This is a genomic window from Paracoccus sp. UBA5162 (genome assembly GCF_002413585.1).
Lineage (GTDB): Bacteria > Pseudomonadota > Alphaproteobacteria > Rhodobacterales > Rhodobacteraceae > Paracoccus.
On sequence record NZ_DHXG01000077.1, the window covers coordinates 119070 to 167586 of the forward strand.

Below are 48517 nucleotides of genomic sequence, written 5' to 3' on the forward strand. Positions count from 1 at the left end.
GACGCCGCCCGCGCGCCAGACGGCGAACATGGCCTGCATCATCTCCATGCAGTTCTGCGACTGGCACAGCACCCGGTCGCCCTTGTCCAGGCCCATGTCCTGCAAGGCCAGGGCCAGCGCATCGGTCCGCGCCTCGAACTGGGCCCAGGTCCATTGCGCATCGCCCATGACCAGCGCCACGTCCTGCGGCACCCGCCGCGCCGCTTGCGTCAGGAAGGTGGCCAGGTTCATCACCCGTGTCGAAACCGGCGGCTGCAACGGGCTCATCTCACCCGCTCCAGGATGGAACAGTAATTCGCGACCGCCGCCCCGCCCATGTTGAACACGCCCGCAAGCGCCGCATCCGGCACCTGCATGGCGCCGCCTTCGGCCATCAACTGCATCGCGGCCATGACGTGCTGGCTGACGCCGGTCGCGCCGATCGGATGGCCGCGCGATTTCAGCCCGCCCGAGGGGTTGACCGGCAGCGCCCCGTCGAACCGGGTCACGCCGTCGCGGATCGCCCGCCAGCCCTGCCCGGCGGGGGCCAGCCCCATCGCCTCGTATTCGATCATCTCGGCGATGGTGAAACAATCATGCGTCTCGACCAGATCCAGATCATGGATCGCCAGCCCGGCCCGAGCCAGTGCCGCGGCCCATGCCCGGTGCGCGCCCTCGAAAGCGATCGGGTCGCGCCGCGACAGGGCCAGCAGATCGCCCGCCTGAGCCCGCGCCCGGAACCCGATCCCCCGCGCCAGCCCGGCGGCGGTTTCCACATCGGCCAGCACGATCGCCGCCGCCCCGTCCGAGATCAGCGAGCAATCCGTGCGCCGCAGCGGCCCGGCCACGCGCGGGTTCTTGTCGGAAATCGTGTTGCAGAAATCGATGCCGAAATCCTTCTGCATGTGGGCATGGGGATTGCGCATCCCGTTTTCGTGATTCTTGGCGGCGATCATCGCCATCTCGTGGGACCGGTCGCCGTGGCGCTGGAAATAGCTGCCGGCGATCTGGCCGAAGACGCCTGCGAAGCCGCCCTCGACATCGGCCTCCTCGGCGACGTAGCTGGCCGCCAGAAGAATGTCGCCGACCTCGGCCACGGGGGTCGCGGTCATCTTCTCGGCCCCGATCACCAGCGCCGTGCGGCCCCGCCCCGAAGCGATGAAATCCGCCGCCGCATACAGCGCGGCCGAGCCGGTGGCGCAGGCGTTCTCCGTCCGCATGAAGGGCACGCCCGCCAGTTCCGGTGTGCCCATCGCAACCAGCGCACCCTGAAAATCCTGCCGGCTGAAACCGTTGTTCCAGACCCCCGCGAAGATGCCGTCCACCGCGTCGGGCGGGATCCCGGCATGGTCCAGCGCCGGCCGCGCCACCTCGGCCATCAGGGCCATCGTGTCGGGGGCCTCGGACTTGCCGAATTTCGTATGTGCCCAGCCAACGATCAGCGGATCATTCTGCATCATTGCCGTTCCTTTCTGCCGGCGGCCAGTGCCGCCTCGATCAGCCGCGCCTCGTCGTGCAGCAGGGCCGCCAGCCGCGGCTGGCGATCGGAACCCATCCGGGCCTCGATCGCGGCCAGCGACAGCGCGGCGGCGGGGGTGCCGTCGGGCCACAGGATCGCCACGCCGATGCCCCATGAACCGGCCACGACCCGTCCCGGATTGACGGCATAGCCGCGTTCCCGCGCCAGATCCACATCGGCGCCCAGACGATCCGAGGCTGCGCCCATCCTTTGCCGCAGCGCGTCCTGCAACCGCGCCAGAACCGCATCGGCACGCGCCTTGGGCATGGCGGCCAGCACCGCCAGACCGCCGGCGCCCACCCCCAGCGGATTGCGGTCGCCCTTCTGCAACGCATGGGTGCGGATCGGAAAATCGCCGTCCTCGCGGTGCAGGCACAGGATATGATCGCCTTGCGGAACCGAGATGAAGGCAGTGTCGCCGGTCGCCCGCGCCAGACGGCGCAGATTGTCGGCCGCGTGGTTCAGCATGCCGTGCCGCGACGCCGCCAATGATCCCAGCAGAAACGCCTCGGGGCCCAGATGATAGCGCCGCGTCGCGCCGTCCTGTTCGATCAGTCCCGCACCGGCCAGCGCCATCAGCAGCCGCCGCGCCGTCGGGCGCGACAGGCCGGTTTCGCTGACCAGCCCGGCCAGCCCGCGGCCCGCATCGCCGCCACGCCCGACCAGCGACAGCAGCGCCAGCGCCCGTTCGACGGATTGCGCGCCCGACCCCGCCGGAGCGGGCTCGGGGTCGTGTCGATGCCGGGCGCCGGTCTGCATCGCGGATTACAGCGTGCGGCCGACCGCCGATTCCAGGATCGCCCAGGCCTCGTCGCCATAGGTCTTCTTCCACTCGGCGTAAAAGCCCGCCTCGCGCAGCTTGTCCTCGAACGGCTTGGGATCGACATCGTTGAAGACCAGACCCTGCCCCTCCAGTTCGCCCCGCAGATCGGCGTTCAACTGCATCACGTCCTGGCGCTGGTCCATGCCTGCCTTGTTGAAGTTCTCGGCCACGATCTGTTGCAGATCCTCGGGCAGGGCGCCCCAGGCGCGGCGGTTGGCCAGCATCCAGAACCCGTCCCACATGTGGTTGGTCATGCTGACATATTTCTGCACCTCCCACATCTTGGCGACCTTGATGATGGCCAGCGGGTTTTCCTGCCCGTCGACGACGCCGGTCTGCAATGCGGTATAGACCTCGGCGAAGTTGATCGAGGTCGGCGCCGATCCGAAAGCGGTGAACATCGAGGTCCAGAGCGGCGAGACGGGAACCCGGATCTTGAAGCCTTCCAGATCGGCCGGCCCCTCGATCGGCTTGGTCGACGTGGTCGTCTGGCGAAAGCCGTTATCCCAGATCTTCTCCATCACGACCAGGCCCGCATCCTCGATCTGGCCGCGCTCATAAGCGCCCAGTTCGCCATCCATCGCCTTCCAGACGGCATCGTAATCCGGGAAGGCGAAGCCGATACCGTTGATCGAGGCATTGGGCACCAGCGTCGACAGGATCACCGGCGACAGCAGGAAGAATTCGACCCCGCCGGCGCGCAACTGGCTCAGCACGTCGGTATCCGCGCCCAGCTGGTTCGATGGAAAGACCTGCACATCGACGCGGCCGTCGGATTGTTCGGCAATGGCCTTGACCGCCTCGGCGGCGCGGATATTGGTCGGGTGTTCCAGCGGCTGGTTGTTGGCCAGCTTCATGGTGAATTCGGCGGCATTGGCAGGGCGCAGCCGGATGAACGGCGAGGCCAGCACCCCGGCCGAGGCCCCCAGAACCAGCGAACGGCGGTTGAATTTCATGATCATGTCCTCCCTTGGATCATAGAAACGCGGTCGAGAATTGCGGAATCGCGGCGATCACGGCCAGACCGACCATCAGCGCGGCCAGATAGGGCCAGACGCGGGCCATGACCTGATCGGCCTCGGCCCCGCCGATCTTGCAGGCGATGTAGAAACCGATGCCGATGGGCGGCGCCATCAGACCGATATTCATCGCGGTCACGACGATCATCGCGTAGTGGATGTCGTGGATGCCGAGGCCGCGCGCGATGGGAAACATGATCGGCGCCAGCAGCACGATGGCGGGCAGACCCTCCAGCACGCAGCCCAGCACCAGAAAGATCACGATGCTGGCCAGAATGAAGGTCGCCGCACCGCCCGGCAGACCGGTGACGAAGGTCAGCAGATCGCGCGCGAAGCCCGATTGCGTCAGCCCCCAGGCCATCGCCGAGGCCGCGCCCAAAATCAGCAGGATCGCACCCGACATGGCGACGGTTTCCACCAGCATCGGCGTGATCCGGCGCATCGGGATGCCGCCGTAAAGCACGATCCCGGCGACCCAGGCATAGAGCACGGCGACGGTCGAAACCTCGGTCGCGGTGGCCACGCCGCCGCCGACCAGGCCGCGGATCATGAAGGGCAGGACCAGCGCCGGCACGGCGATCACCGCCGCCCGGCCGGCATCGCCCCAGGTGGCGCGGCGGACCGCCGACATGTCCTCGGCCCGCGCCTTCCAGCGGGCAAGCACCGCCAGCGCGACCAGCAGCACCATCGCGATGAACAGCCCGGCCGTGAACAGCCCCGCAATCGATACGCCCGCGACCGAGCCCAGCACGATCAGCACGATCGAGGGCGGCACCGTATCGGCCATCGCCGCGCCCGCCGCCATCTGGGCCGTCATCTCTGGCACCGAATGGCCGCGCCGCTTCATTTCGGGAAACAGCGCCGGGGCGACGGTGGCCATGTCCGACACCTTCGACCCCGAAATCCCGGAAACCAGAAACAGCGATCCCAGCAGGACATAGCTCATCCCGGCCTTCACGTGCCCCAGGAACGACGCCAGGAAACTGACGATGGCGCGGCCCATGCCGGTCGCGTCCAGAATGCAGCCCAGCAGCACGAAGACCGGCACCGACAGCAGGATGATCGACGACATCCCCTCGTCGATCCGTCCGATCATCACGAAGACCGGCGAGCGGGTGGCGAAGGTCAGATAGGCCAGCGTGCCCAGAGCGAAGCAGAAGGCGATGGGCACGCCCGCGACCAGCAGCAGCCCGACCACAAGGCCCAGAAAGATCGGCAGGTTCCAGTTGCCGATCCCCATCAGGGCGGGCTTCGCCAACCACAGCAGTCCGGCGATCGCCGCGAAAACCGCAAGGCTGACCGCGATCCGGCGCCATTCGCGGGTGCGGATCACCGACAGGACCGTCAGCACCGCCATCAGCCCGATCCCTGCCGGCAGCGCCGAGGCCCGCCACGACATCGGAATTCCCAAGGCGGGCGAGGTGACGTAGCTTTCCTCGTAGGCATAGCTGGCGGCGACCGGCAGCAGCCGCAGCAGCAGCACCGCCACCAGCGCCTGCCCCGCCACCTCGACCCAGCGGGTCAGGGGCGCGGGCAGCATCGGCAGGAACACCGTCAGCCGCATGTGTTCGTGGCGATCCACCGCCAGCGCCGCGCCGAACATCGCCATCCAGATGAATGCGATCGAGGCAACCTCGTCGCCCCAGATCAGCGGCTTGTTCAACAGATAGCGCGAGGTGACATTGGCCAGGACCGTGACGATCATCACCACCAGCAGCGCCGCCGAGGCCAGCTCGACCGGCCGCATCCAGGATTCCGCCCGCCTGGGCTGTGACAGTGATTCGACCCCGCCAAGCGCCAGCTCGGCATCCGGCTCATCAGCCAGCTGCATCCGCGATCCTCTCCCTGGCGCCCCCCGGCGCCGCCATCCACGATATGGACGGCCGTTCCCGGGGCCGGACGTTAGGCAGGGAAAGCCTGCCGGGCAAGAAGAAAATCCCGGCAAAGAATCGAATGACATGCGTCCACGATATGGACTCTGCTCAGCCCGCCATCGTCATTCAGCCCCGCCCTGCGGCCTGGCGCGCGGCCGCGACATTGCTGTCGCCGCCACCCGAGCCCGCGCTGACCGATGCCTCATTCCCGGCCGCTGCCATGCTGGGCCAGAAGATCGGCAAAGCGTTCGCCCTGGATCAGGATATGGGCGCGCTGCGCGGCCTCGGCCGCCGCGGCGTCGCCCGCCTCGATGGCGGCGACGATCCGTCCGTGTTCGGCCAGCGACTGACGCAGGCGGCGGGGCAGACGCAGTTGCTGACGGCGAAAGGGCGTCAGCCGCAGATGCAGCAATTCGGCCTGCTGGGACAGGAACAGGTTGCCCGATCCGCGATAGATGGCGCTGTGAAAGCCCTTGTTCGCGGTATAATAGGCCGAGGCGTCGCCGGTATCGGCCGCCGCCGCGCAGCGGGCCAGCCAGCCGCGCAGATCCGCAAACAGGTCGGGGTCGCCGCGTCGCGCACAAAGCCGGGCGCAGACGGCCTCCAGTTCCGCCATCACCTCGAACATCTCGACGATGCGTCCGATCGAGGGGTTCAGCACCTGCGTTCCCCGGCGCGGCTTCAGTTCGACCAGCCCCGATGCCGACAGGCGCTGCAATGCCTCGCGCACCGGCGTGCGCGAGACGCCGAAACGCTCGGCCAGGGCGGGCTCTTCCAGTCGCGTGCCGGGGGGCAGGACGCCTTCGACGATCTCGGCCTCCAGCCTCTCGCTGATGTCGTCGGCGGCGCTGGCCATCACGATCCTTTCTGTTTGTGTGCATAATTATTGCTTGTGTATACACAAAAGTCGAGACAGAATGAGCACCGGGAGAATGAACAGCCGCGTCCGACGCGGCGAAACGGGGCGGGCTCCGCCCGAGGGAGGAAAGATGAAGTTCAAGTCAACCTGCGCCGTTCTGGCGCTGAGTGTCGCGATGCCGCTGGCCGCCGGGGCCGAGGTTCTGAAAGCCAGCCACCAGTTTCCGGGCGGCAAGGGCGATGCCCGCGACGAGATGATGCAGATGATCGCCAAGGACGTGGCCGATGCCGGCGTCGATCTGGAAATCCGCGTCTATCCGGGTGAATCGCTTTACAAGGCCAAGGAACAATGGAGCGCGCTGACCAGCGGGCAACTGGACATGACCTCGTTCCCGCTGGACTACGCGGCGGGACGGGTGCCGCAATTCAGCGTGACGCTGATGCCGGGACTGGTGCGCAACCACGAACGCGCCGCGCGGCTGAACGATTCGCCCTTCATGGACACGATCCACAAGCTGATCGAGGATAACGGGGCCATGGTCCTGTCGGATGCCTGGCTTGCCGGAGGTTTCGTCAGCAAGAAGAACTGCATCACCGCGCCGGACACGATTTCGGGCCAGGTGACGCGGGCGGCGGGACCGGCCTTCGAGCAGATGCTGGTCGGCGCGGGCGCCTCGATTTCCTCGATGCCCTCGTCCGAGATCTATACCGGGATGCAGACCGGCGTTCTGGACGCGGCCAATACCTCGTCGGGGTCGATGGTCAGCTACCGGCTGTATGAACAGGCCAAATGCCTGACCGCACCGGGTGAAAACGCCTTGTGGTTCATGTATGAACCGGTCCTGATCTCGAAGAAGACGTTCGATCGGCTGACCCCGGAACAGCAGCAGGCGCTGAAGGATGCCGGCCAGCGGGCCGAGGAATGGTTCGCCGAACAGGCCGCCGGGCTGGACAGCAAGATGGTGGACACCTTCGAGAAGGCCGGGGTCGAGGTCGTCACCATGTCGCCCGAGAATTTCGATGCCTGGCTGAAGATCGCTCAGGATACCTCGTACAAGAATTTCTCGAACGAGGTCGAGGGCGGCAAGGATCTGATCGACCAGGCGATGGCGGTCGAATGATCCTGGCGATGACCCGCGGAACGGGAAGCCGCGGAGGGTGGCGATGAGCGGCCTTCTGCGGCTTCTGAACGGTCTTGCCCGGCTCAGCGGCCTGCTTGCGATGATGCTGCTGGCCGCGGCGACGGTCGTGGTGACGCAGATGGTGTTTTCCCGCTATGTTCTGGGCGCCTCGACCGTGTGGCAGACCGAATTCGTCATCTACGCCACCACGGCGGCGATGATGCTGGGCAGCCCCTACGTGCTGGCGCTGCGCGGCCATGTCGGGGTCGATCTGCTGGTCGAGGCGGCCGGTCCGGGGCTGCGGCGGGTCTTCGCGCTGATCTCGGGGCTGGCCTCGTTGGGCTTTGTCGGCGCGCTGGCCTGGTCCGGTTTCGTCTTTCTCTACGAGGCCGCCTCGCGCGGCTGGACGACCGACACGATCTGGGCGCTGCCTCTGTGGATCCCGTTCTGGCCGGTGCCTTTCGCGATGGGGCTGATGATGCTGCAACTGATCGTGCAGATGCTGATGGCGATCACGGGCGAGACGCCCGGCAAGGAGGTCTGATGTCTCCGTCCATGGCGGGTATCGCCGTTCTGGTCACGATGCTGGGCCTGCTGGGCGCGGGCACACCCATCGCCTTCGCGCTTGGCTTCGTCGCGGTCGCGGCGCTGGTCCTGTCCGAGGGGTTCAGCGCCATCGGTGGTCTGTCCGAAACCTTCTTCGCCGGGCTGGCCAATTTCGGCATGGTCTCGGTGCCGATGTTCATCCTGATGGGCGCCGCCGTCGCCAGTTCGCCCGCGGGCAGGGATCTGTACGAAGCGCTGGACCGCTGGCTTTACCGGGTGCCGGGCGGCATGGTCATGTCCAATATCGGCGCCTGCGCGCTGTTTGCCGCGCTGTCGGGCAGCAGCCCCGCAACCTGTGCCGCCATCGGCAAGATGGGCATCCCGGAAATGACCAAGCGCGGCTATCCCGACAGCCTGGCCGCCGGATCCATCGCGGCGGGCGGCACGCTGGGCATCCTGATCCCGCCCTCGGTCACGATGATCGTCTACGGCATATCGACCGAGACCTCTATCGGGCGGCTGTTTCTGGCCGGGCTGCTGCCGGGGCTGATGCTGACGGTGCTGTTCATGGCCTGGGCGCTTATCGATTGCTGGCGCAAGGGGATCGCGCTTGGCGATGTGACGCGGCGCTATTCGCTGGCCGAACGGCTTGAGAACCTGCCCCGCGTGCTGCCCTTCCTGCTGATCGTGGCCGCCATCCTGTTCGTGCTTTATGGCGGCGTCGCCACGCCCTCGGAGGCGGCCGGCACCGGCGCGCTGATCTGCATCCTGCTGGTCGCGATCATCTACCGGATGTGGCGGGCGGGCCCGATGATCGCGATCTTCCGCGACACCATCCGCGAGGCGGTGATGATCATGCTGATCATCGGTGCGGCCGAATTGTTCGCCTTTGCCCTGTCCTCGCTGTTCATCACCCAGACCGTCGCCGGTGCCATCGCCGATCTGGAGGTCAATCGCTGGATCCTGCTGATCGTGATCCAGCTTTTTCTGCTGGTCGCGGGCTTCTTCCTGCCGCCGGTCGCCATCATCCTGATGTCGGCGCCGATCCTGATGCCGATCCTCGATTCGGCGGGCTTCGATCCCTACTGGTTCGCGGTCATCCTGACGATCAACATGGAGATCGGGCTGATCACGCCGCCGGTGGGGCTGAACCTCTATGTCATCAACGGGATCGCGCCGCAGATTTCGCTGCGCGACATTCTCTACGGCTCGCTGCCCTTCGTCGGGATGATGGTGCTGGGCATGGTGCTGCTGTCGATCTTTCCGCAGATCGCCCTGTTCCTGCCGGATCTGATCATGGGGCCCGCGCTATGACGCTGACGGCGCAGCTCTATGACCGCCTCAGCAGCCTTGTCGTCAGTTCCGGCTGGCGGCGCGGCAAGGGCACGCCGCCGCCGGCGCCGGATGCGCTGATCGGGGCCGCGCGCGCGCTGACGGAACTGCAATCGGAAACCCGCGGCATGGCGGTCGCGGCGGATATCCTGGCGGGCTATGCCGCGCTGGACGATCCCGAAAAGCGCATCTTCTTCGAGGGCCTGCGCGACGGTTTCGACCCCGACCACGCGGCGCTGGCCCGGGCTGCAAAGGTCTGGCTGGACAAGGGATCGCCCGCCGATCTGGAAGCCCTGTCGCGCTTGGCCGAGCCTCCGCGCCAGGAATTGCTGCGGCGGCTGAACATGGCGCAGGGCGGGACCGTCCGGCTGGTGGGGATGCGCGCCGACCTGCTGCGGCTGACGGGCCGCGACCGGACCTTTGCCCGCGTCGATGCCGATTTCCGTCACCTGCTGCGATCCTGGTTCAATCGCGGATTTCTGCAATTGCTGCGCATCGACTGGCACAGCCCGGCCTTGCTGCTGGAAAAGCTGATCGAATACGAGGCGGTCCACGAGATCCGCGATTTCCGCGATCTTCAGCGCCGGGTCCTGCCGGTGGATCGGCGCTGCTATGCCTATATGCATCCCGCCATGCCCGACGAGCCGCTGATCTTCGTCGAGGTCGCGCTGACCCGCGGGCTGCCCGATTCCGTGCAGGCGCTGATCGACGAAAGCCGTGCACCGCTGGACCCCGAAGACGCCGATACGGCCGTCTTCTATTCCATATCGAACTGCCAGTCGGGGCTGGCGGGCATCAGTTTCGGCAATCTGCTGATCAAGAACGTGGTCGCCGAACTGTCCCGCGAATTGCCCGAACTGGCGACCTTCGTCACGCTGTCGCCGATTCCCGGCCTGCGCGCCTGGCTGGAGGAACGGGCCGCCGCGGGCGAGGCCGAGGCCACCGCCCTGCTGCGCGATCCGCAGCCCGGCCCGCTGACCGCACAGACCGCGCGCTACCTTCTGCTGGCCAAGGATGCCAAAGGCCGGCCCCGCGATCCGGTGGCCCGCTTTCACCTGGGCAACGGCGCCGAGGCGCACCGACTGATCGCCGGCGCCGACATTTCGGACCGGGGAACGAGGCAAAGCCTCGGGATGATGGTCAACTACCTCTATGACCGGCGCCGGATCGAGGCCCAGCACGACGATTTCACCGAACGCGGTATCATCGCCGCGCCGAAGCGGTTGCAGGACATCGCGCGCAAGGCCGAGATCGAGGCCGCCCCGGCCGGCAGACGGACCAAAACGGACAGCAAGACATGACGAACACGCTTTTCGACGCATTGATGGCCCCGCACAAGGGCGAGGCGCGCGATTTCCTGATCCTGCCGGACGGATCAAGCCTGTCCTATGACGACATCCATCGCCTGTCGGGCCGGCTTGCGAACCTGCTGACGGCGCAGGGCGTGAAGCCCGGCGACCGGGTGGCGGTGCAGGTCCAGAAATCACCCGAGGCGCTGGCCCTCTATCTGGCGACGATCCGCGCGGGCGCGGTCTTTCTGCCGCTGAACACGGCCTATACCCCGGCCGAGATCGCCTATTTCGTCGGCGATGCCGAACCCGCGCTTGTCGTCTGCGATCCCGCCCGCGCGGCCCGGCGCGACGACTTCCTGCCCGATGGCGGCAAGCTGATGACGCTGGACGCGGATGGCGAGGGCGACTTGATCGAGGCCGCGATCTGCCATGCCGAGGTGCAGAACCCGGTGCCACGCCGGGGCGATGATCTGGCGGCGATCCTTTACACCTCGGGCACGACCGGCCGGTCCAAGGGCGCCATGCTGAGCCATGACAACCTGCTGTCGAACGCGCGCGTGCTGGCCGATGCCTGGCGCTTCACCTCGGAGGACGTGCTGCTGCACGCGCTGCCGATCTTTCACACGCATGGGTTGTTCGTCGCCTCGAACGTGCTGATGCTGGCCGGCGGGGCGATGATCTGGCTGCCGAAATTCGATGCGGCCCAGGTGATCGAGCTGCTGCCGCGGGCGACCAGCATGATGGGCGTGCCGACCTTCTACACCCGCCTGCTGGACCGGCCCGATTTTACCGGCGAACTGGTGCAGAAGATGCGGCTGTTCACCTCGGGCAGCGCACCGCTGCTGGCCGAGACGCATCGCGCCTTCGAGGATCGGACCGGGCACCGGATTCTCGAACGCTATGGCATGACGGAAACCAACATGAACACCTCGAACCCCTATGAGGGCGAGAGGCGGGCGGGCACGGTGGGCTTTCCGCTGCCCGGCGTCGCGCTGCGGATCACCGGCGAGGACGGATCCTTGCTGTCGCGCGGCGAGATAGGCCAGATCGAGGTTCGCGGCGATAACGTGTTCCAGGGCTATTGGCGAATGCCCGACAAGACGGCCGAGGATCTGGCGCCGGATGGCTGGTTCCGAACCGGCGATCTGGGCATGATCGATCCGGACGGCTATGTGGTGATCGTGGGACGCGGCAAGGATCTGATCATCTCGGGCGGCTTCAACATCTATCCCAAGGAGGTCGAACTGCTGATCGACGAGATGCCGGGCGTTCTGGAAAGCGCCGTGATCGGCGTGCCGCATCCCGATTTCGGCGAAGGCGTGGTGGCCGTGATCGCGCGCGCCGAAGGGGCCGAACCGGACCCGGATGCGATCATCGCCGACCTCTCGGACAGGCTGGCCAGATTCAAGCAGCCCAAGAAGGTGATGATCATCGACGAATTGCCGCGCAACACGATGGGCAAGGTGCAGAAAGCCGCGTTGCGGGCCGAATATGCCGAACTTTTCAGCGGCCGTGATCAGACCAGGTAGATCGCGTTCGTCACGTCCTGGGCGCTGAGGCTCTCGCCCACGAAGACGATCCTGTCCGCGTCCAGAAGCTCGACAATGACGCCACCTGCCGTCTCGCGGATCGCGTCGCTGATGAAATTCGCGTCGCTGGTTCCGATGGCGCTTCGCGCGATCATCACCCGGTCCTCGATCGGATCGAAATCCGCCACCCGATCGACGCCGCCGCCCGGGCCGAAGATGAAACTGTCCGCGCCCGCGCCGCCGATCAGCGTGTCATTGCCCGCCGCGCCACGCAGCGTATCGTCGCCGCCGCGCCCTTCAAGCCGGTCATCGCCATCATTTCCGGCCAGATAATCGTCGCCGCCGACGCCGACCAGCCGGTCATCGCCCGAGCCTCCGGCGATCCGGTCATTGCCCGCGCCGCCATAGACCAGGTCGGCACCGGCGCCGCCCGTCAGCCGGTCGTTGCCGTCCTTGCCGAGAATCAGGTCGTCGCCATTGCCGCCATGCATCAGGTCGTTGCCCAGCCCGCCGACCAGGCGGTCGTTGCCGCCCTGTCCCAGCACCCGGTCATTTCCGCCCTGACCCTCCAGCGTATCGTCGCCATTGCCGCCCGCGATCCAGTCATGTCCGCTGCCCGCCCGAACGAAGGTGTCGAAGCCGCCCAGCCGGATGTCGTCGCCGCGACTCGTCCCCCGGACCGATCCCGATGGCGCGCTGAGATAGGTCTGGCCGTCGAAATGGGGCAGCCATGCGGCTCGGCCCGGCTGCGTCACCGCCAGATCCGGCAGCGGCAGTCGCGGCAGGCCGTTGCTGTAGTCGATATCGACATCGCCATCGGTTGCCGCAAAGTTCTGCGTGACCATCAGAACCTTGTAGTCCTGATTGTCGCGGGTGAAGTCGCCGACCTTGAGACCGATCCCGATCACCTCGGCATCGGGGTTGAGGATATTGGCGCGATGCGAGGGGCTGTCCATGAACATCCGGTGCAGGGCGCGCACATCGTCGTTCAGCCCGTCGCCCGTCGTCACGCTGCGATAGGCGATGTTTTCCGACGTCATCCAGCGCCCATCCAGATCCAGCCCCGCCGCCCGCATCCGGTCTGTCGGGCTGCTGCCGCCGCGGCCGGTATGCGAAAAGACATCCGCCGACAGCATCCAGGCCGAATGCGCGTCCGCCGATTGGTTCAGCGCGGTTTCGATGCGCAGGGGGTCCAGCCCGTAACTTGCGCGGCTCGCATTCACGAGGCTGACGAAATAGCGTTCGGCGGCGGAGGCGATCGACATCGTTCAGGTCCGTTCAGGTTTTTGTGCTGGCACAACCTTAGCGCGCATTTCGTGCGATGCTCGCCCGAATTGCAGAGAATGCAACACATTACCGCGAAGTTAACGACAACCCGCGGGAATTCCGGTTGAAATTCCTGTCCGCCCCTTGGCTCCGGCGTTCGATCACGCGCCGGTCGGAGAGGCCGTCCGATTCGCCGATTCCGGCGGAGCGGCCGTCGTTTCCCGCACCATCAGCCTGGGCTGCAACCGCGTGATGGCAGGCGCCGCGTGCCCGGCGATCCGGGCCAGGACGATTCGTGCGGCCTCCCGGCCCAGGGCGCGTTTCGGCTGGCGGATGGTGGTCAGCGCCGGCGTCAGATGCGAGGCCAGGTCGATATCGTCGAAGCCGATCAGCGACAGGTCGGCGGGCACCCGGTAACCGGCCCGGATCAGACCTGACTGAAAGGCGCAGGCCATCTCGTCCGAAAAGGCGAAGACGGCGGTCGGGCGGCTATGCGCCGGCATCGCGATCCAGTCGCGCGCCGCGCCCCGGCCCGCCTGCAGGCTGAAATCGCCCGGAAACAGCGTGATCCCGGCATTCCGCGCCTCTTGCATGGCGCCGTCCAGCCGGGCCTTGTGCAGCACATTGTCGGGCGGCCCGCCGATCAGGCCGATGCGGTCGTGACCCAGCTCGCGCAGATGCGCGACAGCCAGCCGCGCGCCCTGTCGATTGTCCAGCACCACCCGTGGCAGATCCGCGCCCTCGATCCATTCGCAGGCCGTGACCACGGGCGGCAGCCCCGCCCCGCCGGTCAGATCGGCATGGGGCACCAGCCCGTCCAGCAGAATGATGCCATCGGCGCGGGACGGATCCAGAAAGGCGCGCAGATCGCGGTGACGGCCGCTTTCGTCCAGCGTGTCGGCGACCAGCAGATCATAGCCCGCCGCCGCCAGTTCGCGCCCCATCCCGTCGAGGATCTTGGCGAAGAAAGGGTTGCCGAGGTTGGGCACCAGCGCCACGACGCTGCCCGTGCGCTGCTTGCGCAGGTTGCGGGCGGCATGGTTCAGCCGGTATCCGGTCGCGGCCACAGCCTCGGCCACGCGGGTCCGCGTCGGCTCGGCCACCAGATCGGGCCGCGAGAGAACCCGACTGACGGTCGAGGCCGACACCCCCGCAAGCCGCGCCACATCCGACAATTTTGCCCGCCCCGGCGGATTGGCCTCGTGATCCATCGCGAAAGGGTATGCGCCACCGCGCGGCGCCGCAAGAAAATGTTTGCAATCGATTGCAGGGCCGTGCAGGCTGACCATGTGGAAGGGGGAGCCATGCAGACGATCAAGGGACCGGCGCTGTTTCTGGCGCAGTTCATCGGCGAAGCCGCGCCGTTCGACACCTGGGACGGGATCACCCGCTGGGCCGCCGGTTGCGGCTATCTGGGCGTGCAGGTGCCAACCAGCGATCCGCGCATTCTGGATCTGGACCGGGCCGAATCCTCGCAGGATTACCGCGACGAATTCCTGGGCACCGCGCGCGAAAACGGGGTCGAGGTGACAGAGCTTTCGACCCATCTGCAAGGTCAGCTGGTGGCGGTCCACCCCGCCTATGACGCCGGTTTCGACGCCTTCGCGCCCCCTGGCCTGCGCGGCGATCCCGCCGCGCGGCAGGAATGGGCGGTCGATCAGATAGGCCGCGCGATCCGGGTCAGCCGGCTTCTGGGCCTGGACCGGATGGCCACCTTTTCCGGTGCCCTGGCCTGGCCCTATCTCTACCCCTGGCCGCAGCGTGCCCCCGGACTGGTCGAGGCCGCCTTCGACACGCTGGCGGCCCGCTGGCAGCCCCTGCTGGATCTGGCCGAGGATCACGGCGTCGACATCTGCTACGAGATCCATCCCGGCGAAGATCTGCATGACGGCATCACCTTCGAGATGTTTCTCGACCGCGTGAAGGATCACGGTCGCGCCAACATGCTGTTCGATCCGTCCCACTACCTTCTGCAACAGCTCGATTACCTTCAGAACATCGACATCTATCGCGACCGGATCCGGATGTTCCACGTCAAGGATGCCGAATTTCGCCCGACCGGGCGGCAGGGCGTTTACGGCGGTTTCCAGACCTGGGCCGATCGGGCGGGCCGGTTCCGCAGCCTCGGCGACGGGCAGGTCGATTTCGGGGCGATCTTCTCGAAGCTGACGCAATACGGCTTTGACGGATGGGCCGTGGTCGAATGGGAATGTGCACTGAAGCACCCCGAGGACGGGGCCCGCGAAGGCGCAGCCTTCGTGCGCGACCACATCATCCGGGTGACGCCCCATGCCTTCGACGATTTCGCGGCATCCGGCGTGGACCGCGCCGCCATCGACAAGGCGCTTGGATTATGAGGCCGATCCGGCTGGGCATGGTCGGTGGCGGCAGCGGCGCCTTCATCGGCGCGATCCACCGCATCGCGGCGCGGATGGACGGGCATTTCACGCTCGTGGCCGGGGCGCTGTCCTCGGAACCCGGCCGGGCGCAGGCCAGCGCGGCGGAACTGGGCGTGCGGGGCTATGACGACTTCGGCGCGATGGCCCGCGACGAGGCCGCGCGCGAAGACGGGATCGAGGCCGTGGCGATCGTCACCCCGAACCACATGCACGCAGCCCCCGCCGCAGCCTTCCTGAACGCGGGCATCCACGTCATCTGCGACAAGCCGCTGGCCGCCACTCGGGGTCAGGCCGCCGAGATCGAAGCCGCCGCCAAGTCAGGCACCGCCCGCTTCTTCCTGACCCACAATTACAGCGCCCTGCCAATGATCCGCGAGGCCCGCGCGATGGTGGCCGAGGGCGCCATTGGCGATCTGCGGCTGGTGCAGGCGGAATATCTGCAAGGCTGGCTGTCTGGACCGGCGCGGGGCAAACAGGCCGAATGGCGCACCGATCCGGTTCGCGCGGGCGCCGGCGCGCTTGGCGATATCGGCACCCATGCCTGGCAACTGGCCGCGTTCGTGACCGGCCAGACGCCCGACCGCCTGTCGGCCGATCTGTCCAGCATCGTGCCGGGCCGGCCCATCGACGACGATGCCCGGATCGCCCTGCGCTATGGCTCGGGGGCCAAGGGCGGAATCTGGGCCAGCCAGGTCGCGATCGGGCAGGAGAACGGGCTGTCGCTGCGTCTTTTCGGCACCGAAGGCGCGCTGGCATGGCGCCTGCCCGATCCCGAGCGGCTGATCTTCACGCCCAGGGACGATGCCCCCCGCATCCTGACCCGCGCGCAGGATCGCAGCGCATCCTTCCGCACGCCACCCGGCCATCCCGAAGGATACCTGGAAGGATTCGCCAATCTTTACAGCGATATCGCGGCGATCATCCGGGGAGACACGACGCATCTGGACCGCGTGCCGGGCCTTGAAGCCGGCCTGTCGGGAATGGCCTTCATCGCGGCGGCGCAGGAATCCTCGGCCCGCGACGGGGCTTGGATCAGGGTGGCGGAATGACGGTGCTGGCCCTTCAGGATGTCTCCAGACGTTTCGGCCCGATCGAGGTGCTGCACCACGTCGATCTGGCGCTTGAACCGGGTCAGGTCCATGCCCTGATCGGCGAGAATGGCGCCGGCAAGTCCACCATCATGAAGATCCTCGGCGGCTTTCTGGATCCGACCGAGGGCCAGATCCTGCTGGACGGCCAGGCCGTCCGCTTCGCCAGCGGCCCGCGGGCCGAGGCGCAGGGCATCGTCGTGATCCACCAGGAATTCAACCTTGCCGCCGACCTGTCGGTCGCGGCCAACATCTTTCTGGGGCGAGAAACAGGCGGCTGGCGGCTGGACCACCAGGCGATGCGCCGAGACACCGCCGCCCTGCTGGACCGGCTCCATTCCCCGATCAGCCCCGACACGCCGATCCGCGACCTGTCCGTGCCCAACCGCCAGATGGTCGAGATCGCCAAGGCCCTGTCGCGCAAGGCCCGCGTGCTGATCATGGACGAGCCGAGCGCGGTCCTGACCCACCGCGAGGTCGGCACGCTTTACGAACAGATCGACCGGCTTCGCCGCGAAGGCGTCGCGATCCTCTATTGCTCGCACCGGCTGGACGAGGTCGCGCATCTGGCCGACCGCATCACCGTGCTGCGCGACGGCCGCGTCGTGCGGCAGGCGATGCGCGGCGAATTGACCGAAGACGGCATGGCCACCGCCATGGTCGGCCGCGAATTGCAGGATTTCTATCCGCCCAAGGGCAGCCATTCCGACAGGCCCGCCTTGCAGGTCACGGGCCTGACCGTGCCGGGCAAGGTCCACGACGTCAGTTTCACCCTGCACGAAGGCGAGGTGCTGGGCCTTGCCGGCCTTGTCGGCTCGGGTCGGACCGAGCTGGCCGAGGGGCTGGTCGGTCTGCGCGCATCCACGGGCGAGATCCGCGTCAACGGCCAGCCGGTCGCGATCCGCAGCCTTCGGGACGCCTTCGCATCGGGGCTGGCCTATCTGACCGAGGATCGGAAAGAGGCCGGTCTGCTGCTGGACAAGGGCCTGCGCGAGAACCTGACCCTGGCCAGCCTGTCCCGCTTTGGCCATCTGCGGCTGGATACGCAGGCCGAGGATGTGGCGCTGGACCGGGCCACACGGGAATTCGACATCCGCGCGCCCAGCCGCACGATGATCGCGGGCAAGCTGTCGGGCGGCAACCAGCAGAAGCTGCTGCTGGCCAAGACGATGCTGCCCGATCCCCGCATCATCATCATCGACGAACCGACGCGCGGCATCGACGTGGGCACCAAGGCGCAGATCTATGCCTTCATCCGCGATCTGGCGACGCAGGGTCGCAGCCTGATCGTCATCAGCAGCGAAATGACCGAGGTGATCGGCCTGGCCGACCGCGTCCTGGTCATGCGCGAGGGCCGCATCGCCGGCGAGGTCACGGGAAACGACATGACGGAAGACAGGATCGTGCGCCTTGCCATGGGCGTCAGGGGCGAGGCCGCATGAAACCCGATCTGCATACCCTCGGCCCGCTGATCGCGCTGATTGCGCTGGTCATTCTGGGCGCTTTGCTGAACCCGGCCTTCCTGGCGCCGGCCAACATCACCAACGTGCTGGCCCGTTCCGCCTTTATCGGCATGATCGCGGTCGGCATGACCTTCGTCATCACCGCGGGCGGGCTGGATCTGTCGGTCGGCTCGATGGCCGCGTTTCTGGCCGGCATCGCCATCATCGCGATGAACGCCGCCCTGCCCGGCCTGGGCGAGAATTGGGGCACGATCATCATCGGCATGGGCGTTGCCATCCTTGGCGGGATCGCCGCGGGATACCTGAACGGCGCGCTGATCACCAAGGCAAGGATCGAACCCTTCATCGTCACCCTGGGCACGATGGGCATCTTCCGGTCGCTGGTGACATGGCTGGCCGACGGCGGCACGCTCAGCCTGGATTACGGGCTGCGCACCCTCTATCGCCCGGTCTATTACGGCGGCATCGGCTGGATCACCTGGCCGATCATCGTCTTCGCGCTGACCGCCATGGCGGGCGAATGGATGATGCGCCATTCCCGCTTCGGTCGCCATGTCGAGGCGATCGGCTCGAACGACCGGGTGGCGCGCTATTCCGCCATCGACGTGAATCGCGCGCGGCTGCTGACCTACATGCTTCTGGGCCTTCTGGTCGGGCTGGCCACGGTTCTGTACGTGCCGCGCCTCGGCTCGGCCTCGGGCGGGACCGGCGTGTTGTGGGAACTGGAGGCGATCGCCGCCGTCATCATCGGCGGCACCGCGCTGAAGGGCGGGCGGGGCCGCGTCTGGGGCACGGTCGTGGGCGTGCTGATCCTGTCGCTGATCGACAACATCCTGAACCTCGCCGATCTGGTCAGCCCCTATCTGAACGGCGCCATCCAGGGAATCATCATTGTCCTCGCTGTCGTCTTGCAGCGGGAAAAACGCACCGCCGACGAGCGGTGATCCAAGGGAGGGAAAGGAATGAAACGCAGAAGCCTGATGAAATCCGCGGCCATCGTCGCGGTGCTGGGCCTTGCCGGCGGCGCCGCCGTCGCGCAGCAGGACGGCGAAAAGACCATCATCGGCGTGTCGATCCCGTCGGCCACCCACGGCTTCATGGGCGGGCTGAACTGGCACGCCCAGGACACGATCGACCGACTGGGCAAGGTCTATCCGAATCTTGAATTCGTGCTGTCCACGGCGGGCGACGCGGCCAAGCAGGTCAGCGATATCGAGGACATGATGGCCACGCGCAACATCGACGCGCTGATCGTGCTGCCCTTCGAATCCGAACCGCTGACCGCCCCGGTCGCCGCGGTGAAAAAGGCCGGCAAGTTCGTCACCGTCGTCGATCGCGGCCTGTCGCAAGAGGGGATCGAGGATCTGTATGTCGCCGGCGACAATACCGCCTTCGGCCGTGTCGCGGGCGAATATTTCAAGGAAAACCTTCAGCCGGGCGCCAAGATCGTCGTGCTGCGCGGCATCCCGACCACGCTGGACAACGAGCGCGTGGAGGCGTTCCAGACGGCGCTGGAGGGCTCGGATATCGAGATCCTCGACATGCAGCACGGCAACTGGAACCGCGACGACGCCTTTACCGTGATGCAGGATTACCTGTCGAAATATCCCCAGATCGACGCCGTCTGGGCAGCCGATGACGACATGGCCATCGGCGTGATGGAGGCGATCGCCGCCGCCGACCGGACTGACGAGATGTGGGTGATCGGCGGGGCCGGGATGAAGGAAATCGTCAAGCGCATCATGGAGGGCGACCCGCAACTGCCGGTCGATGTGACCTATCCGCCGGCGCTGATTTCCTCGGCGATCGAGATGACGGCGCTGAACTTCGTGTCCGGCGCGCCGATGGTCGGCCGCTTCATCATCGGCAGCCAGCTGATCACGCCGGAAAACGCGGAACAATTCTACTTTCCCGACAGCCCGTTCTGAAAGCGGGCCTTGTGGAAAAAGTGGCAGCGCCCGATGCCGGGCGGGCGCTGCCACTGACGCGGCTTCTGCCTACAGATCCATCCCCTGCCCGGTTTCCAGCAGCGATTTCATGCTGGACAGGACCAGCGGCCAGCCCTCGGTGATCCCCTTCAGCATCCCGCTGCCGGGCTGCAAATCCTCGTGGGTGACGGTCAGCCTGACCATCCGGTCCTGCTGCTCGATGTCAAAGGTCACGCGACTGAACTGGGCGGGGTCGTCCTGCTGGCTTTCATTCGCCCAACTCAGCACCAGGCGCCGGGGCGGGTCGCTTTCCAGCACCTTGCCCACCAGATCGACACTGCGCGCCGGATTCGTGCGGACATGGCGCCATTCCGATCCGGGCTGCCAGTCGTCCGAGATGTTTTCATGCCCCCAGTAGCGGCAGGCGATCTCGGGTCGGGTAATGGCCTCGAAGACCTTATCGGGCGTCGTGCGGATATAGGTGACATAGACGAAGCTGGCTGACATGTCGGTCATCGCTCACTCCTGTTCCAATTGCTGTCTGAGGTCGGACAGAAGGCCCAGACGGCCCTCCTCGAACTTTCGGATCCAGCGCCCATAGACCTCGTAGAGCGGGACCGGATTGATGAAGTGCAGTTTCTCGCGCCCCCGCCTGACGGTGCTGATGAGGTTCGCGTCTTCCAGAATCCCCAGATGCTGGGTCACCGACTGGCGCGTCATCTCCATCCGGTCGCAAAGCTGGCCCAGCGTCTGGCCGTTCTGCTCGCACAGCCGATCCAGCAGGCGCCTGCGGCCGGGATCGGCCAGCGCCTTGAAGACCTTGTCGTCATCCATTCTCGATTCCGCCTCGGGACAGGAACTAATATGCAGGTAAAAACCTGCTCGTCAAGACGTGCAGGCAAAAAACTGCATGTCTTGCGCAGCGGCGCATTTCCGGCGGCGCCCCGGCCCCGGTCAGAACCGCGCGACCTCGATCCCGGCCGCGCCCAGATGATCGCGCAGCGCCCGTGCCATCGCCACCGCGCCGGGGCTGTCGCCATGCACGCAGATCGTGTCGATCCGGCACGGGATCTGCTTGCCCGATGCGGTGATGATCGCGCCCGCCCGCAGCATCGTCTCGATCCGCGCGCCGACCTGCGCCGCATCATGCAGGACCGCGCCGGGCTGGCTGCGATCGACCAGCGTCGCATCCTCGTTATAGGCACGGTCGGCAAAGATCTCTCCGGCCCAGGCCGCGCCCAGATCCCGGGCCACCTGCTGCATTGGCGTCCCGGCCAGCACCACCAGCACGATTTCCGGATCGACCGCCAGCGCCGCACGATAGCAGGCGCGCGCGATCTCGGGGTCTTCGCTGGCCATGTTGGCCAGGGCGCCGTGCAGCTTCAGGTGTCGCACCTGCGCGCCCTGCGACCGCGCCACGCCCTGCGCCGCGCCCAGCTGATAGGCAACCATGTTGCCAAGTTCCTCGGCCGACAGGCGCAGCCGCCGCCGCCCGAAGCCCTGCAGATCGTGAAAGCCCGGATGCGCCCCGATGCCGACGCCCTTGCCCTGCGCCTGCCGCATCACGCGCGCCATCACATCGGGATCGCCGGCATGAAAGCCGCAGGCGATATTGGCCGATGTGATCACATCCAGCAGCCCGGCATCATCGCCCATCGTCCAGGGGCCGAAGCCCTCGCCCATGTCGGAATTCAGATCGACCTTCATTCGTCCTCCAGTTCCCGCCCCGCCGTGACGCCGCCAACCAGTTGATAGGACAGAAGGTCGGCAATCGTCGAGGGCTCGCGGATCAGGTTGCGGCAGCGCCCCGCCGCCTCGCGCAAGAGCGCCGCATCATCGCGCCACAGCGCATCGGCCTGGGACGCGTCGAGGCGCTGAAACCGCAATGCCGCCCCTTCGGCGGCCTGCGCGATCCGGGGCAGGTCTGCGGGGATCACCCGACCGATGCGGGGATAGCCGCCCATGGTCTGACATTCCGCCATCAGCACGAAGGGCACGCCCTCGCCGGTCAGTTGCACATCGCCCGGTCCGATCACGTCCGAAGCCAGTCCCGCCGCATGGTCCGAGGTAAAGCATCCCTTCCCCGTCTGAACCAGAATCCCCTGCCGGTTCGCCCGCTGCCCGCGCCTGAAACCGGCGGCATAGAAGGCCTCCAGCACGTCATCGGCGAACAGGCCGGTCTGCGGCCCATCCATCACCCGCAGCGTGCCGCCGCCAAAGCGCACGGCGGGTTCGATCACCCTTGCGGGGCGGTCGGGGTCGGGATCCTCGCCGCAGGGCAGGTCGTCGCCGCTGTCCAGCAACGCGCCAATGCCGATGCTCAGATGCGCGGCGCGGCTGCCCAGCCATTCCGGCGTGGCGATCCCGCCCGCCGGTGTCAGATAGCCGTAGACGCCGCTGTCCACGCCACCAATGCGCAGAGCTTGACCGGGCAGGATCAGGTGACAGCCATGCCAGCGCAACGGCGCATCGTCCAGAAAGGCGGCCATCGGCGCACCGGTCAGCGCCACCCGCATCGGCGCATCGACGCCGAAGACGCCGCCCGCGCCGGCCATCTCGATCGCCGCCAGCGGCGTGTCCGCGCCCAGAAGCGCGGCGGCCTCGATCAGGGCCATCCGGTCCATCGCACCGCCGCATGACAGGCCCTGCCCCAGATGGCCGGGCCGCCCCATGTCCTGCACCGACAGCAGCCCGTCGGCGCGGCTGATGGTCAACCGGCTCATCGCAGGATCTCCAGCCGCGCGCCGCCCATGCCATCGGGCGTCATCAGCCCCTCGATCTCGGCCGCGCCGATCGGGGCATAGCGGATCGCATCTCCCGCCTTCAGCAGCATCGGCGTCTCGCGATCCGGAACGAAGGTGCGGAACCCGGTCCGCGCCACCTGACGCCAGCCCGTGGTCGAGGCCGCGCCGAAGATCACGATCTGGCGCACGGCGACGACGACGGCGCCGACCGGCACGTTCGGCGTCATCTCGGCCAGCCGCGGCAGGTTCCAGGCACGGGGCAACAGCCCGATATAGGGCTGGCCGGGGGCGAAGCCGATGGCCAGGACCCGCAGATCGGCCTCGCAGATCTGCTGCACCGCACGATCTTCGGACATGCCCAGCTTTTCGGCCACCTCGGCCAGTTGCGGGCCGTGATCGCCGCCGAAAGCCGCCGGGATGGTCCAGCGCCGGGGCGGATCGGGCAGCACCGGACGCGCGGCCGCGATCCGTTCGGCCCGCGCCGCCAGATCGCGCGCCACCGCGCCCCGATCGGTCCGGCCCGGATCGAACCGCACCAGGACCGAAACCAGCGCCGGGGCGATCTCGACCGCGGCGGCCGGTGCGTCGTCTTGCAATTCCGCAGCCAGAACCTGCGCCGCCGCCATCGCGTCGGGATCGGGCGTCAGGCCGAAGCGGACCAGAACCCCGTCCGGCCCCGCGGGCAGCACCTCGGGCGAGCGCGCGTCGCTCATCGCGGCGCGATCCTTGCCATCGGGCGGGTGCCCTCGCGGTCATCTGGAAGGGCGGCCGTCATGCGATCTCGGGCAGGGTCTGAACAGCATAATCGTGGCGGATCTCGCGTCCTGTCGCAGGATCGCGCATCATCATGCGAAACCGTGCCGCCGGGCGCACGCCACCCCTGGCGCCGAACGTCCCGCACAGCATCGCCACACCCTCGGCGGCCAGATCGTCCAGACCGGCCCCCGCGGCCAGTTCCGTCAACGGCCGGATCGAGGCCAGCGTGCCCTGCTGATACAGCACCCATTCCCCGCTGTCGTCGATCCAGCTTTCCAGAACGATCGCCTCCAGCCGGTCGGCGACATCCTCCCACGGCCAGACCTCGGCCGCGCAGGGCTTGGCGCAGACCTGTTTCGACAAGGCGACCGAATGCGCCTCAAGCGCCCGGTCGGTATGGTCCGAGGCAAGGCCAAGCCAGCGTCGCCCGCCCGATTGCAGCAGCAGCGGCTCGACCTCGCCGGATGAGCCATAGCCCACCACCTGGATCCGGCCTGCCTGCGTCAGCAGCGCCGCCGAGACCCGGTAATACAGCGGTGTCGCAGAAGGCGGGCTGACCCCGATCGCGGCCAGTTCCTCGATATGGTGCCGGATCGCGGAGGGGTCGCGGCCGGTCCAGCCCGCCACGACCAGGTGTTTCAGGTCCAGATCGAGGGCCTCGCCCCCGGCCGAAAATCGCATCTTCCATTTCCTTTCACAGCACCGAGGGCAACCACAAGGCCAGCCCCGGCAACGCGACCAGTGCCGCGATCATCGTCAGCATTACCAGAACATAGGGAATCACGCCCATGATCACGTCGCTCATGGGGCCGGATTTCCGCGCCCCCTGAACCACGAACAGGTTCAGGCCCACCGGCGGCGTGATCAGCGCCATCTCGATCAGCACGATCAACAGCACCCCGAACCACACCTTGTCATAGCCCAGCCCGGCAATGATCGGCACCACGATGGGGATGGTCGCGACCATCAGCGACAAGGTCTCGATGAAAAAGCCCAGCACCAGATACAGCGCGATGACCAGCAGCAGCGTGCCAAAGGGCGACAGCCCCGATCCCCCGATCAGATCGGTCAGTTGCCGCCCCAGCCCGGCCGAGGTCATGGCAAAGTTCAGAAACGTCGCCCCCGTCACCACCAGCATGATCATCGCCGAGATGCGGATGGTGCCGTGCAGCGCCTCGGACAGGGCGCGTGGACCCAGACCGTCACCCAGCAGGATCGCGATCAGCGCCGCGATGGCCACGCCGATGGCCGCGCTTTCCGTGGGCGTCGCCCAACCCGCATAGATCGACCCGATCACGACCACGAACAGCACCACGATCGGCACAAGCTGGGTCAGCGACCGCGCCCGTTCGGCCCAGGAAAAGCCGCGCGAAGGCCCGCCCAGCCCCGGCCGCACCCAGCAGATCGCCGCCGTGACCGCGATGAAGGCCAGGGCCATCAGCAGGCCGGGGACCAGCCCGGCCGAAAACAGGCGCGGGATCGAGGTTTCGGTCAGGAAGCCATAGACGATCAGGTTGATCGAGGGCGGGATCAGGATTCCCAGCGTGCCGCCGGCCGCGATGGCGCCGGAAAACAGCCGCGGATCATAGTTCAGCCGCTCGGCCTGCGGCATGGCCACGGTGGCCACGGTCGCGGCGGTGGCCACCGACGATCCGGACGTGGCCGAAAACATGGTCGCCGTCGCGATATTGGCATGGACCAGACCGCCCGGCAGCCATGACAGCCACTTGTCCAGCGCCGCATAGGTGCGTTCGGCCACGCCGCCGCGCACCAGGATTTCGCCCAGCAGGACGAACAGCGGAATGGCGATCAGGGTCGAGGAATTGGACGACGACCAGATCACCTGCCCCATCCCGCGCAGCAGCGGAAAGGCCGAATAGAACTGGCCCACGCCAATACCCAGCAGGAACAGCACGATGCCCACCGGGATCGACAGGGCCATCAGGCCCAGCAGCGCGATGGCAGTGGTCCAGATCATTCCGGCACCTCGGATCCAATGCCCAGCACGGTGTCGAAATCGTCCCGCCGCGCGGCCTGCAAAAATGCGATTCCGATCAGCGACAGCGCGGTGGCGCTGATCGCGAACCACAGCCAGCCGGCGAACCAGATGCCTTGCGGAATCCACAAGGGCGTCTCCAGCGGCGTGTTCGCGCGCGAGCCGCGTTCCAGCGTCTTGCCCAGCACCGGCCAGCTTTGCCAGGCGATCAGCAGCACGACGCCATTGGTCACGAGCATCGCGAACAGGTCCATCGCCATCTGCGCGGGCCGGGCCAGCTTCAGCCGGATCACGTCGATGCGGACATGGGCCCGTTCAAGCAGGGCGCAGGCCAGCCCCCAGCTTGCGACCGCCGCCATGACATAACCCGAGATCTCGTCCGACCCGCCCAGGCTGGCGCTGCCCAGCTTGCGCAGGATCACATCCGTCAGGATGAAAAGCACGGTCAGGATCAGGCCCGCGCCCAGGATCAGGGCTATGGCCCGGTTCGCGCGCCGCAGCGCGCCAAGGGTTGCGTCGATCATGGCGGCGCGGGCGCTACTGGACGGTCACGCCGACGGCCTTGCCGACCGAATCATTCCAGCGCGCGACCCATTCCGCGCCGGCGCGGCTGGCCCAGTCGGGCAGAACCTCGTCTTCCAGCACTTTCCGCGCCGCCGCGAGATCGGCCTCGGACGGCTGCACCAGCGTCATCGAGGCCGCATCGCCGGCCGCACATTCGCCCTGGCCCGTCAGGCAGGCGATGTCGCCTTCCAGCCCGCCTTGCGCGGCGTCCCAGGCGGGCGCTTCCAGCCCCTCGGCCACGGCCGATTTCAGCATCGACTGCTGATCCCCGGAAAGCCCGTCGTAACGGTCGCCATTCATCGCGATCACCACCGGATCCCAGCCGCCCAGCGGCAGCACCATCAGCGTGTCCGTCACCTCCCACCAGCCGGCGGAATAGCCAGACCCGGCGCCGGTCACGGCACAGTCGATCACGGCCCGCTCCAGCGAGCCGGGCACTTCGGAAAAGGCGATGTTGACGCCTTCCGCGCCCAGAGCCTCCAGCAGCTTGGTCGTCATCCGGCCCGAGCCGCGGATCTTCTTGCCCTCCAGATCGGCCAGCGAACCGACCTCGCCCTTGCAGAACACGACCTGCGGCGGATAGGGCGCGATGCCCAGAACCTCGGCATTGAAGCGATTGCGCATGATCTCCTCGACCATCGGGCGGGCGGCCTTGACCATGCTTCGGGCCTCGGCGGGCGTGTTGGCGATCAGCGGCACGTCCAGACCTTCCAGTTCGGGCGCATCGCCGACCGTGTAATCGGCCACGGTCGAGCCGACATCGAAGACCCCGTCGCCCAGCATCCGGTAGACATCGGCGCCGGCGATGCCCATCTGGTCGAAACTGGTCAGTTGCGCGGTGAATTCGCCATCCGTCATCTGCGGCAGCTTCTCGGTCCAGAAGGGCGACTCGAAATCCTGATACAGCGGCAGGTTCGACCAGCTTCCGACGACGGCCAGTTCCTCGGCCATGGCCGGCGAGGCCAGCAGCGCGGTTCCGGTCAGCAGGGCTTTTGCAAGTTTCATGTCAGTCTCTCCTGTTGGGTTTTTATGGGCAGATCGGCATGGACCCCGGTCAGCCGCGCCGTCGCGCGACCGGCGGGAATGTCGGTGACCAGCATGTGGCCGGGCGCATGGGTGATCGCCAGATCGGGCCGGGCGGCGGCGATTGCGGCCTGTGGCGTCACCCCGCAGGCCCAGAAGACCGGAATCTCGCCCTGGCGGAACTCGGGCGGGTCGCCGTAATCGGGTGCCATCACATCCGCGATACCGATCAGCGCCGGATCGCCCAGATGGACCGGCGCGCCATGGGCCAGCGGAAAGCCCGCGCAGATCTGCACGGCCTCGATCGCCTCGGCCGCCCGCATCGGCCGCATCGATACGACCAGCGGCCCCCAAAAGCGCCCGGCGGGCCTGGTCGGCAGGCTGGTGCGATACATCGGCACGTTCCGGCCGGTTTCCTGATGCCGCACCGCGATCCCGGCGCGCAGCAGCGCATCCTCGAAGCTGAAGGAACAGCCCAGCGCGAAGGACACCATGTCATTCCGCCACAGATCGGCGATGTCGGCCGGCTCGTCGGCCAGCGCGCCCCGGCGCCAGACGCGATAGCGCGGCAGATCATGGCGCAGGTCGATGCCGTCGCCCAGCGCCGGCAGCGATGGATCGCCAGGCTCGCCCACGGCCAGCAGCGGGCATGGGCGCGGATTGGCCTGGCAGAAGCGCAGGAAATCGGACGCCTCCTCGCCCGGCAGGATCACAAGATTGGCCTGCAACGCATCACCGCAAAGGCCCGCCGTAGGGCCATCGAACAGCCCGTCGCGGATCCGGGCGCGCAGAATGCGCGGATCGGCAAGACGGGGCTGGGGTTGCGGCTGGGGCTGGATCATCCGGTTCTCCTCTCCGACAAGGATTCCTGACGAAACCGATTGAATCAAGCGCTCACTTATCCGCAATATTGATCGCGCCCGGTGATCACTTCCTCGCCGCGTCCAGTGCCGCGCGCGTCACCGCGCGTCCGATTTCCTCATTGCGTTCCGGCATGTAGCAGATGGCAAAATCCAGATCGGGCAGCCGCGCCTCGGGCCGCACCGCGATTTCCTCCAGGCCCGCATGGGGCCAAGCGTCTACGATGTCATGGGGAATCGTGCCGATGCCGAATCCCTGCCCGACCAGGTGCAGCACCGTCGCCAACGAGGCCGATCCGTGGATCGCCGCTGCCTGCCGGCGCCCCGGCGACAACAAATCGGCTACCCGCCGGTGCGGCAGCGTCGTCTTGGGAAAGGACACGATCGGCAGCGCCGCCAGGTCGTCGATCCCGGCCGGGCGCGGCAGGTCGAAATGCGCGGGCGCCACGAACCAGCCCAGCGTCACCGGCGGCAGCGGCGTCAGGTTGATCCCGCGCGGCGCCTGATCGCGCATCATGATCGCCACGTCCAGCCCGTCCGCGACCAGCATCTGCGCCATCTGTTCCGAAGTATCGACCGAAATTTCGAACCGCAGTTGCGGATGGCGCGCGCGCAGATCCGTCAGCATGCGGGGCAGGACCGTATGCGTCATCGTCTCGGCCACGCCCAGCCGCACGACGCCCGCCATCAGGCCCTGCGTCAGTTCGCCCAGAATCCGGTCGCGCTGAGCGATCAGGATCTCGGATTCCTCGACCAGGCGGCGGCCGGCGGCGGTCAGACGCACGCCCCGGCCGTCGCGTTGGAAGATGGTCATGCCCATCCGGTCCTCCAGATGCCGCACCCGTCGCGAGATCGCCGATTGCGCCAGCCCCAGCGAATCCGAGGCGGCGCGAAATCCGCCATGGCGGGCAATGGCGCGGATGATGGCAAGGTCGCGGAAGCCGAACATTTCCGCGACATGCGGCCGTGGGCGACGCCAAGTCAAGCCCGCCCGCGATTGACCCGCCAGCGCCCGCGACCCATATGTGCCGCAGCGCAGCATGAGGTCCGCGCCATGTCGCAGATACCCCATCCCCCGGATTTCGGTCCGCCCCGCATCCGCCTGCGCGGGCTGGAAGGCCGCGACCGCCATGACCATGCAGCACACCTGCTGCGGCTGTCGCCCGAAGACCGCCGTGCCCGCTTTCACGCGGCGCTGACGGATGACGCGATCCGCGCCTATTCCGACGGCGTTGACTGGGACCACGCGCTGATCTTCGGCGCTTTCGTGGGCGGCGTGCTGCGCGGTCTGGGCGAGCTGATCCCATGGCCGGCTCGGGACCAGGGCGAGGCGTCCTTTTCCATCGAGCAGCCCTTCCAGCAGATCGGCCTGGGCAAGCGGCTGGTGCTGGCGACGGTGCTGGCCGCGCGCCGCGCGGGCCTTGGCCGAATCCACATGGATTTCATCGGCGACAACCGCGCCATGCGGGCGCTGGCCCGCGACGTGGGCGCGGTCTCGGGCCGCTCGGACGGGATCATCCATGCGATCAAGGACATTCCCCGCCGCGGCCTGCGCGCGGGTTAGACGGGCGGTGCCGGTCGGCGCATGCCGTTCCCGAAAAACGGCTGTTTGCGCCGGGGAATGTCGTCGGCTCAGATCGCGGCGGCCCACAGGCGGAACCGGCGCGTGCCGGTCGCCTCGCGCACGAGGCCCATCCTCTCCAATCGCGCCAGCAGCCGCTCGGCCGTGTCGCGGCTGATGGCGCAGCTTTCCTCGACCATGGCCGTGCTCATCAGCGGATGGGCGGCCAGCGCCGCCACGATCCGGGCCGCGTTGGACCCCTTGATTGCCTCTGTCTCGACGCCGGCGCGCGCGGACCATGCCGCGACCCGATCCAGATGCGCGAGCGCCGCCGAGGCGCCATCGGCCAGCGCCGCCAGATGCCGTCGCAGGCGGTGTTTCGGCGGCCCCTCGTCAGCGGGCTGCCCGGCGCGTCCCATCGGCAGGAACGGCAGGCCCGGACAATCCGCGGCCATGCGCCGCGCGATCCAGACCGCCGCCTCGATCGGCGCGTTCTCGGGCGACAGATCGTAAAGCCGCCACAGCAGCCGCAGCGCGGGCGCGCGGGCCAGCGGATGCAGCGGCTCCAAGCCCCGGACGGCGGCCAGAAATCCCTCGGCCGCGTGGTCGAAGGCCCGCCCCGACAGCCGCCCCAGCGGCGCCTCGGGCGCATCGACGCCTTCGGCCCGGTGCAGGCCCAGAAAGCCGCGCAGATCGGCCGGATCGCCCTGTCCTTCCAGCCGCCGGACGGCCCACCGCGCCTGCGCCATCGCATCCAGATCGGTGCCGGCGCGGGCGGCCATCAGGTCCAGGCCGATCTCGTGCCGGGCCAGCGGCGAGCCCTGCGCCCACAGCATCGCCTCGGCCTCCAGCAGCGCCAGCCGCCTCAGCGCGCCGGCCCGCGCCGGTCCCGTCATCGGCGTCAGCCGCGATTCCAGCCGCCCGGCGGCCAGCCCGGCCTGCGCCAGTGCAAAGGCGCAATCGGCCTGCGCCTCGCGCCACGGCTGCGGATCGAACAGGCTGCGCCGATCCGCCATGGGCAGCGGCCAGTCCCGATCCTCTTCCTCGAAATCCCAGCTCATCGGGGCAGGATACGCGCCTATTCGCGCCGCCGGAATAGCCGCGCGACGATCGGCGCCAACAGGATCACGATCATGATCCGCAGCAGGTGGTGGCTGACGACATAGGCCAGATCGGCGCCGGCGATGATCGCGATCACGGTCATCTCGGCCTGCCCGCCCGGCAGGAAGGCCAGAAACGCCTCCAGCCCCGGCGCCAGGCCCAGCGTCACGATCCCCTCGATGAAAACCAGGCTGATCAGCGCCAGCACGACGGCATAAACCAGCCCCGCCGTCACGTCGATGCGCAATTCGCGCGCCGAGATGCCGACATATTTCACCCCCACCGCGATGCCGATGAAGAACTGCGCCGCCTGGATGATCTCGGCCGGGGGGCGGTTCTGGACGATGCCGCTCAGCGACAGGATCATGGTCAGGATCAGCGGCCCCAGGATCGAGGCGCCGAACAATCCGGCCCGTTCCGCCAGCTTCCAGCCCAGGAAACCCGCCGCGACCATGAGCGCGATCTGGGACGCCGAATAGCCCGCGATCGAGGCGCCCGGCGGCCGCGCCAGATCGACGCCCCAGTAGATGCGCATGATCAGCGGCGCCACGGTCACGATCACCAGCACCCGCGTCGCATGAATCAGCGACAGCGCCCGCACGTCGCCGCCCGCCTCTTCGCCGAAGACCAGCATGTCCTGAAGGCCGCCCGGCATCGCCGCATACCAGGCGGTGGCATGATCGAAGCCGAAGACACGCCGGAACAGCGGATAGCCGACCATCGCGATGATCGCGATGAAGATCGGCACCAGCGCCAGCGAGGCCGCGATTTCGGGCAGGCCGGCCAGCACTTCAGGGGTGATGGATGCGCCGACCGCCACCCCCAGGAAGGTCCGCATGAAGGTGCTGAAGCCGCCGGCGCCGCGCAGGGGGGCGCCCAGCAACGCCGCGATCAGGCATGCCAGCATCGGCCCCAGCAACCAGGGCAGGGGCAGGTTCAGGACCAGAAACAGCCCCGCCCCGGCCAGAGCCAGCGCGAAGGTCACGATCATCCGGCCAGGCCGGCCTATGCGCGCAGGTTTCTGCATGATGTGCAAAGCCTTTGCCAGAATGCGCCCGGGGCGGCAAGCCGGCGCACCGGCCCCTTCGATGCCTTTGGAACAGATCCGGCCCATCCGGACTTGACCCTTTTGCATCCTGATGTATACGACTGGATGCATGACCGAAAGTCCGAAATCCGGATCAGGCGACGGCATGCGGCGCACCCTGCAGGGTGAGGGCGTCTATGACAGGCTTTGCGAACAGATCCGGTCGGGCACGATCCGCCCCGGCGCACGACTGACCGAGACCGAGCTTGCCGCCCGCCTCGGCGTCAGCCGGACCCCGGTGCGCGAGGCGATCCGACGGCTGGAGGCCGACGGCCTGGTCGATCACCAGCCCCGCAGCGGCGCCGTCGTCCGACAGCTGGCCTATCCCGAAATCATGGAGCTTTACGAGATGCGGACGGTGCTGGAAGGCACCGCCGCGCGGCTTTCGGCCCGCGCCGCCTCGCCGATGGAGCTGGAGGCGCTGCGTTCGATCAACGCCGAGATGGCCCGCGCGGTCGAGGATGCCGCCCGCCTGGTTCGCCTGAACCGGCAATTCCACGCCCGGTTGCTGGACGCGGCGCGCAACCGGTTCCTGCTGCGCGCGGCGGCCAGCGTCGAGAACACGCTGCTGATCCTGGGCCCCTCGGCGATGGCTGCGCCGGAACGCGCCCGGCAGGCGGTCGAAGAACACGAGGCGGTCCTCGACGCTCTTGCCGCCCGCGACGGACAGCGCGCCGAGGCCGCGATGCGCGAACACATGGAACGCGCCCAACTGACCCGGCTGCGCATCCTGAGACAGAAAGACGAGGCGGAACGTGACTGACGGTCTTTCGCGATCGCTGGCAGGCCAAACATGGGACGTGGTGATCGCCGGCGGCGGCAACGCGGCGCTCTGCGCGGCGATCGAGGCGGCCGAGGCGGGGGCCCGGGTCCTGATCCTGGAAGGTGCGCCCCATGCCTATCGCGGCGGAAATTCGCGCCATACCCGCAATTTCCGCTGCATGCATCACGGCGATCTGGGTCCGCTGGTCGAGACCTATGACGAGGAGGAATTCTGGCAGGACCTGCTGCGCGTCACCAGGGGCGAAACCGACGAGGAACTGGCCCGGCACGCGATCCGCAACTCGGCCGAATGTCTGCCCTGGATGCAGGCCCATGGCGTGCGGTTCCAGCCCTCGCTGGCGGGCACGCTGTCGCTGGACCGCACCAATGCCTTCTTCCTTGGCGGCGGCAAGGCGCTGGTCAATGCCTATTACCTGACCGCGCAGGACCTGGGCGTCACCGTCGCCTATGACGCGCAAGTCAGCCATGTCGGCATCGAGGGAGGCCGGGCCACCCATGTCATCGCCAGCATCGGCGGCCAGATCATCAGCATCGCCGGCCGCGCCTTCGTGCTGGCCTCGGGCGGGTTCCAGGCCGATATCGACTGGCTGGCCCGCGCCTGGGGCCCGTCCGCGCGCAATTTCCTGATCCGCGGCACACCCTATAATCGCGGTGTCCTGCTGCGGGACATGGTCGATCAGGGTGCGCTGACCGTGGGCGATCCGACACAATGTCACGCCGTCGCCATCGACGGGCGCGCGCCGAAATTCGACGGCGGCATCGTGACGCGGCTGGATTGCGTGCCCTTCTCGATCGTCGTCAACAGGGATGGCCAGCGATTCCATGACGAGGGCGAGGATGTCTGGCCGAAACGCTATGCGATCTGGGGCCGGCTGGTCGCCGAGCAGCCCGATCAGGTCGCCTATTCGATCATCGACAGCCGCTCGATCGACCTGTTCATGCCGTCGGTCTATCCGCCGATCACCGCCGACACGATCCCGGATCTGGCCGGCAAGCTGGGCCTGCCGGTCGATGCGGTCGCCGACACGATCGCCGGTTTCAACGCCGCCTGCCGCGAGGGCCAGTTCCGCCCGCAGGAACTGGACGGCCTGGCGACCAGCGGCCTGACGCCCGCCAAGACGAACTGGGCGCGCGCCATCGAGCAGCCGCCGTTCTATGCCTATTCCCTGCGCCCCGGCGTGACCTTCACCTATCTGGGCCTGAAGGTGGACCGCCATGCCCGCGCGACCGGTCCCGAAGGGCCTTACGAAAACATCTGGAGTGCCGGAGAGATGATGGCCGGCTCGATTCTGGGTCAGGGCTATCTGGCCGGGTTCGGCATGACCATCGGCACCGTCTTCGGACGCATCGCCGGACAGGAGGCCGCCGCCCATGTCGCTTGACGTCACCCTGCAGACCGATCCCGGCGCCATTTCGGACGATCCGGTGCAGGAAGCCCGGCGCCAGATCGAGATCTGCAATGCCTGCCGCTATTGCGAGGGCTATTGTTCGGTCTTTCCGGCAATCACCCGCAACAAGGTCTTTGCCAGCGGCGACATCACCCAACTGGCCAATCTGTGCCACAATTGCAGGGGATGCTACCATGCCTGCCAATATACCGCGCCGCACGAATTCGACCTGAACCTGCCAAAGGCTCTCGGCGCCGCGCGGGTCGACAGCTGGGAACGTTTTGCCTGGCCCTCGGGGCTGGCCCGCCTGCTGCAAAGCCACGCGGCCGGGCTGGTCGTGGCCATCGTGCTGGGCATCGCTGCGATGATCCTTGCCATCGCCGCCCTGCCGGGCGAAGGCCCGGGCTTCTATGCCTGGCTGGGCCACGGCGCGATGGTGGCGATCTTCCTGCCGGCCTTCCTGTTGCCGCTGGCGGCCATCGCGATGGGATTGCGGTCCTATTGGCACGAGGTCGGCGGGCAGGCCGTCACGCTGCATGATCTGCGCGAGGCCGCGATCTCGGCCGGGACGATGCGGAACCTGTCGGGCGGGCAGGGTCAGGGATGCAACTTCGAAAAGGGCGAACGCTACAGCAATGCCCGGCGTCATGTGCACCAGGCGATCATGTACGGGTTCCTGCTGTGCTTCGCCGCGACCAGCGTGGCCACGGTGATGCACTACCTGCTGGACATGCCGGCGCCCTACGGCCTGTTCTCACTGCCCAAGCTGCTGGGCATTCCCGGCGGCCTGCTGCTGGTGGCGGGCTGCTTCGGCATGATCGTCCTGCGCGGCAAGGCCGATCCCGGACTGGGTGCGCCGGGCCGGTCGGGGGGCGAGAATGCCTTCATCTGGACGCTGGGTCTGGCGGGGTTGACCGGACTTGTCCTCTACGCGCTGCGGGGCACGGCGCTGACCGGCCCGTTGCTGGCGCTGCATCTGGGGCTGGTGCTGGCCTTCTTCCTGGTCACGCCCTATTCCAAGATGGCGCATGGCTTCTACCGGATGGCGGCGCTGGTGCGCGAGGCGCAGCTCCGCAGACTTCGCTGAGACCGGGCTCGCTCAGGCGGGAAAGACATGCCCGTCGAACAGCTTGCGCGCGGTGCGCATCGCGCCGGCGCGGGTTACGCGGCCCTGATCGTCGCGCTCCAGCCGCAGTTGGGCCGCGCCACCCGGATGTTCGACGGCGACTCCATCGCCCTGCGGCATCCGCGCGACGGATGCGGCGGGCGATCCGGGCAAGGTGCAGGCCGTCGCCACGCTGACGGCCGCGAACACCCCGATCGAGGCATGGCAGCGATGCGGAATGAAACTGCGGGTCGAGATGGCGCCGCCTGCCTGCGGGGCCGAAACCAGCGTCATCTTGGGCACCGATTTCTCGCGCACATCGCCCAGGTTCATCATCGGCCCCGCCTGCAGCCGGATCGCCTCCAGCCGCGTCTTCAATTCGGCATCGGCATCCAGCGCCTCGCGATCCTCGCATCCGGTCCGGCCGACCGCATCGGCGCGCAGGATCACGCAGGGCATGCCGTTGTCGATCAGCGTGCATTCGATCCCGTCGATCACATCGACCGCCTGGCCGCTGGGCAGCAGGGCACCGCACATGGACCCCGACACGTCGTCGAACATCAGCATGATCGGGGCGTGCTGCCCCGGCACACCGTCGATGCTGCAATCGCCCGCATAGCTGACCCTGCCATCGGGGGTCTGAACGATGGCCGTCGCAATCTCGCCGGTATTGACCATGTGGATGCGAACCGGTGTCTGCGCGCCTGCGACGCGGACCAGGCCTCGTTCGATCGCGGCCGGGCCGACCCCGGCCAGGATATTGCCGCAACCCTGCGCGGCGCTGACCAGGGCCCGGTCGACGAAGACCTGAAGGAACAGGTAATCCACATCCGCATCCGCACGGCTGGGCCGCGACAGGACCGCGACCTTCGAGGTCAGCGGGTCCGCGCCCCCGATCCCGTCGATCTGTCGCGGATCGGGGCTGCCCATGATCGACAGCAGCAAGGCGTCGCGGCCGGCCGGATCGGCGGGCAGGTCGTCCTTCAGGAAATACGCCCCCTTCGATGTGCCGCCGCGCATCCACAGGCAGGCAATCCCGTCCTCGTCGCGCATCCTTTCAGCCCTTCTTCGTTGTCCAAATACCCTTTCTTGGCCAAGCGGCCGCGCTCGGCCCGCCGCGGCCGGACCGCCCCCGCCCCTCAGATGTAGCGCAGCCCCTTCGCCTCCAGCCTGCCGCGCATGTCATCGATGTCGAGGCCAAGCTCGCCGGCGGCAAGTCGCTGCCGCTTGGCCTCCTCGGCCTCGATCCGCTTGCGGGCAGCGGCCAGCACGGTCAGGGCTTCGGCGCGGCGGATGACGCAGACGCCGTCGTCATCGGCCACGATCACATCGCCCGCCTCGATCGCCTGATTGCCGCAGGTGATGGGCACGTTCACCGATCCCGGCGTTGCCTTCACGGTGCCCTGCGCGCTGATGGCCCGCGACCAGACCGGGAATCGCATCTCCGTCAGGTCGCGGACATCGCGGACGCCGGCGTCGATCACCAGCCCCCGGCAGCCCCGCGCCATCGCGCTGGTCGCCAGCAGATCGCCGAAATAGCCGTCCTCGCAGGGCGAGGTGGGGGCAAGAACCAGGATGTCGCCGTCGCGCAACTGCTCGATGGCGACATGGACCATCCAGTTGTCGCCGGGCGGCGCGCTGATGGTGACGGCACTGCCGGCGATGCGGGCGCCGGGATAGATCGGCCGCATCCGGCTGGACAGACAGCCACGACGGCCCTGGGCCTCGTGAACGGTCGCGACGCCGACCTCGGACAGACCGGCGATGACTTCCGCGTCGGCGCGGACGATGTTCTGGACGACAACAGCCATGAATCAGCCTTTCCAGGGTTTCCGCAGCATGGCTTCGATCGCCACCCTGCCGATGATCGGGGTCTCAGGCATCACAATTCGTCCACGGTGCGGGGAAAGATCGACTGGAAGCCTTCGGCATATCGGCAATCGCGCCCGCCCGACTGACCGCCGGAATTGCGCTTGAAATGGTTGGCGCGCTGCTGCGCCACGCGGGTGTAATATTCCCACAGATGGGCCTGTCCGTTCATCTGTTCCATCGCGGCCCGCTTCTGGTCCCAGACCGGGGTGATGTCGAGGAAGGTGTCGGGTTTCCAGCCCATCTGTTCGGTCTGGTGCGGCTCGAACAGGTAAAGCTGCGGTGCGCCCAGCACCTTCTGGCCGGGATCGTGACCCCAGGCCTGCGCGACCATGCGACATTCCAGCACCACCTGGGTCGTCTGCATGTGGTCGGTGTTGTAGGGATCATGCTGGCTGTGGCTCAGCATGAAGCGCGGCTGCACCTCGCGAATCAGGTCGACCAGCCGGAACTTGTCCTCGCGGTCCAGATGCAGCGGGTAATCGCCCAGATCGAAACATTCCAGCCGGTGCACGCCCAGCACCTCGGCCGCCGCCTCGGCCTCGGCCCGGCGGATTGCCTTGATCTGGTCCAGCGCCTTGCCGTCCTTCCACAGCCGCGCGCTTTCGCCGCGTTCGCCAAAGGACAGGCAGGCCACCGTCACCTGATACCCCATCCGGGAATGCAGCGCGATGGCGCCGCCGCAGCGCCAGACGAAATCCGCGGCATGGGCGCTGAAGACCAGCGCGGTTCCGGGCTCCGGCATTCCATTCTCCCTGAGTTGTGCTGCCGACCAGATCGCATCCCGGCCCCACCGCAGGCAATTCAGAAATCCACGCCAATGCATAAGTTCCGGCTATGACGGGTTGGCGGGCGCGGCCCGGCGGGGCAATATTCCGCCAGGTTTCGAAAGGAAATCGACATGAGCGCAGAAATCGCCTTCATCGGCTTCGGAGAGGCCGGCCGCGCGGTCGCGAAGGGCTGGCGTGACGAGGGCTTTGCCGGTGCCATCGCGGCCTGGGACACCAAGCTGGATGGCGCCCAGGCGCAGCCCCTTCGCGATGCCGCGACGGATCTGGATGTCGCCTGCGGGCCGGCCCCTGTCGTGCTGGCGGGCGCGCGGCATGTCCTGTGCCTCGTCACCGCCGATCAGGCGGTCGAGGCCGCCCGGCAGGCGGCGCCGCATCTGGCGGCGGCAAGCGTCTGGTATGACGGAAATTCCTGCGCCCCCGACAGCAAGCGCGAGGCGGCGACGATGATCGGCGATGCCGGCGCAACCTATGTCGATATGGCGATCATGGCGCCGATCCGACCCCGGTTGCACCGCACGCCGCTGTTGATCGCGGGCCCCGAAACGGCGCTGGACTTCCTGGATCGCATGAACATGCAGTATCGCTGGCGCGGCCCCCGCATCGGTTCGGCCTCGGCGATCAAGATGATCCGCTCGGTGATGATCAAGGGGATGGAGGCGCTGGCCGCGGAATGCCTTCTGTCGGCACGACGGGCGGGCGTTCTGCAGGATGTGCTGGATTCGCTGCAAGCCTCCGATCCGGCCACGGACTGGGCGGCGAAGGCCGCCTACAATACCGAACGGATGATGCAGCACGGGCTGCGCCGCGCCGCCGAGATGCGCGAGGTCGCCAAGACCGTCGAAGGGCTGGGATTGCCCGCGGATCTCGCCCGCGCCACGGTCGCATGGCAGCAAAGGATCGGCGATCTGGGCCTGCACGAGCGCGAGGGCGACCTGATGCAGCGCCTGGCGATGATCGAAGAGGCGCTATGCCTGTCGGCAACCTCCGCCACCTGAGGGTCTTCCTGGCGGTCGCAGAGGGCGGCTCGGTCACGCGGGCCGCAGCGGCGGGGCTGGTGTCGCAACCGGCCGTGACGCAGGCCATCGCCAAGCTTGAATCGCAGGCCGGCACGGCCCTGTTCCGGCGCACCCGGCAGGGCCTGTTCCCGACCGAGGCGGGGCGCCTTTTCCAGCATCGCGCGGCCCGCGCGCTGGCACGTCTGGACATGGCGATGTCCGACATCGCGCCGCGGCTTCGGACGACCGCGACGCGGGCGCAGCTGACCGCGCTGATCGCCGCCGTCGAGACGCAGAATTTCACGCTGGCGGCCTACCGGCTGGGGATCGCGCAGCCCACCCTGCACCGGGCGATCACCGCGATCGAGGCTGCTGCGGGGCGGGCGCTGTTCCAGCGCAGCGCGGTCGGCGTGGCGCCCTCGCGGCCGGCATCGGCGCTGGCGCTGGCGGCGCGACTGGCCTTTGCGGAGCTGGATCAGGCCGTGGCCGAGCTTGCGGAACTGGAAGGCCGCGAGGTGGGTCGGATCGTCATCGGCGCGCTGCCCCTGTCGCGCGCCCATGTCCTGCCGCGCGCGCTGGCCCGGTTTCGCCAGGACCGCCCCCGGCAGCCGATCCGCATCATGGACGGGATCTATGGCGATCTTCTGGCGGGGCTTCGCCGGGGCGAGATCGACCTGATCATCGGCGCGCTGCGTCAGCCGCTTCCGGTCGGGGATGTGGTGCAGGAACGCTTGTTCGATGACGTGCTGGCTATCCTTGCCGGGCCGGATGATCCGCTGATCCACAATCCCGCGCCGCTGTCGGCCCTGCGATGTCGGCCCTGGCTTGTCGCACGGCGCGGCACGCCGACCCGCGATCTGTTCGAGGCGCTGTTTCGCGACTCGAATCTCGATCCGCCGGCCAGCATCATCGAGACCGGATCGGTCATCCTGATGCGCGAGATGGTCGGCGACGGCCGCCATCTGGCCTGCGTGTCGAAAGCCCAGGCCGCGCGCGAGATCGAGCGCGGGATCGTGGCGGAACTTCCGTTTCCCGGCCAGCCGGTGCCGCGCCCCATCGGCCTGACCCTGCGCAGCGGATGGCAGCCGACACGGGCGCAGCAGGCCCTTCTGGATGCAATCCGCGCGGCGATCTGATGCCTGCGTCGCGCCGCCCGGACCCCTACTGTACACAATAATGAATGATTGTTGACTTCTATGTAGAGTGATTCTCTACTCATTTCTGCGGACTATATAACACAATAATGGAAATCAGGGAGCTTCACATGACATTTCGTGCCGTCTGCCTGGCCGGCTCGGCCGTGCTTGCCTTCGCGGCCGCGGCGCCGGTCGCCGCGCAGGGAACCGTCGAGGTCGCCATCGTCGGCGATCCGGACACGTTCGACCCGATGATGTCCACCAAGGATGTCGTCAGCATCGTGACGCAGCATTTCATGGAAACGCTGTACACCTTCGATGACAACTGGGCCGTGGTGCCGCTGCTGGCCGCAGACATGCCCACGATCAGCGAAGATGGGCTGACCTACACGATCCCGCTGCGCAAGGGGGTGTCGTTCCAGGACGGTTCCGCGATGGACAGTGCCGATGTGCTGGCCTCGCTGCAACGCTGGGAAAAGGTCGCCAGCCGCGGTCAGGGCATCGCCGACAAGATCGACAGCATCAAGGCCGGCGGCCCGAACGAGATCACCATCACCCTGAACGAACCCTATTCGCCGTTGCTGTCGCTGCTGGCCTTCTCGAATTCCGCCGCCGTGATCTATCCCGAGGAGATCATCGCCGACACGATCGACAAGCCCATCGGCACCGGCCCCTACAAGCTTCAGGCCTATGAGCCCGACCAGTACACGCAACTGGTCCGCTTCGACGGCTATACCCAACCCGGCGAAGCGGCGGGAAAGCGGCAGCAGATCCCCGACGAGATCCGCTTCGTGCCCGTGCCCGACACCAGCACGCGGGTCGAGGGGCTGCTGTCGGGACAGTTCGACTATGCCGACAGCCTGTCCACCGAGGCCTATGACCGCATCGCGAAATCCGAGGTGGCCGAACCGGTGCTGCTGGAACCCTTCGGCTGGCCGATCTTCGCGGTCAATCACAAGAAGGGGCTGATGACCGATCTGAACATCCGTCGCGCGGTGCAGGCCGCGCTGCCCTTCGACGACATGCTGTTCGCGGCCTTCGGGGACGAGAAATTCTTCCAGACCGACGGCGCCTTCTATCCCGAGGGCTGGACATGGCGCAACGACGCGGGGACCGAACTCTACAACATCAACGATCAGGAAAAGGCGGCCGCATATCTGAAAGAGGCCGGCTATGACGGCACGCCGCTGCGGATCCTGACCTCGCGGCAATACGAGTTCCATTACCAGATGGCCGAAGTGGCGCGGATGGCGCTGGAGATGGCCGGCTTTACCGTGCAGATGGACGTGGTTGACTGGGCCACGCTGGCGCAGAATCGCGACAACCCCGACCTGTGGGACATGTATATCACCCATTCGCCCTTCCTGCCGGAACCGGCGCTGACCTCGTCCTTCTTCGCCACCGCGCGCGAGGGCTGGAACAATCCCAAGAAGAACGAGATCCTCGACCGCTTCACCCGCGAGACCGATCCCGAAAAGCGCAAGGCAATCTATGCCGAATTGCAGAAGGTCGCCTACGAGGACGTGGGTCTGATCAAGGTCGGCAATTTCAACGCGCTGCAGGGCAAGGCGAAAAACCTGTCCGGTGTCAGGCCCTCGCCCTGGCCGGCCTTCTGGAACGCCAGCACCGCCGAATAGGGTCGAAACGGGTCGCGATCCTTGCGGTCGCGGCCCGCGCGCCCCGGAAAGCCCGGCCCCCGAACACCGCCCGCAAGCGAGATCGCCCCATGAGTCGCTATCTTCTTCGCCGCCTGATCGGCATGGTCGTCGTCATCTTCCTGGTGCTGACCATCGCCTTCGTGCTGGTGCGCCTTGCGCCGGGCGATCCGGCCTCGCTGCTGCTGGGCCCCGATGCCACGCCCGACGAGGTGGTGGCGCTGCGCAGGCGTCTGGGTCTGGATCAGCCGATCCTGGTGCAATACGCGACCTTCGTGGGCAACGCGCTGCAAGGCAACCTGGGTGAATCGCTGTTCTTCAACCAGCCGGTGACGCAGGTTCTGGCCAGCCGGGCCGAGCCGACGGCCTTTCTGGCACTGTTTTCGCTGCTGGTGGCGCTGGTCATCGCCACGCCCATCGGCATCTGGGCCGCCTATCGGCGCGGATCGGTGCTGGACCAGGGCTCGATCACCACGGCGATGCTGGCGGCCTCGGTCCCCAGCTTCCTGACCGGTCTGATCTTCCAGCGCTATCTGGCGACCGATCTGGGCTGGTTCCCGGCCTCGGGCTATGGCGGCGCCGGCGCGGGCTTCGGCACGCGGATGTGGCATCTGGTCCTGCCCTCGATCACGCTGGGCATCACCAATTCGGCGCTGATCCTGCGCTTTACCCGCGCCTCGATGCTGGACATCCTGGGCGAGGATTACGTGCGCACCGCCCGCGCCAAGGGCATGACCGAACGCCGCGTCGTGCTGCGCCATGCGCTGAAGAACGCGGGCATCCCGATCATCACCGTGATCGGCCTGACCTTCGCGCTGCTGGTCAGCGGGGCGGTGGTGACCGAACGGGTCTTCAACCTTCCCGGCATGGGCAACCTGGTCGTGAACGCGGTGCTGCGGCGCGATTACCCGGTCATCCAGGGCACGCTGATCGTGGTCGCGGGGCTTTATGTGCTGGTCAACCTGCTGACCGATCTTCTGTATCTGGTCGTCGACAAGAGGGTGAAATACTGATGGCCGCCGCATCCCCTGCAATCGCCGCGCCGTCGTTCCGCAAGCTGCTGTTCCAGCGGCCGGCGGTGGTGGTGGCGCTGGTCGTCTTCGTGCTGATCGTCGCCGCCTGTTTCCTGCTGCCGACGCTGGGCGTGACCGAGATCGGCGGCATGTCGGTGCGCAAGCGGCTGACGCCGCCGGGCGCCGAATACTGGCTGGGCGCGGATGCCTTCGGGCGCGACCTGCTGGGCCGCTTGCTGGTCGCGGGGCAGACCTCGCTGGGGATCGGCCTCGGCGTCGCCGTCATCTCGTCGGCGGTGGGTATCGTGATCGGGCTGGCCGCGGGCTTTTTCCGGCGTCTGGACACGCCGCTGTCGCGGCTGATCGACGCGATGATGGCCTTTCCCGACATCCTGCTGGCGCTGTCGCTGGTGGCGATCTTCGGCGGCACGATGGTCAACGTGATCCTGGCGCTGTCGGTCGTCTATGCACCGCGCATCGCGCGGATCGTGCGTGCCTCGACGCTGGTCATTCGCGAACTGCCCTATGTCGAGGCCGCCCGCGCCCTGGGCACCCGGACGCCCAGGATCATGGTCACGCATGTGCTGCGCAACATCATGTCGCCCATCCTGGTGCAGGCCACCTTCATCTTCGCCTATGCAATGCTGGCCGAGGCCGGGTTGTCCTTTCTGGGCGTCGGCGTCGATCCCAGGATCCCCACATGGGGCATCATGGTGAACGAGGGCCGCCGCTATATCGACACTGCCTTCTTCCTGATCCTCTTTCCGGGTGCGGCCATCGCGCTGTCGGTCCTGTCGTTGCAGATCGTCGGCGACGGCTTGCGCGATGCGCTGGACCCCAGACTTGCCAAGGAGACCTGATTTGGCCCTGAAACTGACCAATTTCCGCGCCACCGGCTTCGACGCCGCCCCGGACGAGATCTTCGTGGGTGATGACGGCCTTGTCGCCAGTGCCCCCGTGGGCGGCGCAAAGGTGCTGGACCTGAAGGGCGCCTGGCTGTCGCCCGGCTGGTGCGACCTGCATGTCCATGTGTGGCATGGCGGCACCGATATCTCGATCCGCGCCTCCGATGCCGGGCGGCCCACCGGCGTGACGGCGATGGCCGATGCCGGTTCGGCAGGCGAGGCCAGCTTTCACGGGTTGCGCGAATATGTGATCGAGCCGGCCAGCGAGACGATCAAGGCGTTCCTGAACATCGGCTCGATCGGGCTGGTGGCCTGCAATCGGGTGCCCGAGCTGATCGACTGGCGGTCCATCGACATCGACCGGACGCTGGCGGTGATCGAGGCCAATCGCGACGTGATCTGCGGCATCAAGGTGCGCGCCTCGGGCGTGATCGTGGGAAGTTGGGGCATCACCCCCGCCAGGATCGCCAAGCGGGTGGCCGAGATGACCAACCTGCCGCTGATGGTCCATGTCGGCGAGCCGCCCCCGCTGATCGACGAGGTGTTCGCGATCCTGACGCCCGGCGATATCGTGACCCATTGCTTCAACGGCAAGCCCGCAGGCTCGATCCGCGACACGGAGGCGCTGTTCCGGATGGCGCAGGATCTGGCCGAACGCGGCATCCTGATGGATATCGGGCATGGCGGCGCGTCATTCAACTTCAGGACCGCGCGGGAATCGATGGCCGACGGGCTGCGGCCGTTCTCGATCTCGACCGATCTGCACGCCCATTCGATGGCCAGACCGGTCCATGACATGGCCACGACCATCGCCAAGTTGCTGGCGGTGGGCCTGCCCTTCGACGAATGCATCCGCGCCGTGACCCAGGCCCCGCGCGGCTTCCTGGGCCTGTCGGGGCGCGACGGCCTGGCGCCGGGGACGCGGGCCGATTTCACCGTCTTCGATCTGGAGGACAGCCGGGTCGACGCGATGGACAGCCAGGGCAACCACATGGTGATGGAACGGATGTTCGAGCCGCGCATGACCGTGCTGGGCTGCGACGCGCAACCCGCCGCGCGCCGCCTGCCGCCAGAGGGCTAGAACCATGAGCGATGCCAGCAGCGACACGATCCTGTCGGTTCAGAACCTTGGCGTCAGTTTCGGGCGCGGCCGCGCCGCCGTGACCGCGCTGCGCGATGTCAGCTTCAGCCTTGAACGGGGCCGGACGCTGGCGCTGGTGGGCGAAAGCGGATCGGGCAAGTCGCTCACCTCGCTGGCGCTGATGGGACTGCTGCCGCCTTCGGGGCGGGTGCGGTCGGGGCGGCTGGAATTTCGCGGCCGCGACGGATCGCTGACCGATCTGGCGGGTCTGGACGCGGCGGGGTTCCGGCGGCTGCGCGGCCCCGGCATCTCGATGATCTTCCAGGAGCCGATGTCCTCGCTGAACCCGCTTTTCACCATCGGCGACCAGATCGGCGAGATGCTGTTCCTGCACGAGACCCTGCCGGCGGCGCAGCGCCGCAAGCGGGTGATCGAGATGCTGGAACTGGTCGAAATTCCCGGCGCGGCCGCCCGCGTCGATGCCTATCCGCACGAATTGTCGGGCGGGATGCGGCAGCGGGTGATGATCGCCATGGGCCTGATCTGCAACCCGGCCCTGCTGATCGCGGACGAGCCGACGACGGCCCTGGACGTGACCATCCAGGCGCAGATCCTGGACCTGATGCGGCGGCTGCAGAAGGATCTGGGCATGTCGATCCTGTTCATCACCCATGACATGGGTGTGGTCGCGGAAATGGCCGATGACGTGGCGGTCATGTATGCGGGCGCGGTGGTCGAACAGGCCGGCGTGATGGACCTGTTCGACGACACCCGCCATCCCTATTCGCAGGGTCTGCTGAACTCGATCCCGCGCGAGGGGCTGGCCGCTGGCGAAAGGCTGGTCCCGATTGCGGGCACGGTGCCGGCGCTGACCGACCTGCCGCCAGGCTGCGCCTTCGCGCCGCGCTGTCCCCATGCGCGGGCCGAATGCCGCGCGCCGGTGGCGCTGCGGGAAAAGGCGCCGGGCCATCTGGCGGCCTGCATTCTGGAACGGGCGGTGCCGGCATGAGCGACGCGCTGATCCGGATCCGCAACCTGACCAGGCGGTTCCACACGCCGTCCGGCATCGTTCACGCGGTCGAGGATGTCAGTTTCGACATTCCGCGCGGCTCGATCACCGGGCTGGTGGGCGAAAGCGGCTCGGGCAAGACCACGCTGGGCCGCACGCTGCTGCGGCTGGTCCAGCCATCGGCCGGGCAGATCCACTTTGACGGCACCGACATCACCACCCTGCCCGACGCCAAGATGCGCGACATGCGGCGGCGGATGCAGATCATCTTTCAGGATCCGATGTCATCGCTGAACCCGCGCCTGAAGGTGGGCGATCTGGTGGCCGAGGGCCTGCGCGCCCATGGCATCGGCACCCGCGCCGAGCGCCGCGATCGCGTGGCCGCGCTGCTGGAGGAGGTCGGGCTGAGCGCCGATCACATGAACCGCTATCCTCATGCCTTCTCGGGCGGGCAGCGGCAGCGGATCGGCATCGCCCGCGCCCTGGCGCTGGAGCCGGAATTCATCGTCGCCGATGAAAGCGTCTCGGCGCTGGACGTGTCGATCCAGGCGCAGGTGCTGAACCTGTTGCTGGATCTGCGGCAGAAGCGCAACCTGACGATGCTTTTCATCGCCCATGACCTGTCGGTGGTGAATTATCTCTGCGATCAGGTCGCGGTGCTGTATCTGGGCCGGCTGATGGAGATCGGCCCCGCCGCCGCGATCCACAAGGCGTCGGCCCATCCCTATACCCGTGCGCTGAATTCGGCCATTCCGCTGCCCGATCCGCGCGCGGCACGGGGCCGGACGCCGCTTCAGGGCGATATTCCCAGCCCGCTGAACCCGCCATCGGGCTGCGTCTTCCGCACCCGGTGCCCCCATGCCGCCGAAATCTGCGCCCAGGGCGCGCCCACGGCGCATCCGGTCACGCCCGATCACCAGAGCCATTGCAAGAGAGCCGAGGATCTTTATGGACATCACGTCGCTGCCAACCACGCCTGAGACGCGGCTGGTCCGGATCGGGATCACCCTGCCCGACGCCGCGCCGAAACCCATCGGATCATTCCGCAATGTCCGGGTTTCGGGGGGGATGATCTATGTCTCGGGCCAGGGGCCGGTCCGTGCCGATGGCAGCCTGATCCGCGGCAAGGTCGGAGCCGAGATCAGCGCCGAGGAGGCTCGTGATCATGCCCGGCTGGTCGCCATCAACATCCTGTCGGCGCTGCGCGATGCGCTTGGTTCGCTGGACCGGGTGGGCGGCGTGGTCAAGCTGTTGGGCATGGTCAATGCCGATTCCGATTTCGAACGCCATCCCTTCGTCATCGACGGCGCCTCCGACCTGCTGGCCGAGGTGTTCGGCGAAACCGGCATCCATGCCCGGTCGGCCTTTGGCGTGGGATCGCTGCCCAACCGCATCCCGGTCGAGATCGAGGCGATCTTCGAGGTCGCGGATCAGCGGTGATGCAGCCCAAGCGCCTTTTCCACCGATCGCGCCGCCTCGCGCACGGCCTCGGCCACAAGGTCGAACTTGTCGGGAACGCGGTGCTTGGGCATGACCACCGACAGGGTCAGCTGGCAGGTGCCGTCCTGTCCGCGCACGGGCGCGGCGATGCAGGCCACCTGATCTTCGGAGGTGTCGATCTGCACCGACAGCCCGTCCAGGAAATCGCGCCGGGACAGGTCGGCCAGGATCGCCGGATCGGTCTCGGCCAGCCCGGTATTGGAAGGACGCGCACATCCGGCAAAGACCGCCAGCCGTTCGGCATCGGGCAGATGGCCGATCAGCAGCCGCCCCGAGGCGGTCCAGTTCAGCGGCACCCGCGTGCCCACATCCGAGGTGACGCGGAACGGCCCCGAACCCTCGGCCATGGCCACGACCTGCATCATCCCCTCGTCGCGGGCGCAGATCTGGACCATTTCGGCCACCCGTTCGTTCAGCGCGAACATGGCGCGCTCGGCCTCGTTGAAGGCGTTGACGCGGGCGCGGTAGGCCAGGCCGTACCGCATCAGGCGCGGCCCCAGCCAGGCGCGGCCATCGGCGCTGCGCGACAGCATGTTCCGTTCGGTCAACTCGTCGATCAGCTTGTAGACGGTCGAGGGCGGCGCGCCCGTCGCCCTGGCCAGGTCATAGGCGCTCATCGGCTGGTGCCGCTCGGTCAGGATATCGAGGATCTGAAGCGAACGGTCGATGCCGCTGGTCCGGCTGCGCCGCGTCGTCTGGATGTCGGCCGGGCCGGGATCGTCGCTCATCGTCGTTTCCATCGTTTTGATGCAACCTACGCAATTATGGAAATCTTCTCAAGCGCAGAAAGGCTCTCCCATGCTTGGAAATACCGGATACCCCGTCGATTGGTCTTGGCATGACGCGCAGGGCTTTGCGCGGGTGATCAACACGTCGGGTACGATGACGTCACTGGGCGGGTCGATCGCCACCCGCCGGGTGGCCGAGGCGACCGCCGCCGCGATGCCCCGCTTCGTCCGTATCCACGAGATGCAGGCCCGCGCATCCGAGGTGATCGCGCAATTGACCGGCGCCGAGGCCGGGTTCCTGACCGCCTCGGCCAGCGCCGGGATCACACTGGCGGTCGCGGGCTGCATCACCGGGCTGGATCCCGCGCGCGCCGAGGCGCTGCCGGGCGATCCGGGGCCCGGCAACGGCGTCGCGGTGCAGATGGGCCATCTGTGCGAATATGGCGCGCCGGTCAGCCAGGCCATCGCACTGGCGGGGGGCGCCACGCGGATCGTCGGGCAATCGACGCTGGCCAAGGATTACCAGCTGGATGCCGCGCTGGAGGGTTGCGCCGCGGCGCTGTATGTCGTGTCGCATCATGTGGTGGATTACGGGATGATCCCGTTGGAGACATTCGCGGCCATCTGCCATGCCAGGGGCGTTCCGGTGATCGTGGACGCGGCCTCGGAATATGATCTGACGGGATTTCTGGCCGGGGGTGCCGATATCGCCATCTATTCGGGCCACAAGTTCATGGGCGGGCCGACCTCGGGGATCGTGGCGGGGCGCAGGGATCTGATCCGCGCGGCCTATCTGCAGAATATCGGCATCGGCCGCGGCATGAAGATCGG

49 protein-coding genes (1 of these 49 running past the window's edge) are annotated in these 48517 nt (G+C 67.5%); 24 read left to right on the forward strand and 25 right to left on the reverse strand.

The window, feature by feature from the left end:
• From B4A72_RS12475 to B4A72_RS12500, 6 genes are all read right to left on the reverse strand, one after another.
• Window positions 1-267 carry the start of an acyl-CoA synthetase gene (locus B4A72_RS12475; RefSeq protein ID WP_292978730.1) on the reverse strand. 1320 nt of this gene lie to the left of the window's left edge, so 267 of the gene's 1587 nt are visible here — the first part of the coding sequence; it begins with the start codon at window positions 265-267; its stop codon lies beyond the left edge, outside the window.
• Window positions 264-1436 carry an acetyl-CoA acetyltransferase gene (locus tag B4A72_RS12480; protein WP_292978732.1) on the reverse strand — a complete coding sequence of 391 codons (1173 nt, stop codon included), beginning with the start codon at window positions 1434-1436 and terminating at the stop codon, window positions 264-266. The genes B4A72_RS12475 and B4A72_RS12480 overlap by 4 nt, the downstream gene beginning before the upstream one ends.
• On the reverse strand, window positions 1436-2257 hold the full coding sequence (locus B4A72_RS12485) for an IclR family transcriptional regulator (RefSeq protein ID WP_292956438.1): 822 nt from the start codon (window positions 2255-2257) through the stop codon (window positions 1436-1438). Before B4A72_RS12485 ends, B4A72_RS12480 begins: the two co-directional genes overlap by 1 nt.
• Before the next feature lie 6 nt (window positions 2258-2263).
• Window positions 2264-3277 carry a TRAP transporter substrate-binding protein gene (locus B4A72_RS12490; RefSeq protein WP_292956436.1) on the reverse strand — a complete coding sequence of 338 codons (1014 nt, stop codon included), beginning with the start codon at window positions 3275-3277 and terminating at the stop codon, window positions 2264-2266.
• A gap of 19 nt (window positions 3278-3296) precedes the next feature.
• Window positions 3297-5171 carry a TRAP transporter large permease subunit gene (locus B4A72_RS12495; RefSeq protein ID WP_292956434.1) on the reverse strand — a complete coding sequence of 625 codons (1875 nt, stop codon included), beginning with the start codon at window positions 5169-5171 and terminating at the stop codon, window positions 3297-3299.
• 245 nt (window positions 5172-5416) lie between these two features.
• Window positions 5417-6070 (reverse strand): GntR family transcriptional regulator, encoded by a 654-nt coding sequence (locus tag B4A72_RS12500; protein WP_292956432.1) that lies wholly within the window; start codon window positions 6068-6070, stop codon window positions 5417-5419.
• A 133-nt stretch (window positions 6071-6203) separates the two neighbouring features.
• Between B4A72_RS12500 and dctP the strand changes: the two genes are divergently transcribed.
• Genes dctP through B4A72_RS12525 form a run of 5 tightly spaced genes read left to right on the forward strand, consistent with a single transcriptional unit; the run spans window position 6204 to window position 11892 of the window.
• Window positions 6204-7193, forward strand: a complete 990-nt coding sequence (gene dctP / locus B4A72_RS12505; protein ID WP_292956429.1) for a TRAP transporter substrate-binding protein DctP — start codon at window positions 6204-6206, stop codon at window positions 7191-7193.
• 43 nt (window positions 7194-7236) lie between these two features.
• Window positions 7237-7737, forward strand: coding sequence for a TRAP transporter small permease (locus tag B4A72_RS12510; RefSeq protein WP_292956426.1), 501 nt, complete (start codon window positions 7237-7239; stop codon window positions 7735-7737).
• Window positions 7737-9053, forward strand: coding sequence for a TRAP transporter large permease (locus tag B4A72_RS12515; protein WP_292956423.1), 1317 nt, complete (start codon window positions 7737-7739; stop codon window positions 9051-9053). Before B4A72_RS12510 ends, B4A72_RS12515 begins: the two co-directional genes overlap by 1 nt.
• Window positions 9050-10372 carry a malonyl-CoA decarboxylase gene (locus B4A72_RS12520; RefSeq protein ID WP_292956420.1) on the forward strand — a complete coding sequence of 441 codons (1323 nt, stop codon included), beginning with the start codon at window positions 9050-9052 and terminating at the stop codon, window positions 10370-10372. Before B4A72_RS12515 ends, B4A72_RS12520 begins: the two co-directional genes overlap by 4 nt.
• Entirely contained in the window at window positions 10369-11892 is a 1524-nt protein-coding gene (locus tag B4A72_RS12525; RefSeq protein ID WP_292978734.1) for a malonate--CoA ligase, read from the forward strand. Before B4A72_RS12520 ends, B4A72_RS12525 begins: the two co-directional genes overlap by 4 nt.
• Here the strand turns inward: B4A72_RS12525 and B4A72_RS12530 are convergent.
• Both B4A72_RS12530 and B4A72_RS12535 read right to left on the reverse strand, forming a co-directional pair.
• Window positions 11880-13157, reverse strand: a complete 1278-nt coding sequence (locus tag B4A72_RS12530; protein WP_292956414.1) for a CAP domain-containing protein — start codon at window positions 13155-13157, stop codon at window positions 11880-11882. The two genes, B4A72_RS12525 and B4A72_RS12530, sit on opposite strands and share 13 nt — an antisense overlap.
• Before the next feature lie 162 nt (window positions 13158-13319).
• Window positions 13320-14369, reverse strand: a complete 1050-nt coding sequence (locus tag B4A72_RS12535) for a LacI family DNA-binding transcriptional regulator (protein ID WP_292956411.1) — start codon at window positions 14367-14369, stop codon at window positions 13320-13322.
• A 93-nt stretch (window positions 14370-14462) separates the two neighbouring features.
• On the opposite strand from B4A72_RS12535, the gene B4A72_RS12540 reads away from it, so the two are divergent.
• From B4A72_RS12540 to B4A72_RS12560, 5 genes are read left to right on the forward strand one after another with little or no spacing between them, the layout of a single operon-like run.
• The gene (locus B4A72_RS12540; RefSeq protein ID WP_292978736.1) at window positions 14463-15515 is read left to right on the forward strand and encodes a sugar phosphate isomerase/epimerase family protein; all 1053 of its coding nucleotides are present in this window, start codon (window positions 14463-14465) and stop codon (window positions 15513-15515) included.
• Complete coding sequence (locus B4A72_RS12545; protein ID WP_292956405.1) at window positions 15512-16606, forward strand: Gfo/Idh/MocA family protein; 1095 nt, start codon at window positions 15512-15514, stop codon at window positions 16604-16606. Before B4A72_RS12540 ends, B4A72_RS12545 begins: the two co-directional genes overlap by 4 nt.
• Window positions 16603-18087 (forward strand): sugar ABC transporter ATP-binding protein, encoded by a 1485-nt coding sequence (locus B4A72_RS12550; protein ID WP_292956402.1) that lies wholly within the window; start codon window positions 16603-16605, stop codon window positions 18085-18087. The genes B4A72_RS12545 and B4A72_RS12550 overlap by 4 nt, the downstream gene beginning before the upstream one ends.
• A complete protein-coding gene (locus B4A72_RS12555) occupies window positions 18084-19052 on the forward strand; it encodes an ABC transporter permease (RefSeq protein WP_292956399.1) in 969 nt (322 codons plus the stop codon). Before B4A72_RS12550 ends, B4A72_RS12555 begins: the two co-directional genes overlap by 4 nt.
• Window positions 19053-19070: 18 nt before the next feature.
• Entirely contained in the window at window positions 19071-20036 is a 966-nt protein-coding gene (locus tag B4A72_RS12560) for an ABC transporter substrate-binding protein (protein ID WP_292956396.1), read from the forward strand.
• Window positions 20037-20105: 69 nt separating this feature from the next.
• Here the strand turns inward: B4A72_RS12560 and B4A72_RS12565 are convergent, their stop codons facing one another.
• The 11 genes from B4A72_RS12565 to B4A72_RS12615 all read right to left on the reverse strand — a co-directional run bounded on the left by B4A72_RS12565 (window position 20106) and on the right by B4A72_RS12615 (window position 28928).
• Window positions 20106-20552, reverse strand: coding sequence for an SRPBCC family protein (locus tag B4A72_RS12565; RefSeq protein WP_292978738.1), 447 nt, complete (start codon window positions 20550-20552; stop codon window positions 20106-20108).
• 3 nt (window positions 20553-20555) lie between these two features.
• Window positions 20556-20870, reverse strand: a complete 315-nt coding sequence (locus B4A72_RS12570; RefSeq protein WP_292978740.1) for an ArsR/SmtB family transcription factor — start codon at window positions 20868-20870, stop codon at window positions 20556-20558.
• A 120-nt stretch (window positions 20871-20990) separates the two neighbouring features.
• Window positions 20991-21743, reverse strand: a complete 753-nt coding sequence (locus B4A72_RS12575) for a LamB/YcsF family protein (protein ID WP_292956387.1) — start codon at window positions 21741-21743, stop codon at window positions 20991-20993.
• Complete coding sequence (locus B4A72_RS12580; protein WP_292956384.1) at window positions 21740-22759, reverse strand: biotin-dependent carboxyltransferase family protein; 1020 nt, start codon at window positions 22757-22759, stop codon at window positions 21740-21742. Before B4A72_RS12580 ends, B4A72_RS12575 begins: the two co-directional genes overlap by 4 nt.
• Window positions 22756-23493 carry a 5-oxoprolinase subunit B family protein gene (locus tag B4A72_RS12585; protein ID WP_292956381.1) on the reverse strand — a complete coding sequence of 246 codons (738 nt, stop codon included), beginning with the start codon at window positions 23491-23493 and terminating at the stop codon, window positions 22756-22758. The genes B4A72_RS12580 and B4A72_RS12585 overlap by 4 nt, the downstream gene beginning before the upstream one ends.
• A gap of 58 nt (window positions 23494-23551) precedes the next feature.
• Window positions 23552-24217 (reverse strand): DUF2848 domain-containing protein, encoded by a 666-nt coding sequence (locus B4A72_RS12590; RefSeq protein ID WP_292956377.1) that lies wholly within the window; start codon window positions 24215-24217, stop codon window positions 23552-23554.
• Window positions 24218-24230: 13 nt separating this feature from the next.
• The gene (locus B4A72_RS12595; protein ID WP_292956374.1) at window positions 24231-25514 is read right to left on the reverse strand and encodes a TRAP transporter large permease; all 1284 of its coding nucleotides are present in this window, start codon (window positions 25512-25514) and stop codon (window positions 24231-24233) included.
• On the reverse strand, window positions 25511-26056 hold the full coding sequence (locus B4A72_RS12600) for a TRAP transporter small permease subunit (RefSeq protein ID WP_292956371.1): 546 nt from the start codon (window positions 26054-26056) through the stop codon (window positions 25511-25513). The genes B4A72_RS12595 and B4A72_RS12600 overlap by 4 nt, the downstream gene beginning before the upstream one ends.
• Before the next feature lie 13 nt (window positions 26057-26069).
• Window positions 26070-27101, reverse strand: a complete 1032-nt coding sequence (locus tag B4A72_RS12605; protein WP_292956368.1) for a TRAP transporter substrate-binding protein — start codon at window positions 27099-27101, stop codon at window positions 26070-26072.
• On the reverse strand, window positions 27098-27961 hold the full coding sequence (locus B4A72_RS12610) for a putative hydro-lyase (RefSeq protein ID WP_292956365.1): 864 nt from the start codon (window positions 27959-27961) through the stop codon (window positions 27098-27100). Before B4A72_RS12610 ends, B4A72_RS12605 begins: the two co-directional genes overlap by 4 nt.
• An 85-nt stretch (window positions 27962-28046) precedes the next feature.
• Window positions 28047-28928, reverse strand: coding sequence for a LysR family transcriptional regulator (locus B4A72_RS12615; protein ID WP_292956362.1), 882 nt, complete (start codon window positions 28926-28928; stop codon window positions 28047-28049).
• 105 nt (window positions 28929-29033) lie between these two features.
• Between B4A72_RS12615 and B4A72_RS12620 the strand changes: the two genes are divergently transcribed.
• A complete protein-coding gene (locus tag B4A72_RS12620; RefSeq protein WP_292956359.1) occupies window positions 29034-29543 on the forward strand; it encodes a GNAT family N-acetyltransferase in 510 nt (169 codons plus the stop codon).
• 68 nt (window positions 29544-29611) lie between these two features.
• On the opposite strand, the gene B4A72_RS12625 is transcribed toward B4A72_RS12620, so the two are convergent.
• Together B4A72_RS12625 and B4A72_RS12630 are read right to left on the reverse strand one after the other, a co-directional pair.
• On the reverse strand, window positions 29612-30601 hold the full coding sequence (locus B4A72_RS12625) for a hypothetical protein (RefSeq protein ID WP_292956356.1): 990 nt from the start codon (window positions 30599-30601) through the stop codon (window positions 29612-29614).
• A 17-nt stretch (window positions 30602-30618) separates the two neighbouring features.
• A complete protein-coding gene (locus B4A72_RS12630) occupies window positions 30619-31632 on the reverse strand; it encodes an AbrB family transcriptional regulator (protein ID WP_292956353.1) in 1014 nt (337 codons plus the stop codon).
• A gap of 202 nt (window positions 31633-31834) precedes the next feature.
• Between B4A72_RS12630 and B4A72_RS12635 the strand changes: the two genes are divergently transcribed.
• The 3 genes from B4A72_RS12635 to tcuB are packed head-to-tail and all read left to right on the forward strand — an operon-like array spanning window position 31835 to window position 34986.
• On the forward strand, window positions 31835-32491 hold the full coding sequence (locus B4A72_RS12635) for a GntR family transcriptional regulator (protein WP_292956350.1): 657 nt from the start codon (window positions 31835-31837) through the stop codon (window positions 32489-32491).
• The gene (gene tcuA, locus B4A72_RS12640; RefSeq protein ID WP_292956347.1) at window positions 32484-33893 is read left to right on the forward strand and encodes an FAD-dependent tricarballylate dehydrogenase TcuA; all 1410 of its coding nucleotides are present in this window, start codon (window positions 32484-32486) and stop codon (window positions 33891-33893) included. The genes B4A72_RS12635 and tcuA overlap by 8 nt, the downstream gene beginning before the upstream one ends.
• Window positions 33883-34986 carry a tricarballylate utilization 4Fe-4S protein TcuB gene (tcuB, locus tag B4A72_RS12645; RefSeq protein ID WP_292956344.1) on the forward strand — a complete coding sequence of 368 codons (1104 nt, stop codon included), beginning with the start codon at window positions 33883-33885 and terminating at the stop codon, window positions 34984-34986. The genes tcuA and tcuB overlap by 11 nt, the downstream gene beginning before the upstream one ends.
• A gap of 12 nt (window positions 34987-34998) precedes the next feature.
• Here the strand turns inward: tcuB and B4A72_RS12650 are convergent, their stop codons facing one another.
• The 3 genes from B4A72_RS12650 to B4A72_RS12660 all read right to left on the reverse strand — a co-directional run bounded on the left by B4A72_RS12650 (window position 34999) and on the right by B4A72_RS12660 (window position 37618).
• Window positions 34999-36057, reverse strand: coding sequence for a 4-oxalomesaconate tautomerase (locus B4A72_RS12650; protein WP_292978742.1), 1059 nt, complete (start codon window positions 36055-36057; stop codon window positions 34999-35001).
• An 86-nt stretch (window positions 36058-36143) separates the two neighbouring features.
• Window positions 36144-36815: a 4-carboxy-4-hydroxy-2-oxoadipate aldolase/oxaloacetate decarboxylase gene (locus B4A72_RS12655; protein WP_292956338.1), complete on the reverse strand. Its 672-nt coding sequence runs from the start codon at window positions 36813-36815 to the stop codon at window positions 36144-36146.
• A 71-nt stretch (window positions 36816-36886) separates the two neighbouring features.
• Entirely contained in the window at window positions 36887-37618 is a 732-nt protein-coding gene (locus B4A72_RS12660) for a PIG-L deacetylase family protein (protein ID WP_292956335.1), read from the reverse strand.
• Window positions 37619-37774: 156 nt separating this feature from the next.
• Between B4A72_RS12660 and B4A72_RS12665 the strand changes: the two genes are divergently transcribed.
• From B4A72_RS12665 to B4A72_RS12705, 9 genes are all read left to right on the forward strand, one after another.
• Complete coding sequence (locus tag B4A72_RS12665) at window positions 37775-38659, forward strand: NAD(P)-dependent oxidoreductase (protein ID WP_292956332.1); 885 nt, start codon at window positions 37775-37777, stop codon at window positions 38657-38659.
• Window positions 38632-39795 carry a LysR family transcriptional regulator gene (locus B4A72_RS12670; protein WP_292978744.1) on the forward strand — a complete coding sequence of 388 codons (1164 nt, stop codon included), beginning with the start codon at window positions 38632-38634 and terminating at the stop codon, window positions 39793-39795. Before B4A72_RS12665 ends, B4A72_RS12670 begins: the two co-directional genes overlap by 28 nt.
• Window positions 39796-39923: 128 nt before the next feature.
• A complete protein-coding gene (locus tag B4A72_RS12675) occupies window positions 39924-41432 on the forward strand; it encodes an ABC transporter substrate-binding protein (RefSeq protein ID WP_292956326.1) in 1509 nt (502 codons plus the stop codon).
• 89 nt (window positions 41433-41521) lie between these two features.
• The gene (locus B4A72_RS12680; RefSeq protein ID WP_292956323.1) at window positions 41522-42463 is read left to right on the forward strand and encodes an ABC transporter permease; all 942 of its coding nucleotides are present in this window, start codon (window positions 41522-41524) and stop codon (window positions 42461-42463) included.
• Window positions 42463-43323 carry an ABC transporter permease gene (locus B4A72_RS12685; RefSeq protein ID WP_292956320.1) on the forward strand — a complete coding sequence of 287 codons (861 nt, stop codon included), beginning with the start codon at window positions 42463-42465 and terminating at the stop codon, window positions 43321-43323. Before B4A72_RS12680 ends, B4A72_RS12685 begins: the two co-directional genes overlap by 1 nt.
• Window position 43324: 1 nt before the next feature.
• Entirely contained in the window at window positions 43325-44449 is a 1125-nt protein-coding gene (locus tag B4A72_RS12690) for an amidohydrolase/deacetylase family metallohydrolase (RefSeq protein WP_292956317.1), read from the forward strand.
• A gap of 4 nt (window positions 44450-44453) precedes the next feature.
• Complete coding sequence (locus tag B4A72_RS12695) at window positions 44454-45458, forward strand: ABC transporter ATP-binding protein (RefSeq protein ID WP_292956314.1); 1005 nt, start codon at window positions 44454-44456, stop codon at window positions 45456-45458.
• Window positions 45455-46438: an ABC transporter ATP-binding protein gene (locus B4A72_RS12700; RefSeq protein ID WP_292956311.1), complete on the forward strand. Its 984-nt coding sequence runs from the start codon at window positions 45455-45457 to the stop codon at window positions 46436-46438. Before B4A72_RS12695 ends, B4A72_RS12700 begins: the two co-directional genes overlap by 4 nt.
• Window positions 46407-46898 (forward strand): RidA family protein, encoded by a 492-nt coding sequence (locus B4A72_RS12705; protein ID WP_292956308.1) that lies wholly within the window; start codon window positions 46407-46409, stop codon window positions 46896-46898. The genes B4A72_RS12700 and B4A72_RS12705 overlap by 32 nt, the downstream gene beginning before the upstream one ends.
• Here B4A72_RS12705 and B4A72_RS12710 read toward each other — a convergent pair.
• A complete protein-coding gene (locus B4A72_RS12710) occupies window positions 46889-47686 on the reverse strand; it encodes an IclR family transcriptional regulator (protein ID WP_292978746.1) in 798 nt (265 codons plus the stop codon). The genes B4A72_RS12705 and B4A72_RS12710 overlap by 10 nt on opposite strands.
• A 70-nt stretch (window positions 47687-47756) precedes the next feature.
• Here B4A72_RS12710 and B4A72_RS12715 point away from each other — a divergent pair.
• Window positions 47757-48517: aminotransferase class V-fold PLP-dependent enzyme (locus tag B4A72_RS12715; protein WP_292978748.1), on the forward strand; the 761-nt coding region annotated here is incomplete at its 3' end.

What these genes read in the sequence shown, in the direction of transcription:
- B4A72_RS12545 (WP_292956405.1), top strand. Translation starts at nt 15,512, where the DNA reads ATGAGGCCGATCCGGCTGGGCATGGTCGGTGGCGGCAGCGGCGCCTTC.
- B4A72_RS12615 (WP_292956362.1), bottom strand. Translation starts at nt 28,928, where the DNA reads ATGTTCGGCTTCCGCGACCTTGCCATCATCCGCGCCATTGCCCGCCAT.
- B4A72_RS12500 (WP_292956432.1), bottom strand. Translation starts at nt 6,070, where the DNA reads ATGGCCAGCGCCGCCGACGACATCAGCGAGAGGCTGGAGGCCGAGATC.
- B4A72_RS12485 (WP_292956438.1), bottom strand. Translation starts at nt 2,257, where the DNA reads ATGCAGACCGGCGCCCGGCATCGACACGACCCCGAGCCCGCTCCGGCG.
- dctP (WP_292956429.1), top strand. Translation starts at nt 6,204, where the DNA reads ATGAAGTTCAAGTCAACCTGCGCCGTTCTGGCGCTGAGTGTCGCGATG.
- B4A72_RS12585 (WP_292956381.1), bottom strand. Translation starts at nt 23,493, where the DNA reads ATGAGCGACGCGCGCTCGCCCGAGGTGCTGCCCGCGGGGCCGGACGGG.
- B4A72_RS12605 (WP_292956368.1), bottom strand. Translation starts at nt 27,101, where the DNA reads ATGAAACTTGCAAAAGCCCTGCTGACCGGAACCGCGCTGCTGGCCTCG.
- B4A72_RS12480 (WP_292978732.1), bottom strand. Translation starts at nt 1,436, where the DNA reads ATGCAGAATGATCCGCTGATCGTTGGCTGGGCACATACGAAATTCGGC.
- B4A72_RS12630 (WP_292956353.1), bottom strand. Translation starts at nt 31,632, where the DNA reads ATGATCGTGACCTTCGCGCTGGCTCTGGCCGGGGCGGGGCTGTTTCTG.
- B4A72_RS12490 (WP_292956436.1), bottom strand. Translation starts at nt 3,277, where the DNA reads ATGAAATTCAACCGCCGTTCGCTGGTTCTGGGGGCCTCGGCCGGGGTG.
- B4A72_RS12495 (WP_292956434.1), bottom strand. Translation starts at nt 5,171, where the DNA reads ATGCAGCTGGCTGATGAGCCGGATGCCGAGCTGGCGCTTGGCGGGGTC.
- B4A72_RS12655 (WP_292956338.1), bottom strand. Translation starts at nt 36,815, where the DNA reads ATGGCTGTTGTCGTCCAGAACATCGTCCGCGCCGACGCGGAAGTCATC.
- B4A72_RS12700 (WP_292956311.1), top strand. Translation starts at nt 45,455, where the DNA reads ATGAGCGACGCGCTGATCCGGATCCGCAACCTGACCAGGCGGTTCCAC.
- B4A72_RS12710 (WP_292978746.1), bottom strand. Translation starts at nt 47,686, where the DNA reads ATGAGCGACGATCCCGGCCCGGCCGACATCCAGACGACGCGGCGCAGC.
- B4A72_RS12685 (WP_292956320.1), top strand. Translation starts at nt 42,463, where the DNA reads ATGGCCGCCGCATCCCCTGCAATCGCCGCGCCGTCGTTCCGCAAGCTG.
- B4A72_RS12580 (WP_292956384.1), bottom strand. Translation starts at nt 22,759, where the DNA reads ATGAGCCGGTTGACCATCAGCCGCGCCGACGGGCTGCTGTCGGTGCAG.
- B4A72_RS12510 (WP_292956426.1), top strand. Translation starts at nt 7,237, where the DNA reads ATGAGCGGCCTTCTGCGGCTTCTGAACGGTCTTGCCCGGCTCAGCGGC.
- B4A72_RS12600 (WP_292956371.1), bottom strand. Translation starts at nt 26,056, where the DNA reads ATGATCGACGCAACCCTTGGCGCGCTGCGGCGCGCGAACCGGGCCATA.
- B4A72_RS12540 (WP_292978736.1), top strand. Translation starts at nt 14,463, where the DNA reads ATGCAGACGATCAAGGGACCGGCGCTGTTTCTGGCGCAGTTCATCGGC.
- B4A72_RS12525 (WP_292978734.1), top strand. Translation starts at nt 10,369, where the DNA reads ATGACGAACACGCTTTTCGACGCATTGATGGCCCCGCACAAGGGCGAG.
- B4A72_RS12660 (WP_292956335.1), bottom strand. Translation starts at nt 37,618, where the DNA reads ATGCCGGAGCCCGGAACCGCGCTGGTCTTCAGCGCCCATGCCGCGGAT.
- B4A72_RS12575 (WP_292956387.1), bottom strand. Translation starts at nt 21,743, where the DNA reads ATGAAGGTCGATCTGAATTCCGACATGGGCGAGGGCTTCGGCCCCTGG.
- B4A72_RS12530 (WP_292956414.1), bottom strand. Translation starts at nt 13,157, where the DNA reads ATGTCGATCGCCTCCGCCGCCGAACGCTATTTCGTCAGCCTCGTGAAT.
- B4A72_RS12680 (WP_292956323.1), top strand. Translation starts at nt 41,522, where the DNA reads ATGAGTCGCTATCTTCTTCGCCGCCTGATCGGCATGGTCGTCGTCATC.
- B4A72_RS12675 (WP_292956326.1), top strand. Translation starts at nt 39,924, where the DNA reads ATGACATTTCGTGCCGTCTGCCTGGCCGGCTCGGCCGTGCTTGCCTTC.
- B4A72_RS12595 (WP_292956374.1), bottom strand. Translation starts at nt 25,514, where the DNA reads ATGATCTGGACCACTGCCATCGCGCTGCTGGGCCTGATGGCCCTGTCG.
- B4A72_RS12620 (WP_292956359.1), top strand. Translation starts at nt 29,034, where the DNA reads ATGTCGCAGATACCCCATCCCCCGGATTTCGGTCCGCCCCGCATCCGC.
- B4A72_RS12590 (WP_292956377.1), bottom strand. Translation starts at nt 24,217, where the DNA reads ATGCGATTTTCGGCCGGGGGCGAGGCCCTCGATCTGGACCTGAAACAC.
- B4A72_RS12625 (WP_292956356.1), bottom strand. Translation starts at nt 30,601, where the DNA reads ATGAGCTGGGATTTCGAGGAAGAGGATCGGGACTGGCCGCTGCCCATG.
- B4A72_RS12665 (WP_292956332.1), top strand. Translation starts at nt 37,775, where the DNA reads ATGAGCGCAGAAATCGCCTTCATCGGCTTCGGAGAGGCCGGCCGCGCG.
- B4A72_RS12570 (WP_292978740.1), bottom strand. Translation starts at nt 20,870, where the DNA reads ATGGATGACGACAAGGTCTTCAAGGCGCTGGCCGATCCCGGCCGCAGG.
- tcuB (WP_292956344.1), top strand. Translation starts at nt 33,883, where the DNA reads ATGTCGCTTGACGTCACCCTGCAGACCGATCCCGGCGCCATTTCGGAC.
- B4A72_RS12515 (WP_292956423.1), top strand. Translation starts at nt 7,737, where the DNA reads ATGTCTCCGTCCATGGCGGGTATCGCCGTTCTGGTCACGATGCTGGGC.
- B4A72_RS12705 (WP_292956308.1), top strand. Translation starts at nt 46,407, where the DNA reads ATGGACATCACGTCGCTGCCAACCACGCCTGAGACGCGGCTGGTCCGG.
- B4A72_RS12535 (WP_292956411.1), bottom strand. Translation starts at nt 14,369, where the DNA reads ATGGATCACGAGGCCAATCCGCCGGGGCGGGCAAAATTGTCGGATGTG.
- B4A72_RS12650 (WP_292978742.1), bottom strand. Translation starts at nt 36,057, where the DNA reads ATGCGCGACGAGGACGGGATTGCCTGCCTGTGGATGCGCGGCGGCACA.
- B4A72_RS12555 (WP_292956399.1), top strand. Translation starts at nt 18,084, where the DNA reads ATGAAACCCGATCTGCATACCCTCGGCCCGCTGATCGCGCTGATTGCG.
- B4A72_RS12635 (WP_292956350.1), top strand. Translation starts at nt 31,835, where the DNA reads ATGCGGCGCACCCTGCAGGGTGAGGGCGTCTATGACAGGCTTTGCGAA.
- B4A72_RS12560 (WP_292956396.1), top strand. Translation starts at nt 19,071, where the DNA reads ATGAAACGCAGAAGCCTGATGAAATCCGCGGCCATCGTCGCGGTGCTG.
- B4A72_RS12670 (WP_292978744.1), top strand. Translation starts at nt 38,632, where the DNA reads ATGCCTGTCGGCAACCTCCGCCACCTGAGGGTCTTCCTGGCGGTCGCA.
- B4A72_RS12565 (WP_292978738.1), bottom strand. Translation starts at nt 20,552, where the DNA reads ATGACCGACATGTCAGCCAGCTTCGTCTATGTCACCTATATCCGCACG.
- B4A72_RS12550 (WP_292956402.1), top strand. Translation starts at nt 16,603, where the DNA reads ATGACGGTGCTGGCCCTTCAGGATGTCTCCAGACGTTTCGGCCCGATC.
- B4A72_RS12610 (WP_292956365.1), bottom strand. Translation starts at nt 27,961, where the DNA reads ATGATCCAGCCCCAGCCGCAACCCCAGCCCCGTCTTGCCGATCCGCGC.
- B4A72_RS12695 (WP_292956314.1), top strand. Translation starts at nt 44,454, where the DNA reads ATGAGCGATGCCAGCAGCGACACGATCCTGTCGGTTCAGAACCTTGGC.
- B4A72_RS12520 (WP_292956420.1), top strand. Translation starts at nt 9,050, where the DNA reads ATGACGCTGACGGCGCAGCTCTATGACCGCCTCAGCAGCCTTGTCGTC.